The organism is Pseudonocardia sp. McavD-2-B, assembly GCF_024124365.1.
In the GTDB taxonomy this organism is placed as follows: Bacteria; Actinomycetota; Actinomycetes; order Mycobacteriales; family Pseudonocardiaceae; genus Pseudonocardia; species Pseudonocardia alni.
On the sequence record NZ_JAMXSG010000012.1, the window covers coordinates 1 to 46185 of the forward strand.

The following is a 46185-nucleotide window of genomic DNA, read 5'->3' on the forward strand; positions in this document are numbered from 1 at the left end:
CGCAGTCGCAGGCGGCCGGGTCGGTCGCGGCACCGGTCGTGGACGCGTCGTCGGGCGTCAGCGGGTCCCCGGCGTCGCGGTCGTGGCTCAGCGCGCGGGCACCCCAGTACCCGGCGGCGGCCAGGAGCACCGCGCACAGCGTCACGGTCACCGCGATCGCCCACCCGGCCGGGCCCGCCGCGCGGGCCGTCCCGGACATGTCCATGGCGGCACCGCCGCCGTGGTGGGCGTGGGCACCGCCGCCGCCCGCGGCCTCCGCCGGTGAGGCCATGATCAGCGGCATCGCGGCGAGCATCCAGACCATCGCCGCGGCCATCAGTGCGTGCGCCGCACCCGCGACCCGCCCCGAGGGTCCGCAGGGCACCCCGCGTGACGCGGTGACCAGGAAGAACACACCCAGCACGGAGAACAGGACGATCTGGGTCCACAGCCCGGCGCTGCCGTACCAGGTCCAGGTCATGACGACCATCGCCGCGCTCATCAGCAGGTGCGCGAGCTCCGCGGTGCGGTGCGCGGCGGAGCGACGCTCCGAGACCGCGGTGGCCCAGCGGGTCAGCGCGTAGAACCCGATGGCGGCGAACACCGCCGTCAGGGCCCAGGCCAGCGGCAACGACGAGATCACAGGTACTCCTCGGGGGCGGGGGAGGTGCGGGGGCGCACGCCGGAAGTGGTCGCCGGTGGGGCCTGTCCGGTTCCCGCCCGTACCGGTCCGGTGGGTGCGACGCCGGTCACTCCCGTCGTGATCGTCGGACGGCGGTGGTCGGGTGGCGCGGAGCCCGGACGCCGCGACGGTCGGGTGCCGCTGTGGTCGGGGCGGCGGCCCGGTGGGACGCGTCGGGTGCGGCGCGGTCTCAGGGGCGGGCGGCGCGCCGTACGCCGGGCGCGGCCGCCCCGGCGGTCCCGGTTCCGTCCTCGCCGAGCGCGCGCAGCAGGTCCTCGCGTGCCCGGGCGACCCGGGACCGGATGGTGCCGACCGGGCAGCCGCAGACCTGCGCGGCCTCGGCGTAGCCCAGGTCCAGGACCTGGGTCAGGACGAACGCCTCACGACGGTCGTCGGGCAGCGCGTCGACCAGCGTCCGCAGCAGGACGGCCTCCTGCGCGCCGGTGCGGGGCACCGCGCGCTCCAGCACCTCCTGGGTGTCCTCGCCCAGGTCCCGCACGCGGGGCCGGCGGACCGCGGTGCGCACCGCGTCGACGGCGACCCGGCGGGCGACCGACAGCAGCCAGGTGCGCGCGGTGGAGCGGCCCGCGAACGAGGGCAGCGACCGCAGGGCCCGCAGGAACGTCTCCTGGGTGAGGTCCTCGGCGTCGTCGCGGCCGAGGTGGACGAGGAAGCGGTGGACGTCGACCTGGGTCGCCCGCACGAACTCCGCGAGCGCGGCTGTGTCACCGGCACCCGCGGCCAACGCCCACGCCGTCACGGTGGCGTCGTCGTGGCGTTCGGGCACGCTGGTCACGGTAGCCGTCGGCCGTGCGGGGCAGAAGCCCGACCCGGTCACCGTCCGCTCGGTGGGAGCACGGTGTGTGACCGGATCGGTGCTGTCCGGACGCTACCGTCGCAGGGGGTCCGACATGTGGGTCAGCTGGTCCGGGGGCAAGGACGCGGCGACGGCGCTGGCCGCCGCGCGGCGGGCCGGAGCGCGGGTGACCGGGCTGCTCAGCACCGTCACGGCAGGGCCCGGTGGCGCGGAGATCGCGGTGCACGGCGTGGGGGCCGCGCTCGTCGCCGCCCAGGCCGACGCGCTGGGCCTGCCGCTGCACCGGGTGGAGCTGCCGCCGTCGTGCCCCGACGGCGAGTACCGGGCCCGGCTGCGGGCCGCGCTCGCGCCGGCCGCCGCGTCCGGTGTCACCGGGCTGGTGCACGGCGACCTGGCGCTGGCCGACGTCCGTGCGTTCCGCGAGGAGGTCCTCGACGGCACCGGGGTCACCGGGGTGTTCCCGCTGTGGGGCGCGGCGACCGGTGCGCTGGCCGCCGGGATGCTCGACGCCGGGTTGCGGGCGGTCGTCGTCGCCGTCGACCCGGGCCGGGTCCCCGCGCGGCTCGCCGGGGCCGTGTTCGACGCCGAGTTCCTGGCCGCGCTGCCACCGGGGGTCGACCCGTGCGGGGAGAACGGCGAGTTCCACACCTTCGTCACCGGCGGGCCGGGGTTCGCCCACGACGTGCCGGTCGCGGTCACCGGCACCGTCGCCCGCGACGGCCACGTGCAGGCCGTGCTGGCCCCGGCCGGCTGAGACCGGGCCGGGCCCGCCGGGCGGCTCAGCCCGCGGTGCGGGAGGCGAGCAGCCGGAACGCCGGCGTCGGCAGCTCGGGGGCGAGGTCGACCACGCAGGTCCGGGCCAGGATCTCCAGGGTGCGCGGGCAGGCGCCGGGGCCGTGGTCGATCTCGGTGCCGTTGGCCGCGTACGGGTCGAACCCGGGGTGCAGCGGGTTGCGGGCCCGCAGCGAGCGCCAGTTCGTGTAGACGTGCCGGCCGGTGTCGATGAGCCGGTGCACGCCGCGGCGGGCACCGAACTCCGCCGCCGCCTCGGCCGACGGGAAGGCCAGCGCCAGCCCGGCGGCGTGCGCCGGGTCGTGGTGCGGCACCGGCTCCAGGTCGCGCCCGATCCGGTCCGACAGCGCCGACAGCATGATGTCGCGGTGCCGCCCGCGCCGGGCGATCTGCGCACGCAGGCCGGCCAGCTGCGGACGCAGCACCGCCGCGGACAGCTCGGGCATCCGCAGGTTGATCCCGACGATCAGGTCCGCGTCGGCCCCGGCGAATCCGGCGCGTTCGTAGCTGCCGACGTCGTGGTACATCGACGCCCGCTCGAACAGCTTCGGGTCCCGGGTGACCAGGGCACCGCCCTCGCCGGAGCGGATGTTCTTGTGCTGATTGAAGCTGAAGGCGCCGGCGTGGCCGATCGACCCGGCCGGGCGCCCCCGGTACGTGACGCCGATGGCCTGGCAGGCGTCCTCGATCACCACGAGGTCGTGGGCGGCCGCGACGTCCATGATCGCGTCCATGTCGGCGACATGGTTGAGCATGTGCACCGGCAGCACCGCCCGGCTGCGCGGGGTGATCCGGTCCTTGAGGTCGGCCGGGTCCATCGTGAGCGAGGCGTCGACCTCGACCAGGACCGGCACGGCGCCGACGGCGAGCGCCGCGGCGGCCGTCGACACCCAGGTATAGGCGGGGAGGAGCACCTCGTCGCCGGGGCCGACCCCGGCGCCGACGAGCGCCGCGACCAGGGCGCTGGTGCCGCTGTTGACGGCCAGTGCGTGCGAGGTCCCGAGGAACCCGGCGAGCTCGGACTCGAACCGTGCGACCTCCGAGCGGTCGCCGCCGGTGAAGCGGCCCAGCTCCCCGCGCCCGAGGACCCGGACCGTCGCGGCCATCCCCCGTGCGGTCGTCGCCATGGCGGCGAGTCCCATACCGTGCTCCTCCGGATGCGAACCGTGTGAACCGGACACGACGGTACCGGGCGGGTCGGCACGCCCCCGGCGACGGGAGGCTGGGAGCAGCCACAGCGTCCTCACAGCCGAGCCGGGGCACCATCGGTGGCAGTACCGCACCACGTTCGGAAGGAACCGCCCTCCATGCTCATCGACACCCGGCGCGCGCTCCCCGGCTCCATCTTCGAGGCCGAGGTCTGCGTGATCGGCAGCGGTCCGGCCGGGGCCGCGGCCGCGACCGAGCTGGCCGACCGCGGCCTGCGCGTCGTCGTCCTGGAGGGTGGCGGCCCGGGTCTGAGCCGCACCGCCCGCGACACCTACCGGGGCATCACCGGGCGGGGCAAGCACGACCCGGTCGACGCCGTCCGGCAGAAACGCCTCGGCGGCACCTCCCTGGTGTGGGGCGGGCGCTGCGCCCCGCTCGACGACGTCGACTTCTCCGACCGCGAGTGGATGCCCGGTGCCGCGTGGCCGATCCGGCACGAGGAGCTGCGCGCCTGGTACCCGGCCGCCCAGCGGCACCTCGACGCCGGCGCCTGCGAGTACTCGGCCCCGGAGTCGGGCTTCCCGGCTGCCCCAGCCGGGATCCACAGCGACACCCTGCGCTGGGACGACCTGTGGCGCTGGAGCCCGCCGACGTCGTTCGCACCGACCGTGGAGAACATGGCGAAGGCGGGGCGGATCCGGCTGTTCCTGCACGCCACCGTCGCCCGTCTGGAGCGCGACCCGGTGTCGGGCACCGCGACCGAGGCCGTCGTCGTCCCGCGGCCGGGATGCGACATCCGGATCCGGGCGCGGCACTTCGTCGTCGCGGCGGGGGGCCTGGAGTCGGTCCGGATCCTGCTCGCCTCCGACGGCTACGGCGGCACCGGGACCGGAGCCGGGATCGGCGACGAGTACGGCCAGGTCGGGCGGCACTACATGACCCACCCGGTGGGCGAGGTCGGGCGGCTGCGGCTGACCACGGCCGGGCGCACGCTGGGCCTGGGCTACCTGCCCACCGACGACGGCGTCTACGCCCGCCGGATGCTCTCGCTGTCCCCGCAGGTCCAGGTCGACCACCGGCTGGGCAACCTGAAGGCAGCGCTGTGGTTCGCCGACCCGAAGGACGCCGAGCACGGCGACGCGCTGCTGTCGACGTTCGCGCTGACCTACTGGGGCCTGGGCAAGCTCCGCACCGGGTTCAAGGCCGCCGGGACGCACGCCCAGTACAGCCACACCACCGACATCGGCCACCACGTGCGCAACGTCGCCGCCGACCCGCTGCGGGTGGCACGCTTCGCCCGTGGGTGGGCCCGGCCGCGGATCACCGGGGAGCGGCGGGTGCCGTCGTTCATGCCGCTGGACTCCGCGCACTGCCGGCTGCGGTTCGACGCCGAGCAGACCCCCGACCCGGGGAACCGGGTCACGCTCGACCGCGAGCGCGACGCGCTGGGCCAGCACCGGCTGCGGGTCGACTACCGGGTCTCCGCCGCTGACCGGGAGGCGATCGTGACGTCGCTGTCCCTGATCGGCAAGGAGCTGGAGCGGACCGGGCTCGCCCACGTCGACCTGTCCGACGTGGAGCACGTGTACGACATGGACATGACCGACGGCACCCACCAGATGGGGCTGCTGCGCATGTCGGACTCGCCGCGCACCGGCGTCGTGGACCCGGAGTGCCGGGTGCACGGCACGCCGAACGTGCACATCGCCTCCAGCGCGGTGTTCCCGTCGGCCGGCGCGGTCGGGCCGACGCTGGCGCTGGTCGCGCTGGCCTGCCGGACCGCGGAGCTGATCGCGGCCGACGTCCGGGGCTGAGCCCGCGCGGTCAGCCGCGCAGCAGCGTGACCCCGGTCCCGGCGTCGTCGAGCGCCGCCCACATCTCCTCGAGGGGAAGTGGGCGGCGCCGGGTCCGGGTGATCACCGCGTGCGACGGCGTCGGGACGAACGGGAACACCGCCGCCAGCCCGGCGACGGTCTCGCAGAGCCGCTGGGCGGCCGCGGCCAGGGACCGGACGTCGGCGCCGGGCAGCAGGAGGAGGAATTCCTCGCGCCCGACGCGCACCGGCCGCCCGGCGGACCCGACCTGCCCGGTGAGCAGCCGGGCGATCCCGCGGAGCACCGCGGTCTCGGCACGGAACCCGTGTCGCCGGGTCATCGACCCCAGCCCGTGCACCCGCAACAGCACCAGGCCCAGGGGCAGGGTGCCCGGGGCGGACCCGTCGAGCCAGCGGTCCAGGAACGCCCGGGTCGGCAGCCCGCTGCGCGGGTCGCGCTCGGCGCCGGGTTCGAGCTCGTCGAGCCGGGTCTGCGCGGCGTCGGCGCGGCGGCGTTCCAGCGACAGCTCACGGGCGAGGGTGTCCGCGGCGGCGTCGTAACGGTGGTCGGTGGCCGTGCCGGGGATGGGGACGACCCGGGAGAGCACCTCGTCGAGGCCGCCGGTGTGCCGCGAGCCGAGCCGCGCGCCGAGCTGGTGACGCAGCCGCAGCAGCTCGGAGTGGGCGTCGGCGTGCCGGAACGACCAGCGGGCGGAGAACAGCCTGCCCCGCTCCAGCGAGCGCGCCGCCCCGTCGACGGCCTCCAGGTCGTGGGCGACGACGGTCGCCCCGGACCGCGGCGTCAGGACGGTGACGCTCCACTCGCGGGCCGCGTCCTCGCCGCCGGTGAGACGGACGTGCCCGAGGCCGTCGGGGAGCCCGTCGGGGGCGTCGCCGACGGTGGCGACGACGGCGCCGTCCCCGCACACGGCGGCGAGCCGGTCCCAGACGCCGAGTGCCGGCCGGAGGTACTCCGACCGCTGGACGAGCCCGACGACCGCCATCGGCCGGTCCCGGGACGGCGCGAGGGCGAACTCCTCGATCGCCAGGGCGAGCGCGTCGAGCAGCGGCTTCGTGACGGTCCGTGAGGGGCGGTGCGCGACGCCGGGCATGAGTGTGGAGTCCCCGGCACTGATCACTCACGCCTCACTCATTTGCAGTAACGCTTGTCACAGAGTTATACGTGTGTGAACGGTTAAGCGGTTGCCTGTGTGATGCGAGTCTCGGTCCCACCCCGTAACAGTGCGGCGGCAAGTACCGCACCGATCACGAGGAGTGATGATCCGATCCACATGGCGCTCGTGAACCCCGGCCCGAACGACGCCGGGTCTGCGGGGGCGTCCCCGCGGATCCCCGCGATCGCGGGTACGGCCGCGACCGCGAGCAGGCCCGCGGCCCGCGCGATCGCGTTGTTGACCCCCGACGCGACGCCCGCGTGCCGGTCCGCCGCCGCGTCGAGCACCGCCGTGGTCAGCGGCGCGACGGCCGCGGACAGCCCCAGCCCGACCAGCGCCGTCGCCGGGAGCACGTCGGTGAGCCAGGTCGCGCCGGGCCCGATCCGCGACGCCAGCAGCATCCCGGCCGCGGCCAGCAGCAGCCCGCCGGTGACCAGCGGTGCCGGGCCCGTGCGCGTCGCGAGCCGTCCGGCGCGGGCCGACAGCAGCAGCATGAGCACGGTGACCGGCAGGGTCGCGGTCCCCGCCAGCAACGGGGAGAACCCGGCCACGATCTGCAGCTGCACGGCGAGCAGCACGAACAGCAGCCCCAGCGCCGCATAGACGGCGACGGTCACGACGTTCGCGCCGGTGAACCGGCGCCCGTCCCCGGCGTCGCCGGTGCCGGTGAACAGCTCCGGTGGCACCAGCGGGGACCGGCTGCGCCGTTCGACCAGCGCGAACGCCACGAGTGCCGCCACTCCGGCGAGGCCCGCGCCCCACACCTGCAGTCCGGGCGATGCACCGGCGCCGGCCGCCGTCCCGGCCCAGGTCAGCAACGCCAGCCCGGCGACCGCGAGCACGCTGCCCGGGACGTCGAGCCGGTGCGCGGCGTCGGGGTCACGCGACTCGGGCACGTGCCGCACCGCCACCGCGACGACGACCGCCGCGAGCGGCAGGTTGATCAGGAACACCGCCCGCCACGACCACTCCACGAGCGTCCCGCCGACGAACGGGCCCAGCGCCCCCGCGACCCCGCCGAGCCCGGACCAGGCCCCGATGGCCGCCGCCCGGTCCGCCCCGTGGAACGACGCCGAGATCAGTGCCAGGCTGCCCGGGGTCAGCAACGCCCCGCCCACCCCCTGCAGGGCCCGGGCCGCGGCGAGCACCTCGACGCTCGGCGCCAGCCCGCACAGCAGTGAGGCCAGCGCGAACCAGACCGCCCCGGTCACGAAGATCCGCCGCCTGCCGAACCGGTCGCCCAGCGAGCCGCCGAGCAGGATCAGCCCGGCCAGGGTCAGGGTGTAGCCGTTGACCGTCCACTGGAGACCGGCGAATCCGGCGCCGAGGTCCTCGGCGATGCGGGGCAGGGCGATCGTGACGACGGTGTTGTCGAGCATCGCCATGCCCGAGCCGAGCACGCAGGCCGTGATGACCCAACGGCCGGCCGCGGTGCCGGTGCGCAGTCCGGTGTCCATGGTCGGCGAACACCGGGACGTCCTGGTCTCTTCCGTCGCCGGGCCTCGGGGTCAGCCGGTGACCACCCCCGCCCGCCGCCCGGCCTCGGTGAGCCGCTCGGCCAGCAGCGCCGCGCCCGCCTCGTCCACCCGCCCCACCGACAGCCGCAGCATCTGCCGGTCGTCGGGCAGGAACGCGGTGCCCGGGATGGTCAGGGTGTCGTGGTCGAGCAGCAGTGTCCGGACGACGTCGAGGGTCGGGCGGTCCGGGAACGGGTGGCGCACCCAGGCGAAGAACCCGCCGAGCGCGGCGATCTCGAACCCGCCCGGGCGGTCGGCGAGTGCGGCACCGACCCACTCCCGCCGCCGGGCGATCTCCGCGACCCGGTCGGCCCGCCACACCCCGGCGAGGGTGAGCCCGGCCACCGCGGCCTCCTGCCCGGTCCGCGGTGCGCAGATGGCGATGCAGTCGAGCAGCTTGAGCACCTGGCGTCGCAGCTCCGGGCCGGCGACGACCGACCCGACCCGGTACGCCGGGATCGCCAGGTCCTTGGAGTAGGAGTGCAGACCGACCACGGTCGAACGCCACGCCGGGTCGGCGAACAGCGTGTGCGACGGCTCGGTCGTGTCCGGGCGGAACGAGCGGTAGGTCTCGTCGAGGACGAGCGCGATGTCGTGGCGTCGGGCCAGCTCGGCGAACGCGGTGATCTCCTCGGGCGGGACCGTCACCCCGCTCGGGTTCCCCGGCGTGACCAGCACGATCGCCCGGGTGCGCGGGGTGAGGAGCGCCTCGGCGTCGGCGGCGCGCGGGACCAGGTCGGCGTCGGGCTCCAGGTACACCGGCGTCACGCCGCGCATCCGCAGCCACATGTCGTGGTTGAAGTAGTAGGGCAGCGGCGAGATCACCTCGTCACCCGGGCCGGCGAGCGCATCGGCGACCACGGCGAACGCCTGGTTGCAGCCCGCGGTGACCACGACGTCGTCGGGCGTGAGGTCCCCGCCGTGCTCGCGGGCCAGCTCGTCGGCGATCGCCTGCCGCAACGGCGGGATGCCCGGCACCGGCGCGTAGCCGGACAGGCCGGGGTCCCGTGCGACCTCGACGACGCGCTCGACGACCTCGGGTGCCGGCGGGTACGGCGGCGCGGCCTGCGACAGGTCCAGCAACGGGTGCGTCGCGTTCCGTGCCGGGTCCCGCTCGCCGGCCAGCGCGAGGGCCGCACCGATGGGGGAGTCGCTGCCGGCCGCCGTCGTGGGGTCGAGTCGCACCGTCGGATGCCGCCTTCCGGGTCGTCCTGCGTCGGTCCTGCGGTCCGATCGTCGCCGACGCGGCCCGGGGCGGTCCAGCGACCCTCGGGATACGGTCGCCGCAGCAGGCGTTGCGAGGTGGCACGGTGGTCGAGGTCCGGACGGCGCCCGGCGCGGGGTTCCGCCGCCGGGTCCTGCTCGTCCTGTGCCTCACCGAGATCACCAGCTGGGGCGTCCTCTACTACGCGTTCCCGGTGCTCGCCCCGTCGATCTCGGCGGACACCGGCTGGTCGGTGAGCGCGGTGACCGGCGCGTTCTCCGCGGGCCTCGGGGTGTCCGCGCCGGCCGGGATCGTCGTCGGACGGCTGTTGGACCGGTGGGGCCCGCGCTGGGTGATGACGGCCGGGTCGCTGCTGGGGGTGCCCGCCGTCGTCGGGATCGCCGTCGCACCGTCCTGGCCGTGGTTCCTCGCCGCGTGGCTGGTCGCGGGGCTCGCGCAGTCCGCGACGCTGTACCCGCCCGCGTTCGCGGCGCTGACCCGCTGGTGGGGAAGCGACCGGGTGCGCGCGCTGACCGGGCTCACCCTGGCCGGCGGCCTGGCCAGCACGGTGTTCGCGCCGCTGTCGGCGGCGCTGCTCGGCGGGTTCGGCTGGCGCGGCACCTACCTGGTGCTCGCCGCCGTCCTGCTGGTCGTGACGGTCCCTGCGCACCTGCTCGGGCTGCGCGGCCCGTGGCCGGGGGCCCCCGCCCCGCCCGAGCACGCCGACCCGGGCGCGATCGTGCGCAGCCGCCCGTTCCTGCTGACCGTGGCCGCGGTGTTCCTCGGCACGTTCTGCGGGTTCGCGGTCGCGGTGAACCAGGTGCCGCTGCTCATCGAGCGGGGACTCGACGTACAGACGGCGGCCTGGGCGCTCGGGCTCGGCGGGGTCGGGCAGGTCGCCGGGCGGGCCCTCTACACCCGCGTCGTGGGACGGCTGGCCCCACCGGCACGGGCGGTGCTCGTCCTGGCGGCGCTGGCCGCGTCGACCGCGCTGCTGGGACTGCTGCCCGGCCCGGCGTGGCTGCTGGTCGGCGCGGCGGTGCTGACCGGCGCGGCCCGCGGGATCACGACGCTGCTGCAGGCCACAGCGGTGTCGGACCGGTGGCCGTCGCGGTTCTACGGGCGGCTCGGCGGGCTGCTGGCGGCACCCGCGACGGTGGCGGTCGCGGTCTCGCCGTGGGCCGGCGCGGCGCTGGCCGGGCCGCTCGGGGGCTACCCGCAGCTGTTCGCGGTGCTCGCCGGGGCCGCGGCGGTGGGGGCGGTGCTGGCCGTCGGCACCCGGGTCCGTGATCCGCGCTGACCCGGCTGTGGGGCCGTGCCCGTCCCGGGTGTTCACGGGGACGTTCCCTCACACGTGGGCGACGGGCCCGGAACGCACGAAACCGGCCACGGAGGACCGTGACCGGTTTCGGAGGATGTGTGTCCGAGGGGGGACTTGAACCCCCACCCCCTTATACGGGGACTAGCACCTCAAGCTAGCGCGTCTGCCATTCCGCCACTCGGACGTCGCGATCTCTCGATCGCGTCGTGAGGAAGCATAGCCGAGGCCCGCGGCCGGGTCGCGGCGGGGTCGGCACGCGTCGCCGGTGGTAGAACGACGCCCATGACCGCTTCAGCGAACGACGACCCGACCAGCGCCGAGGACGAGGTCGTGCAGCTGTGTTCGGAGCTGATCCGGATCGACACGACCAACACCGCCGACCCGGAGACCCTCGTCGGTGAGGCCGAGGCGGCCGACTACGTCGCGGACAAGCTGCGCGAGGTCGGCTACGACGTCGAGCTGGTCGAGTCCGGTATGCCCGGGCGGATGAACGTGATCGCCCGGCTCGAGGGCGCCGACCGCTCCCGCGGTGCACTGCTGATGCACGGCCACCTCGACGTCGTCCCCGCGGACGCGAGCGAGTGGTCGGTGCACCCGTTCTCCGGGGCCGTGCAGGACGGCTACGTCTGGGGCCGCGGCGCCGTCGACATGAAGGACATGGACGCGATGATGCTGGCGGTCGCCCGCCGCTTCAAGCGTGAGGGCGTCGTCCCGCCGCGGGACATCGTGTGGGCCTTCGTCGCCGACGAGGAGGCCGGCGGGAAGTGGGGCGCGCAGTGGCTGGTCGAGCACCGGCCCGATCTCTTCGAGGGGTGCACCGAGGCCGTCGGAGAGGTCGGCGGGTTCTCGCTGACCCTCGGTGAGGACCAGCGGGCCTACCTGATCGAGGCCGCGGAGAAGGGCATCGCCTGGATGCGGCTGCGGGCCAGGGGCAAGCCCGGCCACGGCTCGTTCCTGCACGACGACAACGCCGTCACCATCCTGGCCGAGGCCGTCGCCCGGCTCGGGAACCACACGTTCCCGCTCACGATCACCGACACGGTGCAGGCGTTCCTGGACCGGATGACCGAGCTGACCGGCGTCGAGTACCCGGAGGACGACCTCGAGGGCGCACTGGCCAAGCTCGGCCCGATCTCGCGGATCATCGGCGCGACGGTCCGGGACACCGCGAACCCGACGATGCTCGACGCCGGGTACAAGGCCAACGTCATCCCGTCGACGGCCGAGGCGGTCGTCGACTGCCGGGTGCTGCCGGGCCGCGAGGAGGCGTTCCTGCGCGAGGTCGACGAGCTGCTCGGCCCGGACGTCGAGCGCGAGTGGGTCACCGACCTGCCCGCCGTCGAGACGCCGTTCGAGGGTGCACTGACCGACGCGATGCAGGCCGCGCTGCGCACCGAGGACCCGACCGCCGAGATCGTCCCGTACATGCTGTCCGGGGGGACCGACGCGAAGGCGTTCTCGACGCTGGGCATGAAGTGCTACGGCTTCGCGCCGCTGCGGCTCCCCCCGGAGCTGGACTTCGCGTCGCTGTTCCACGGCATCGACGAGCGGGTGCCGGTGGACGCGCTGAGGTTCGGCACCCGGGTGCTCGACCGCTTCCTGCGCACGGTGTGACGGGGACGCCGGGCCCGGCCGGGCCCGGCACCCCGCTCCGTGACGGCACCGGCCGCCGGGTGGCAGGGTGGCGGCATGGATCTCTCGGGCAAGGTCGCCCTGGTCACCGGAGGCGCGTCGGGCATCGGCGCGGCCGCGGTCGACCGGCTGGTGGCGGCAGGTGCGCAGGTCGTGGTCGTCGACCGGGACGCCGACGGCGCCGCGGCCGTCGCGGAGAGGGCCGGTGGGCTCGCCCACGCGGCCGACGTCACCGACCCCGCGGCGATGGCCGCCGCGGTGGCCGCGGCCGAGGAGCGTTTCGGGCGGCTCGACATCGTGCTGCTCAACGCCGGCATCACGGCGGGCCAGTCCGGCGTCACCGACCTCGACCTGGACGGCTACCGGCGCATCCTCGGCGTGAACCTCGACCACGTGGTGTTCGGGCTCAACGCCGCCGTCCCGGCGCTGCGCCGCGCCGGGGGCGGGCACGTGGTGGCGACCGCGTCGCTGGCCGGGCTGATCGGCCTGCCCGGCGACGCGCTCTACACCGCGACCAAGCACGCCGTCGTCGGCTACGTCCGGGCCGCGGGCCCGGCGCTGGCGGGGGAGGGCATCCGGGTCACCGCCGTGTGTCCCGGGTTCGCCGACACCCCGCTGATCGGCAACGTCCGCGCCCAGTTCGGCGACTTCCCGCTGCTGGGGGCCGACGACGTCGCCGCGGCCGTCGAGCAGATCCTGGAGCGGGGCGAGCCGGGGGAGTGCTGGTACGTGCAGCCCGGCCGCGAGCCCGCGCCCTACGGCTTCCGGGGGGTGCCCAGCCCGCGCGGGGCGGGCACGCCGCCGGACGTCGGCTGGCAGGACGCCTGAGAGGGGTCTTGACCTGAACCGCGGTGCAGGTCACATCCTGGGCGCATGGCCGAGCTGAACCACACCATCGTCCACTCCCGTGACAAGCGCGCCGGGGCGGCGTACCTCGCCGAGATCCTGGGACTGCCCGAGCCGACGTCGTTCGGGCCGTTCCGGGTCGTGCGTGTCGCCAACGGCGTCGACCTGGACTTCATGGACGCCGACCCGGCGACGATCGTCCCGCAGCACTACGCGTTCCTGGTCTCCGACGACGAGTTCGACGCCGCGTTCGCCCGGATCACCGCCCGCGGCCGGCAGTACTGGGCAGACCCCGGCGGGAGCCGTCCCGGCGAGATCAACACCCACGACGGCGGCCGGGGCGTGTACTTCGACGACCCGTCCGGGCACCGCCTGGAGCTCATCACGGTGCCCTACGGCGGCTGACGGGCGGGGACCGTCAGAAGGTGGGCTCGGGCAGCAGGCCCTGCTGGGCGCCGAGCCGTCGTCGCAGCACGATCTTGCGCACGCCGCCGGGGTAGAGGCGCAGCCGGGACAGCTCCCAGCCGGAGAACTCGGCCTGGATCGCCAGCCGCACCGACGCCGTCAGCCGGGAGACGTCCCCCTCGATGCGGACCGGGCGGTACTCGTACCGGTCGTCGGTCCAGCCGTCGCCGTCCCGAGTCCCGGCCACCCGATTCCCGGCGGCGGAGTCCTCCGACCCGTTCCCAGCGCCCTCGGTCATGCGTGCCTCCCGGTCGTGCCGTGCTCGTCGGTGCCCACCGGGTGAACGGTGGGTGTCGCGTCGGGCATTCCCACTGTAAAGGGCACCCGGGCCGGCGGGGGAGGCTCAGACGGGGTCGCTCACGTCGTCGAGCGCGGTGCGGATCTCGGCGGGCAGCACGAGGTCCTCGGCTGCGAGCGAGGCCCGCAGCTGGGCCGCGTCCCGCGCCCCGACGACGGCCGAGGCCACCCCCGGGCGGTCCCGCACCCAGGTCAGCGCCACCGACAGCGGTGAGGTGCCGAGCCCGTCGGCGGCGGTGAGGACCGACTGGACGATCCGTGCCGAGTGCTCGGTGCGGCGCGCCTCCACGTACGAGGCCAGCAGCGCGCTCGCGCCCCGCGAGTCCGCCGGGGTGCCGTCGGTGTACTTGCCCGTGAGCACCCCCCGGCCCAGCGGGGCCCAGGCCAGCAGCCCGAGGCCGTGGTACCGGGCGGCGGGCAGGAGCTCGGCCTCCGGCTCCCGGGCGAGCAGCGAGTACTCCACCTGCGCCGACACCGGACGGCAGACGGCCGGGTCGGGCCCGGCGGTGGCGCCACCCGCGACGGTCGCCAGCTGCCAGCCGGCCGGGGCGACCAGCCCGGCGTAGCGCACCCGTCCGGAGTAGACGGCGACCTGCACCGCGGACAGCGTCTCGTCCAGCGGCACCCGGGGGTCCCAGCCGGGGAACTGCCACAGGTCCAGGTGCCCGGTGCCCAGCCGGCGCAGCGTGCGGTCCAGTGAGCGCAGCAGCGCGGTCCGCGAGGCCCGTTCACCCGCGTCGGGGGCGGCCGTGCCGCGTCCGGCGAGGACGACGTCGTCGCGACGCACGGTGCCCCGCAGCAGCCCGCCGAGCACCTGCTGGGCGGCGCCGCCGCCGTAGTCCTCGGCGGTCTCGACGAGGGTCCCGCCGACGTCGACGAACGCGCGCAGCTGGTCCGCGGCATCGGCGGGGGAGGTGTCCTCGCCCCAGGTCATGGTGCCCAGGCCGACCCGCGACACCTCGAGGCCGCTGCTGCCCACCGGTCTGCGTTGCACGGTCGCCGAGCCTAGGCGCGCGGGCCCGCGGGACCGGTGAGGGCGCGCAGAGTGACCCCCGTCTCGGCGAGTACGGTGACGGCCCGTGATCATCCAGGAGCCGAGCCGCCAGGACCGGACGACGCCGGACCGGGGCGCCCCGGCCCGCGGCCGCGACGGGAGTCGGTCGTGAGCTGGCTCGAGGTCGTCGTCCTCGGGATCGTCCAGGGGCTCACCGAGTTCCTCCCGGTGTCCTCCTCGGCGCACCTGCGGATCGTCTCGGCGGTCGGTTTCGGCCGGGACCCGGGGGCGGCGTTCACCGCCGTCTCCCAGCTCGGCACCGAGGCCGCGGTGATCGTCTACTTCGCCAAGGACATCTGGCACCTGTTCCTCACCTGGGTGCGCGGGTTCCGCGACGCCGAGGTCCGCGCCACCGACGACTACCGGCTGGCCTGGCTGGTCATCATCGGGTCGGTCCCGATCGCGGTGCTCGGGGTGCTGTTCAAGGACCAGATCGAGGGCGTCGCCCGGAACCTCTGGCTGGTCGCGACCACGCTGATCGTGTTCGGTGTCCTGCTCGGCCTGGCCGAGCGCTTCGGCAAGCAGGTCAAGCCGGTCGAACGGATCACCGTCAAGGACGGCATCCTGCTCGGCTTCGCCCAGGCCATGGCGCTGATCCCGGGCGTCTCGCGGTCCGGTGGCACGATCACCGCCGGCCTGTTCCTGGGGCTGACCCGGCCCGCGATCGTGCGGTACTCGTTCCTGCTGGCGATCCCGTCGGTGTTCGGGGCCGGCCTGTTCACGCTGCCCGACGTGTTCGCCGGCGACGGCCCGTCCGGGGCGCAGATGCTCGTGGCGGTGGTGGTCGCGTTCGTCGTCGGCTACGCGGTGATCGCCTGGCTGCTCCGGTTCGTGCAGAACAACACCGTCTACGTGTTCGTCGCCTACCGGATCGCGCTCGGTGTCGCCCTGCTCGCCGCCCTGTCGCTCGGCGCGGTCAGCGCGTACTGACCGCCGTCACTCCCGTAGCCTCGGTCGGCGTGACGACCTTGATCCTGCTGCGGCACGGCCGGTCCACCGCGAACACCGCGGGCGTGCTGGCCGGGCGTACCCCGGGTGTGGAGCTCGACGACCGCGGCCGGGAGCAGGCGGCGGCCGTCGTCGACCGGCTCGCGGCCCTGCCGATCGCCTCGGTCGTGACCTCCCCGCTGGAGCGGTGCCGCCAGACCGTCGCGCCGCTCGCGGCGGCCCGCGGGCTGGAGCCGGTCGTCGAGGACGACCTGGCCGAGGTCGACTACGGCGCGTGGACCGGGCGGAAGATCACCGACCTGCTCAAGGAGGACCTGTGGAAGGTCGTCCAGGCGCACCCGTCGGCCGCGACCTTCCCGGACGGCGAGTCCCTGGCCGGGATGCAGGCCCGCTCGGTCGCGGCGGTGCGTCGCCACGTCGCCCGGGTCCGGGCCGAGCACGGCGAGGACGCGATCGTCCTGGCCTGCAGCCACGGGGACGTGATCAAGGCGATCCTCGCCGACGCGCTGGCCAGCCACCTCGACAACTTCCAGCGGATCGTCGTCGACACCTGCTCGGTGAGCGTCGTCACCTACACCGAGCTGCGGCCGTTCGTCGCGCGGATGAACGAGCAGTCCGGCGACGTCGCGAGCCTGGTCCCCAAGCCGAAGCCCGCCGAGGGCGAGGAACAGCCGGTGAACGCCTCCGACGCCGTGGTCGGGGGTTCCACGAACGCGTGAGGCGGGGTGATCCACCTCGCATCGTCCCTGGTGGACGCACCCACAGGTGACCGCGGGGATGCCCCCGCAGCCGGATACGCCTACCCTGGGAAGGGTCATGGCACGCGTCATCCACGTCTTCCGCCGACCCGACCGCTTCGTGGCCGGGACCGTCGGCGAGCCCGGCGATCGCGCCTTCTACCTGCAGGCGATCGAGAGCAGCCGCACGATCAGTGTGCTGCTGGAGAAACAGCAGGTCTCGGTGCTGGCCGAACGCATCACGGCGCTGCTGGGCGAGGTGTCGAAGCGCTTCGGCGAGGACAACCTGCTCGGCGCGACCGTGGCCACGGGGTCCTCGGACAGCGACCCGCTCGCGGTCCCGCTGGAGGAGGAGTTCCGGGTCGGGACCATGGGCCTGGGCTGGGACGCCGACTCGAGCTCGATCGTCGTCGAGCTGCTCGCGGTCACCGAGGAGGAGATCGACGAGTCGGTCGTCCTCGACGACACCGAGGAGGGCCCGGACGCGCTGCGCGTGTTCCTGTCCCCGACGGCGGCCAAGGCCTTCGCCGAGCGCGCCGAGAAGGTCGTCGACGCGGGCCGTGCCCCGTGCCCGCTCTGCGCCGAGCCGCTCGACCCCGAGGGCCACGTCTGCGTGCGCCTCAACGGCTACCACGACCGCAACCCCGTGGCCGGGACGGAGTGACGCTCGACCTGCGCGACCCCGCCGTGTTCGAGGTCCTGCGCACCGGCCGCATGGACATCACCGGCCGGATGGTCGACGCCTCCAACGCCACCCTGTTCGGCACCGTCTCCCTCGACGGCGTCGAGCTGCGCTGCGTGTACAAGCCGGTGCGCGGGGAGCGCCCGCTGTGGGACTTCCCGGACGGCACCCTCGCCGGGCGCGAGGTCGGTGCCTTCCTCGTCTCCCAGATCTCCGGGCTCGACGTCGTCCCGCCCACGGTGCTGCGCGACCAGGCCCCGTTCGGGACCGGCATGGTGCAGGCCTGGGTCTCCTCGGGGGACGAGAGCGCCCTGTCCGAGCCGCCCGCCGACGACGCGGGCGACGAGCTGGACGGCGACATCACCGAGGAGACCGTCCAGCTCGCCACCGAGTCGCTGGTCGAGCTGTGCGAGCCGCATGAGATCCCCGGCGGCTGGCTGCCGGTGCTCCGTGCCCGGGACGGCGCGGGGGACCCGGTGGTGCTGGTCCACGCCGACCACCCGCAGCTGCGCGACATGGCGCTGTTCGATGTCGTCGTCAACAACGCCGATCGCAAGGGCGGGCACGTGATCCTCGCCGGGGACGGCGACGTCTACGGCGTGGACCACGGCCTGACCCTGCACACCGAGCCGAAGCTGCGCACCGTCCTGTGGGGCTGGGTCGGGGACGAGCTCGGCGAGGAGCACACGGCCGTCCTCAAGGAGCTGCGCGCCCGGCTGGCCGGTGAGTTCGCCGACGTCCTCGGCGAACACGTCACCCGCCGCGAGGTCGCGGCACTGCGCTCCCGGATCGACCACCTCCTCGCCGAGCCGCGCTTCCCCGGCCCGGACGGCTACGGCCCGGCCATCCCCTGGCCGGCGTTCTAGCCGGTCACCTCCAGGAGCCCGAGCCGCTGCGTCGCGCGGGTCATCGCGACGTAGAGGTCCGCCGGGTCGGCCGCCCGGATCCGCTCCGGGTCGACGATCACGACGGCGTCGAACTCCAGGCCCTTCGACGACACCGGGGTGTGCACCGGCACGCCGGGGGCCCCCAGGTCGGTGCCGGGCGGGGCGATGACGGTGACCGTCCCGTCGGCGGTGCGGGCCCGCTCGTCGTCGACGGCGGCGCGGACCGCGGCGCCGAGCTCCCCGGCCGGGACCGTGCGCGTCCACGGCTGCTCACCGGTGCTGCGCACCGACTCCGGCGGGCGACGGTCCGGGGCGTAGGTCGCCAGCACCCGCGCGGCGGCGTCCATGATCTCCGACGGCGTCCGGTAGTTCACCGTCAGCGTGCGGTGCGTCCAGCGTCCGGCCAGGTGCGGGGCGAGCACGTCGGCCCAGGCCCGGGCGCCGGCCGGGGCGCTGCGCTGGGCGAGGTCGCCGACCGCGGTGATCGACCGCGCCGGGCAGCGCCGCAGCAGCACGTGCCAGTCCATCGCGGACAGCTCCTGCGCCTCGTCGACGACGAGGTGCCCGTAGCGCCAGTCCCGGTCCGACGCCGCGCGCTCGGCCACGGTCAGCGGCACCCCGGCGACGTGCCGCTGCGCGAGCATGTCCGCGGTCACGAAGTCGGTGGGCCGCAGCTCGTCCGGGTCCTCCCCGGCGAGCGACCGGTCCGCGGACTCCAGCACGGTCAGCACCTCGGCGGCGTAGGCGCTGTCCGGCTCCGGTGCCGTGGCGGGTGTCCCGTCGGGGACCGGGCCGAGTAGCTCGGCGAGCTCGTCGAGCAGGGGCGCGTCGGCCGCGGTCCACGGCGTGCCCGGTTCCCGCCGCAGCGACTCCGGAGCACCCGCGGCGGCCAGCCGGTCCGGGTCGGCGTACAGCTCGGCCAGGGCCCGCTGCGGGGTCAGCACCGGCCACAGCTGCTCGACGGCCGCGTGGAACCGGGGGTCGGTGCGCAACGCGTCGCGCAGCTCGGCCCGCATCTCGGCCGACACCTCGGCCGCCCCGGCGGGCTCGATCTCCGGGATGTCCAGCCCCGCCAGCAGCTCCGCGAGCTCCGGCGGGTCCTCCAGACCGACCTCGAGCCGCTCCAGCCCCTGGTCGACGAGCAGCCGCCCGAGGGTGTCGCGGAACGTGGCGCGGGCGATGTTGTGCGGCTGCCCGGTGGCACGGGCCCGGCGGCGCGCCTCGGCGGCCGGCGTCGTGCTGATCTCGACGGTGACGTCGTCCATCTCGATCGCGACCGGTGCCCCGGGCAGCTCCTGGCGGTCGTCGACGGCGCGGCGCAGCACGTCGACCATCGCGAGGTCGCCCTTGAGCCGGGCCGTCCCCGGCGGGTCGGTCGCCTCCGCCACGACGCCGTGCGCGAGGCGTCCGGGGGTGGTGAACACGACCGCGGACTCGCCGAGCGCGGGCAGTACCCCGCCGACGTAGTGCACGAACCCCGCACTCGGCCCGACGACGAGCACGCCGCTGCGGGCGAGCCGGTCGCGGTGGGTGTAGAGCAGGTACGCGATCCGGTGCAGCGCGACGGCGGTCTTGCCCGTCCCGGGGCCGCCCTCGATCACGACGGTGCCCGACAGCGGCAGACGGATGATCTCGTCCTGCTCGGACTGGATGGTGGTGACGATGTCGCGCATGCGGGTCCCGCGCGGCGCGGTGAGGGCGGCGAGGAGCGCGGGGTCCGACGCCGACACGGTCCCGGTGCCGGGCCCGTCGCCGTCGAGGAGGTCGTCGTGGAAGCCGGCGACCCGCTCGTGCGGCGCGGTGCCGGCGACGGTGTAGTGCCGGCGCCGGGTCACACCGAGCGGGGTGACCGGGGTGGCGCAGTAGAAGGGCTGCGCGGCCGGCGCCCGCCAGTCGACCAGCGCGCTCTCGCCGTCGGCCGGGTCGGTCAGCCCGATCCGGCCGACCCGGGTCGGGGCGGCCCCGTCGACGTGGTCGAGACGCCCGAAGCACAGTCCCGCGCGGGCCGCGGTGAGCGTGCGCACCCGCTCCGAGGCGCGGTGCACCGACACGTCGCGTTCCCAGCGGGCGCTGAGCTGCTCCCCGGCACGCTCGGCGGCGGCGTCCCGGGCCTGCGCGCCCGCGGCGGCGAGCTCGTCGTCGAGCAGGGCGTGCAGCCCGCGGAGGTGCCGGGTCTCGCGGGTCAGCTCCGCCTCGTAGGCGGAAGCGGAGGTCGCCGGGGTCTTGCCATCCGTGTTATACTTAAGGTGCTGGTCCACGTTCTCGTGTTCTGAGCGCACCCTGAAGGGTAGCGCGTTCCGGGTCGTCTGCGCACTCATTCCCGTCGTCGGCGGACCAGTCCGACGGTCTCGCGCGCCGCCATCGCGGTCGCGAACGTGCCGAACACCAGCCCCAGCACGACCGCGTCGAGCGCCAGGCCGAGGACCGCGCCCGCCACCGTGCCCGGCGCGGCGGTCACCGCCAGTACCGTGCCCCACTTCCCGGACGCGGTGCCCTGACGCAGGTGCACGACCGTCCCGACGATCGAGTTCGGGATGAACATCAGCAGCGATGTCCCGGCCGCGACATGCAGGTCCGTGCCGAACAGCAGCACCATCGCCGGCACCGCGAGCAGCCCGCCGCCGAGTCCCATCGCACCCGCCCAGGCGCCGATGACCAGGCCGACCACCGTCGCCGTCGGATACAGGAACCAGGGATCGGCGACCAGCGACGCCGGCACCACCGCCCCGCCGAGCAGCGGCACGCCCAGCGCGTCGACGAGCAGTTTCGCCGCCGTCAGCACCAGCACGGCCACCAGCAGGACCCGCAGCAGCGTCTCCGACGCGCGCGCCAGCAGCTTCGGGCCGATCCACCCGCCGACCGTGCCACCGACGATCAGCCCGGCGCCGGTCCGCAGGTCCAGCGACCCGCCGCCGAGCGCGTAGGCGGCCGCACCGGCGACGCAGACCCCGATGTTCGCGATCGTCGACGAGCCGTGGATCCGGGTCCGCGACATCGCGGTGAACCGGTCGAGCGCGGGCACGAACAGCACTCCGCTGCCGCCGCCGATCAGCCCGCCGACGACGCCGCCGACCAGGCCGATCACGCCCACCGGCACGGCCCGGCCGTCCCGGTCCGTGTCGGGGGAGAGGCGGACCATCGGGCCAGTGTCACCCCACCGGCGGTCCCGCCGTGCGCGGCGTCCCAGCGGGCGGGAACCGGGGATACGGTCGGCCCATGACGCTCCCGGCCCCGCAGCGGATCACCGTCCCCGGCACGACCCTGCCCGAGATCACCCTGTCCGTGCACGACACCGGCGGCGACGGCAGCCCCGTCCTGCTGCTGCACGGCTGGCCGGACCGGGCCGCCCTGTGGACCCACCAGGCCGCCGCGCTCGCCGGGGCCGGGTACCGGGTCGTCGTCCCGGACCTGCGCGGCTTCGGGGACTCCGACCGGCCGGCCGAGGTCGAGCACTACCGGATGCGGGCCCTGGCCGCCGACGTCCTCGGCGTCGCGGACGCGCTCGGCATCGACCGGTTCGCCCTCGCCGGGCACGACTGGGGCGCCTCCCTCGGCTGGGCCCTCACCCTCGCCTCGCCGCGGGTGACCCGCTACGCCGCGTTCTCCGTCGGGCATCCCGCCGCGTTCGCCACCGCGGGGTTCCGGCAGAAGGCGATGTCCTGGTACATGCTCTGGTTCCAGTTCCCCGGCGTCGCCGAGCAGGTGATGCCGGCCGACGACTGGCAGTTCCTGCGCGGCTGGCTGCACGCGACGCTGCCCGAGGGGCACCCGATGGCCGCCCGCCAGCTCGCCGACCTGTCCCGGCCGGGCGCCCTGACGGCGTCGCTGAACTGGTACCGCGCCAACATCGACCCGGCGACGTTCGTGCCCACCACGATCCCGCAGCCCCCGCGGATCACGGTGCCGACGATGGGGGTGTGGAGCGACGGCGACCTCGCGCTCACCGAGGGGCAGATGCGGGGCTCCTCGGCGTACGTCGACGACTTCCGCTTCGAGCGCGTCGAGGGCTGCGGGCACTGGATCCCGGAGGAGGCGCCGGAGACCGCGAGCGCCCTGCTCGCCGACTTCCTCGCGGGGTGACCGAGGGGACACGCGCTCCTCGCTGCGCCGCCGGGGGCCGCGGGCCAGGATGGGTCGGGTACAGCGGCGTCCGAACGACACGGAGGAAGCACTGATGGCGGAGAAGAGCCGGATCGGGGTCACCGGGCTGGCGGTGATGGGGGCGAACCTCGCCCGCAACATGGCCCGCCGTGGCTTCCCGGTGGCGGTGCACAACCGCACCACCTCGAAGACGACCGAGTTCATGAAGGACTACGGCGACGAGGGTGCCTTCACCGGCACCGAGTCGCTGCAGGAGTTCGTCGACGCGCTGGAGACCCCGCGCAAGATCGTCGTCATGGTGAAGGCGGGCAAGCCGGTCGACGCCGTCATCGACGAGCTGGCCCCGCTGCTCGACAGCGGCGACATCATCATCGACGCCGGCAACTCGCACTTCCCCGACACCGACCGCCGTGCCGCGTACTGCGAGGAGCGCGGGCTGCGCTTCATGGGCATCGGCGTGTCCGGCGGCGAGGAGGGCGCCCTCAACGGGCCGAGCATCATGCCCGGCGGCCCGCAGGAGGCCTACGGCGAGGTCGAGGAGATCCTCACCGCGATCGCCGCGAACGTCGACGGCACCCCGTGCTGCACCCACGTCGGCCCCGGCGGCGCCGGGCACTACGTCAAGATGGTGCACAACGGCATCGAGTACGCCGACATCCAGCTCATCGCCGAGGCCTACGACCTGCTCACACACGTCGCCGGGCTGTCCGCGCCGGAGATCGGGAAGATCTTCGAGGAGTGGAACTCGGGCGACCTCGAGTCCTTCCTCATCGAGATCACCGGCATCGTGCTGGCCAAGACCGACGAGAAGACCGGGAAGCCGCTCGTCGACGTCATCGTCGACCAGGCCGAGCAGAAGGGCACCGGCCGCTGGACGGCCATCGACGCGCTCGACCTCGGCGTCCCCCTGACCGGCATCACCGAGGCCGTGTTCGCCCGCACGCTGTCCAACCTGCGCGACGAGCGCCGGGAGGCCTCGACCACGCTGGGCGGTCCGACCCCGGGCTCGGGGAAGAACCGCGACGAGCTCGTCGAGGACATCCGCCAGGCCCTCTACGCGTCCAAGGTCGTCGCCTACGCCCAGGGCTTCGCGCAGATGCGCGCCGCCTCGCAGGCCAACGACTGGGACCTCGACCTCGGCGCGATGGCCCGGATCTGGCGCGGTGGCTGCATCATCCGCGCCCAGTTCCTCAACCGGATCACCGAGGCCTACGAGTCCCACCCGGACCTGGACAACCTGCTGATGGTCCCGTACTTCACCGAGGCCGTCGCGAACGCACAGGACGCGTGGCGCCGGGTCGTGGTGACCGCGACCGAGCAGGGCGTGGCGATCCCCGCGTTCTCCTCCAGCCTGTCCTACTACGACGGCTACCGTCGCGAGCGCGGCCCGGCCAACCTCATCCAGGGGCTGCGCGACTACTTCGGCGCGCACACCTACGCGCGCACCGACGCCGACGGCAAGTTCCACACCCGCTGGAGTCAGGACGGCAGCGAGGTCGCCGCGGACTGACCCACACGCCGTGACACCCCGGCCCCGGCACCGCCGGGCCGGGGTCGCGGTGTGCCGGGCGGGTCCTCAGCCCTGGGTGGCCGCCGGCCGCGCCGCGCCGGTCGCGTCGCCGTCGGTCGCCACGGGCCCGTCGACGTGGTGGTACTTCCCGCCGCGCAGTGCGCTCGCCACCGCGGCGACCAGGCAGGCGACGGCGGCGAACCCGAGCGCGAAGGTCAGCCCGTCGGCGAACGGGCCGGAGATCAGCTGCGGGAAGAACTCCCGCCCGGTCAGGTACGCCGACTGTGCGGGCGCCAGCGCGCCGAGGACCTGCGGGCCGAGCAACGTCGCGATCGGGTTGTAGCCCAGTAGCGCCGCGAACAGGATCCCGACGGGCGGCAGCGCCGCGACCCGGTCCGCCGCGAGCTCCGGCACGCCCTGGGCCATGAGCCCGTCGTGCAGCGACGTGGGCAGCGTCGTCGACAGGCCCGCGATGAGCAGCGAGAAGAACACCCCGATCGACAGCACCGTCGCCGCGTTCTGGAACGTCGAGGTCATGCCGGCCCCGGCGCCACGCTGATGCGCGGGCAGCGAGTTCATGATCGCCGCCCGGTTCGGGGAGCTGAACAGGCCCATCGCCAGGCCGTTGAGCGCCAGCAGCAGCGCGAACGCCCGGTAGTCGAAGTCCACCGGCAGCGCCAGCAGCGCGAGGAACGTCGCGGCCGCGCCGAGCATCCCGACCGTGGCGAAGGCGCGGGCGCCGTAGCGGTCGGACAGGATGCCCGACACCGGTCCGGCGACGAGGAACCCGATCGTCAGCGGGACCATGTAGATGCCCGCCCACAGTGGCGTCGTCTCGAACGGGAAGCCGTGCTCGGGCAGCCAGATGCCCTGCAGCCAGATGATCAGGATGAACTGCAGCCCGCCGCGGCCGAGCGCGGCCAGCAGGCTCGCGATGTTGCCCGCGGTGAACGCACGGATCGAGAACAGCGAGACGTGGAACATCGGCTCGGGCACCCGGCGCTCGATCCAGGTGAACAGCGCCAGCACCGCGATCCCGCCGAGGATCAGGCCGAGGACGAGCGGGCTGGTCCAGCCCATGACGTCGTCGCCGTAGGGCTGGATGCCGTAGGTGATGCCCATCAGGACGGCGACGAGCCCGACCGCGAACGTCAGGTTGCCCCACCAGTCGATCCGCGCCGCGCGGCGGGCGCCGGTGTCGCGGAGCCGGGCGTAGGCCCAGATCGTGCCGAACACCCCGACCGGGACCGACACCAGGAACACCAGGTGCCAGTTCACCGGGGCGAGCACCCCGCCGACGACCAGTCCGAGGAACGAGCCGGCGATCGCCGCGACGGAGTTGATCCCGAGCGCGAGCCCGCGCTGGTGGACTCCGAACGCGTCGGTGAGGATCGCGGTCGAGTTGGCGAGCAGCAGCGCCCCGCCGACACCCTGCAGCACCCGCATCGTGATCAGCCAGACCGCGCCGGCGTCGCCCTGCATCCAGGTGGCGGCCAGCAGCACCGAGAACACCGTGAAGACGGCGAAGCCCAGGTTGTACATGCGGGTACGGCCGTACATGTCGCCGAGCCGGCCGAAGCTGACCACCAGCACCGCCGTGACGACGAGGTACCCCATGATCAGCCACAGCAGGTAGTCGATGTTGTCCGGCGCCAGCGGGTCGATCCCGATGCCGCGGAAGATGTCCGGCAGCGCGATCAGCAGGATCGACATGTTGATCGTCACGATCAGCACGCCCATCGTGGTGTTCGACAGTGCGACCCACTTGTACCGGTCGGCCGGTCCCGATTTGTTGAGCATCGCTAATAACTGTAGCGCCCCGGCGCGTGTTCGCGCCACGGTCTCGCCCGGCTCGTCCGGTCCGTCCCGATCCTCCCTCGGGTCACCGAATTCGCAGGTCGGGCAGGGTCTACAGTCCGCGGCGTGAGGTCGCAAGGGTGGAGCCGTCCGCCGGGACGTCCCGGGCGCGAGGTGCTGCGCGCGGCGGCCGCCGCAGCCCTGCTCGCGGTGACGGAGGCGCTCCGGCGGATCCCCGGGAAGGCGGGTCCCGACATGGGTAACGTCTCGGCCGACGGCCGGACCCTGTGGCCGTCCGGGCGCTACGACCGGGAGGTGTACGTGCTCTCCACCGACGACGGCCATCCGATCCGGCGGATCCCGGTCGGTGACGGCCCGCGCGGGCTGTGCATGTGGCCGCAGCCCGGCCGCTACTCCCTCGGCCACACCGGGATCACCCGGTGACCGCCGGACCGCCGGCGACGACGACCTCGGCCCGCCGGACCGAGCAGCTGTTCCGCGTCGCCCTGGTCGTGAAGGGCATCGACGGGGCGGCGGAGCTGCTGGGCGCCGTCGCGCTGGTACTGGTGTCGGGGGACTGGCTGCACCGGGTCGTCGCGCAGATCCTCGCCCGCGACCTGATCGGTCCGCCGGACGGCACCCTGGCCCGGCACCTGACCGAGGGCGTCGACCGCTTCGCCGGCGGGGACCGCACCTTCGTCATCGTCTACCTCGGGCTGCACGGCGTGCTCAAGCTCGGCCTGGTCGCGGCGCTGCTGACCCGCTGGCGCCCCGCCTACCCGCCCGCGGTGGTGATCCTGGCGATGTTCGTCGTGTACGAGCTGGTCCACGCCTGGCACACGCACTCCGTCGTGCTGCCGTTCCTCGCCGCGCTCGACATCGCGATCATCGTGATGGTGATCCGGGAGTACCGGCTGCTCGGCCGGGAGGCCGCCGACTCAGGCGCCGGCCGCGACCGGTAGCCGCTCCAGGACCGCGCGCGCCGCGGCGCGACCGGCCCGGTCGGCGCCGATCGTGCTCGCCGACGGGCCGTAGCCGACCAGGTGCACCCGCGGGTCGGCGACGACGCCGGTGTCGCGCGGCCCGCCCATGACGATCCCGCCGCCCGGTCCGCGCAGCCGCAGCGGGGCGAGGTGGCCCAGCGCGGGCCGCCAGCCGGTCGCCCACAGCAGCACGTCCGCGGGCTCGCGGGTGCCCTCGGACCACTCCACCCCGTCCGGCACGACCCGGGTGAACATCGGCCTGCGCGCCAGCACGCCGCTCGCGATCCCGGCCCGCACCCCGGGCGTGAGCCCCAGCCCGGTCACGCCGACGACGCTGCGCGGCGGCAGCCCGGCCCGGACCCGTTCCTCGACCAGGGCGACGGCGGCGCGTCCCTGCTCGGGCCCGAACGGCGTGCTGTGCCACTCGGGCTCCCGGCGGGTGACCCACGTCGTCGCGGCGGCGTACGGGGCGATCTCCAGGAGCAGCTGCACCGCGGTGATCCCGCCGCCGACCACGACGACCCGCTTCCCGGCCATGGCCTGCGGGCCGGGGTAGGAGCGGGCGTGCAGGCTCGTACCGCGGAAGGTCGCGAGGCCCGGGTAGGCGGGGACGAACGGGCGGGTCCAGGTGCCGGTGGCGTTGACCAGGTGGTCGGCGACCCAGGTGCCGCGGTCGGTGTCGACGACCAACGGCCCGGCGGTGTCGACGGCCGGCGGCCCGCCGGTGTCGACGACCGGGGACCCGCCGGCGTCGGACACCCGGGTGACGTGCACCGGGCGGACGACCCGCAGGTCCAGCTCGCGTTCGATGCGGCCGAAGTAGGCGGGGACGGCGTCGCGCGCGGGGAGGTCCGGGTCGGCGCCGGGGTCGTCGAATCCGGAGCGGACCCCGGCGACGTCGTGGATGCCGTTCACCGTGCGCATCCGCAGCGTCGGCCAGCGGTGCCGCCACGCGCCGCCGGGGCCGTCCTCGCCGTCCAGCACGACGAACCCGGGGCCCGGCTCCAGCCCGCCGCGCCGCAGCCCGGCCGCCGCCGACAGGCCCGCCTGGCCCGCGCCGATCACCACGACCCCGGTCCGCTCCACACCCGGGCCAACGCCCCGGCCGCACACGGTCATCCCGCGGTGATCACCGGTTGCGGAGCATCACGCCCGCCTCGCGGACGCTGCGCTCCACGACCGGTGATCACGGCCGCGCCGCGTCGCGGACCACGTCGGCGACGTCGGCGTTGGCGCCGCAGACCACCAGGGCGAGCCGGGCGTCCGGGTGCCGCTCCACGATCCGGCGGGCGGCCGGGACCAGGCAGCCCGCGGCCGGCTCGGCCCAGATCCCGGCGTGCTCGGCGAGGGTGAGGGTGCCGCGGTGGGCCTCGGCGTCGTCGACGACGAGGACCTCGTGCACCAGCGCACGGACGTGGTCGTAGGTCAGCTGCGACGCCGACGGCGCGGACAGCGTGGTGATCGCCGACGAGATCGTGACGGGCGTCGGGCCGCCCGCGGCCAGGGCGGCGGACATCGCCTCGGCGCCGACGGTCTCCACACCCCAGACCCGGGTGCCGGGCAGCAGCGCGCGGACCGCGGTGGCGACCCCGGAGATCAGCGCCCCGCCGCCGATGGAGACCAGCACGTCGGTCGGCGGCTCGCCGAGAGCGACGGCGTCGCGGGCCAGCTCCAGCCCCACGGTGCCCTGCGCGGCGACGATCACCGGGTCGTCGAACGGGTGCACCAGCGTCCGTCCTGCCCGCTGCAGCTCCCCGGCCTGCGCGAACGCGGCCGCGATGTCGGAGGTGAGCTGTACGTCGGCACCTGCGGCGCGGGCCGCGGCGACCGACCGGGCCGGCGCGGTGCGCGGCATGACGACGACCGCGTCCACCCCCGCGGCGCCCGCGACCTCGGCGACGGCCAGCCCGTGGTTGCCACCCGACACCGCGACGACGCCCGCGGCGCGCTCGGCGTCGGTCAGCGACGCGAGCTTGGCCAGCACCCCGCGCGGCTTGAACGACCCGGCCCGCTGCAGGTGCTCCAGCTTGAGCAGCACGGGCGCGCCGAGGGCCGCGGACAGCCCGGGGGAGGGGACGGTCGGGGTACGCACCACGCCCCCGGCGATCCGCTCCGCCGCCGTCTCGATGTCTGCGATGCTCACCTGGTCCGCCACCGCCGCAACGTAACCCCGGCGCCGGGCCCGCGCGGTCCGGGGCCGCCGGAGCCACGCCGCCCCCGGAGCCTGCCTGCCGGGGCTCAGCCCATCGTGCGCGCGCCGTCGATCGCCTCGCGGATGATGTCGGCGTGCCCGGCGTGCTGGCTGGTCTCGGCGAGCATGTGGATCGCGACCCGGCGGACCGACCAGGACGTGTTCGGCTCGAACCACGGCGCGACCGGCAGGGCGTGCGAGGAGTCCAGGTCCGCGGTCCGCAGCACCTCCTCGGTGCGCGCGGCGACCTGCTCGACCCGGGCCCGCAGGTGCTCCAGGGTCTCGTGGTCGGCCAGGACGAAGCGGGTGTCCACCCACTCCTCGCCGGAGGCGGACCAGTCACCGCCGTTCGCGTCGGCCTCGGCGTCGACGGCGTCCCAGTCGACGGAGTCGTTGTAGACCTCGACGTCACCGAACGCGGCGGCGCCCTCGACGGCGAAGCGGAACCACTGCTCCTCGGTGTCCGCGACGTGCTTGAGCAGCGAGGCGATCGTCAGCGCACTCACCGTGCTGCGGGTGCGCGCCTGCTCGTCGGTCAGCCCGTCGGCGGTCTGCAGCAGGAAGCCGCGGTGCCGCTCCAGGGTGGCGATCAGCTCGGCACGCTCGCCGGTCAGGGCCTGCTTCTCGTCGGTGGCGTTCATCTCCGGGGCCGCCTCTCGGGGTCCGCGGACCGGGGCCGTCCCGGTCCGACGGGAACGACGATAGGACCGATCGCGGACGGATCCGGTCCTCGATCAGGAACTGCCGGCGGGTCGGTCGCCGAGGTCGTGCAGCGCGGTCTCCCAGCGCTCCCGGCGGGCGTCGTCGTCCAGGTCCCACCAGGGCGTGCCGCGCTCGCCGAGGCCGTGCTTGGCCGCGGACACCCGCGTCCGGGCGGCGGCGACGCGGTCGTCGTCGCCGGTCCGCCTACCGGCACCGACCTCGGCGCGGGCCTTTCCGAGGTGCTGCTGCAGCGCGGACCGCACGTCGTCCGGGATCGTCGGGTCGGTGGCGCGCCACCGGCGGCCCCGGACGACGATGTACCGCCCGTCCGGGGTCCGCTCGGGTTCGCTCACGGGGTGGCGGCGGTGCTCAGCCGCTGACCGGTACCACGTCCGGCGCGCCGAGCCGGGCGGCGTCGGCGGTGGCGTCGTCGGGCATCTTCTGGCTCTCCCGCTCGGCCTCGACCCGCTTGACGTAGTGGTCGACCTCGCGGGCGATCTGTTCGTCGTTCCAGCCCAGCATCGGGGCGACCAGCGTCGCGGTCTCCTCGGCAGCACCCACGCCCCGGTCGAAGGTCTCGATCGAGATCCGGGTGCGGCGGGCGAGGATGTCCTCCAGGTGCCGCGCGCCCTCGTGCGAGGCGCCGTAGACGACCTCGGCCCGCAGGTAGTCCTCGGCGCCGGTGAGCGGCTCGGCCAGGGTCGGGTCGGCGATGAGGAGGTCGAGGACCTCGTCGATCAGCGAGCCGTACCGGCCGAGCAGGTGCTCGATCCGCGCCGGGTGCAGCCCGCTGCGCGCGGCGAGCTGGTGGGTCGAGTTGCGCAGCGCCGTGAAGCCCTCGGCGCCGAGCAGCGGGACCTTCTCGGTGCAGGAGGCGGGCACCTTCGCGTCGAGCGAGTGCACGGCAGCGTCGACGGCGTCCTTGGCCATCACGCGGTAGGTCGTGTACTTGCCCCCGGCCACGACGACCAGACCGGGCACCGGCGTGGCGACGGCGTGCTCGCGGGACAGCTTCGAGGTCGCCTCGGACTCGCCGTGCAGCAGCGGGCGCAGACCGGCGTAGACGCCCTCGACGTCCTCGTGGGTCAGCGGCTGCTCGAGCACCTCGTTGACGTGCGCGAGCAGGTACTCGATGTCGGCCGCGCTCGCCGCCGGGTGCGCCTTGTCCAGGTCCCAGTCGGTGTCGGTGGTGCCGATGATCCAGTGCCGGCCCCACGGGATGACGAACAGCACCGACTTCTCGGTGCGCAGGATCAGCCCGGCGTCGCCGCGGATCCGGTCGCGGGGGACGACCAGGTGGATGCCCTTGGACGCGCGCACCTTGAACTGGCCGCGCTCGCCGGCGAGGCCCTGGGTGTCGTCGGTCCACACCCCGGTGGCGTTGATGACCTCCTTGGCGCGGACGTCGAACCGGTCCCCGGACTCCAGGTCCTGCACGGTCGCGCCGATCACGCGGCCGGAGTCCTTCAGCAGTCCGACGACGCGGGCGCGGGTCGCCACGTGCGCGCCGTAGGCGGCCGCGGTGCGGGCGATCTCCATGGTGTGGCGGGCGTCGTCGACCTGGGCGTCGTAGTACTCCAGGGCCCCGACCAGGGCGTCGCGACGCAGCGAGGGCACGACCTTGCGGGCGCCGCGACGGGTGAGGTGCCGGTGGTGCGGCAGGCCGCGGGCCCGGCCGGACAGCAGCCCGAGAGAGTCGTAGAGCGCGACGCCGGCACCGGCGTAGAAGCGCTCCCACACATGGTGCTTGAGCGGGTAGACGAACGGCACCGGGCGGACGAGGTGCGGCGCGAGGGTCTGGATCAGCAGCCCCCGCTCCTGCAGCGCCTCGGCCACCAGGCGGAAGTCGAGCATCTCCAGGTAGCGCAGACCGCCGTGGATGAGCTTGGAGGAACGGCTCGACGTGCCGGACGCGAAGTCGCGGGCCTCGACCAGCCCGGTCGACAGACCACGGGTGGCCGCGTCGAGGGCGGCACCGGCGCCGACGACGCCACCGCCGACGACCAGCACGTCCAGTTCGCGGTCGCCCATCGCCTGCAGCGCCGTGGTACGGGCCTCCGGAGAGAGCGCCACCGATTTCATGATCAGACCTTCCTGAGTGGTTCGTGCTCGTGCTGTCCCGCCGGGGGACTACCCGTTGAACACCCGTCCGATCGCGGGTGTGCCCGGTGTCGCCCTCACGTGTGGTGAGGGCGACACCGGGCGGGTGGCCCTACTGGACGTCGACCCAGTCCAGGGTCCGCTCGACGGCCTTCTTCCACCGGCCGTAACCCTCGTTGCGCTGCTCCTCGGACCAGGTCGGCTCCCAGCGCCGGGCCTCGTTCCAGTTCTCCCGCAGCTCGTCGGTGTTCTTCCAGAACCCGACGGCCAGCCCGGCCGCGTAGGCCGCACCGAGCGCGGTGGTCTCGGCGACGACGGGCCGCGAGACCGGCACACCCAGCACGTCGGCCTGGATCTGCATGCACAGCTCGTTCTGGGTGACGCCGCCGTCGACCTTCAGCGTCTCCAGGGTGACCCCGGAGTCCTGGGTCATGGCGTCGCTGACGTCGCGGGACTGGTAGCAGATCGCCTCCAGCGTGGCCCGCGCCAGGTGTGCGTTGGTGTTGAACCGGGACAGGCCGACGATCGCGCCGCGGGCGTCGGAACGCCAGTACGGCGCGAACAGGCCGGAGAACGCCGGGACGAAGTACACGCCGCCGTTGTCCTCGACCTGGCGGGCCAGCGACTCCGACTGCGAGGCGCCGGAGATGATGCCGAGCTGGTCGCGCAGCCACTGCACGGCCGAGCCGGTGACCGCGATGGAGCCCTCCAGCGCGTAGACCGGACGCTCGCCCTCGAACTGGTAGCACATCGTGGTGAGCAGGCCGGACTCCGAGCGGACCAGCTCGGTGCCGGTGTTGAGCAGCATGAAGTTGCCGGTGCCGTAGGTGTTCTTCGCCTCGCCGGGGGCGAAGCAGACCTGGCCGACGGTCGCGGCCTGCTGGTCGCCCAGGTCGCCGGTGATGGGGACCTCGCCGCCGAGCGGCCCGTTCGCCAGGGTCTTCCCGAACGCGGTCGCCGACGACGACGGCTTGATCTCCGGCAGCATCCGGCGCGGGATGCCGAAGAAGCCGAGCAGCTCGTCGTCCCAGTCGAGGGTCTCGAGGTCCATCAGCATGGTGCGGCTGGCGTTGGTCACGTCGGTGACGTGCAGCCCGCCGTTGGTGCCGCCGGTGAGGTTCCAGATGACCCAGGTGTCGGTGTTGCCGAAGACCGCGTCGCCGTTCTCCGCGGCCTCGCGGACGCCGTCGACGTTCTCCAGGATCCACTGGATCTTGCCGCCGGAGAAGTACGTGGCGGGCGGGAGGCCCGCCTTGCGGCGGATGACGTCGCCGCGGCCGTCGCGGTCGAGCGCGGTCGCGATCCGGTCGGTGCGGGTGTCCTGCCAGACGATCGCGTTGTAGTACGGGCGCCCGGTGCGCCGGTTCCACACGACGGTGGTCTCACGCTGGTTGGTGATGCCCAGCGCGACCAGGTCGGACGCGGACAGCCCGGTCTTGGTGAGTGCCTGCTGCAGGCAGGTGTTGGTGCGCTCGATGATCTCGATCGGGTCGTGCTCGACCCAGCCGGCCTGCGGCAGGATCTGCTCGTGCTCCAGCTGGTGGCGACCCACCTCGTTGCCGCTGTGGTCGAAGATCATGAAGCGGCTGGAGGTGGTGCCCTGGTCGACGGCGCCGACGAACTCGGCCATTGAGCTCTCCTTCTTGCGGGGATCGGGGCGGGGGGTGGGGCGGGCGGACGGGGGTCGGCCGGGTCAGACCCGCCCGACCTCCTGCGGAGCGTCCTCGGCGGGGATGTACCGGTCGATGAGGGCCTTGAACAGGCCGCCCCCGATCAGGGCGCCGATCAGCGGGGCGACGATCGGAAGCCACCAGTAGGGCGTGCCGTCGCCGGTCACCCAGGCGGTGTCGTAGCCGGTGACCCAGGAGGCCAGCCGCGGCCCGAAGTCGCGGGCGGGGTTGATGGCGTAGCCGGCGTTCGCACCCCAGGCCATGCCGATGCCGACGACCAGGATGCCGATCATGAACGGCGCCATGTTGGCCATCGGGCCCTTGTTGCGGGGGTGGACCAGCGCGAAGATCACGAACACCAGGATCGCGGTGCCGACGACCTGGTCGAAGAACGCCGTGGTGATGGTGGTCGGCGCGCCCGGCGAGGTCGAGAAGATGCCCTGGGTCTCGGTGAGGTTCGGGTCGACCGACCGGATGAAGTCGGCGTAGACGAACCGCACGATCAGCGCGGCGACGAACGCGCCGAGGGTCTGGGCCAGGACGAACGGGCCGACCTTGCGCCACGGGAAGCCCTCGTACACGGCGAAGGCCAGCGTGACCGCCGGGTTGAGGTGCGCGCCGGAGATCCGGCCGGCGACGTAGACGCCCAGCATGACGCCGAAGCCCCAGGCCCAGGCGATGGAGTCGTACTGGCCGTTGGAGCCGTCCGGCGTGGTCGTCACCTGCGCGACGACGCCGACGCCGAAGAGGATGAGGATCATCGTGCCCGCGAACTCGGCGCTCAGCTCGCCGAGCAGCGAGGGCGCCTTCTCGGTGGTGGCGGGCGCGGCCGCGGTGTTCTCGGAGCTCGTCATCGAACCCCCTTCTGGGTGAGTCCCCCTCGCGGGGCCGGGCGGCCCCGCCGTGTGCGACGGGACGCTAGAAGTGCGCCGGGCGCCGGGCAACGCGATCCGTTCGACGATGCCGAACGTTGCGGGTCGATCGGCCCATGATCGAGTACACGTGGCGTCCGTACGGCCTACGATCGCGGCGTGGCGCGGGCGATCCAGTCGGTGGAGCGGGCGGCCGCGCTGCTGCGGCTGCTCGGCGGTGCGGGGCGACCACTGGCGCTCGCCGAGCTGGCGGCGGCGCTGGACCTGCCGCGCCCCACCGCGCACGGGCTGCTCCGCACGCTGCGCGAGGAGGGCCTGGTGGCGCAGGAGCCGTCGTCCGGCCGCTACCTGCTGGGCGAGGGACTGGGGCGGCTGGGCACCCCGTGGGACCGGCACGACCTGCGCGCCCGGGCGATGAACTGGGCCGATGCTCTGGCGGCGGGCACCGGCTGCGCGGTGTACCTGGGAGTGCCGTCCGCCGACGGGGCCGGGGTCGACCTGGTGCACCACGTGTTCCGGCCGGACGACACACCGCAGCGGCTGCGGACCAACACCACGCAGCCGTTGCACGCGACGGCGTGGGGGCGGTGCCTGCTGGCCTTCGCGCCGGCGTCGGTGCGGGCGGTCGAGCCGCTGGAGACCTACACCCGCGCGACCGTGACCGACCCGGCGGTACTGGCCCGGGAGATCACGACGACGCGCCGCCGCGGCTGGGCGGACGACGCAGGCGGCTGGGAACCGGGGGTCGGGGGCCTCGCGGTACCGGTGCGCAGCGGGGGTGGGCTGACCGTCGCGGCGCTCGGGATCGGTGCGCCGGTGGAGGAGCTGTTCGCCGCCGACGGGCGGGCCCGGCCCGAGCCCGTCGTCGAGCTGGTCGCCGCGGCCGGGGAGATCGCCGACGGGCTGGAGGGACTGACGTGAGCACGGTCGCGGCGGGGGAGCGGGTGGTCGCCGCCATCGACCAGGGGACGACCTCGACGCGGTGCCTGCTGTTCACACGCTCGGGACGGATGGTCGCCGTCGCCCAGCGCGAGCACCGCCAACACTTCCCGAGCCCGGGCCGCGCCGAGCACGACGCCTCGGAGATCTGGCGTGCGGTGACCCGGGTCGTGCCCGCCGCGCTGCGCCGCGCCGGCCTGGGGCCGCAGAACGTGGTCGCGCTCGGGATCGCGAACCAGCGCGAGACGACGGTCGTCTGGAACCGCCGCACCGGGGTCCCGCTCGCGCGGGCGATCACCTGGCAGGACACCCGGACCACCGACATCGTCGCCGGGCTCGCCGCCGACGCCGACGCCGCCCGCTGGGCCCGGGTGAGCGGGCTCGGCCCGGCGACGTACTTCGCGGGCCCCCGGCTGCAGTGGCTGCTCGACCACGTGCCCGGTGCGCGCGACGGCGCCGAGCGCGGCGAGGTCCTGTTCGGGACCATGGAGTCCTGGCTGATCTGGAACCTGACCGGCGGCCCCGACGGCGGCGTGCACGTCACCGACGTCACCAATGCCAGCCGCACGATGCTGATGGACCTGCGCACGCTGGAGTGGTCCGACGCGCTGTGCTCGGCGTTGCGGGTACCGCGGGCGATGCTGCCGACGATCGTGCCGAACTCCCGGGTGTACGGCCGGTGTGCCGGTCTGCTGGACGGGGTGCCGGTGGCCGGGGCGCTCGGCGACCAGCAGGCCGCGCTGGTCGGCCAGACGTGCTTCGCGCCCGGCGAGGCGAAGTGCACCTACGGGACGGGTGCGTTCCTGCTGAAGAACACCGGCTCGCGCATCGCCGGGTCCGAGGCCGGTCTGATCCCGACCGTCGGTTACCTGCTCGGGGACCGGCCGGTCTACGCGCTCGAGGGCTCCATCGCGATGACGGGCTCGTTGGTCCAGTGGTTCCGCGACGCGCTGGGCATGATCTCCACGGCGGCCCGGATCGAGACGCTCGCACTGACCGTCCCGGACAACGGCGGCTGCTATGTCGTCCCCGCCTTCTCCGGTCTCTACGCCCCGCACTGGTACCCCGACGCCCGCGGGGTGATCGTCGGCCTGACCTCCTACATCCACCGCGGCCACCTCGCCCGCGCGGTGCTGGAGGCGACCGCGTGGCAGACCCGTGAGGTGCTCGACGCGATGAACGCCGACTCCGGCCTTCCCGTCACCCGCCTGAAGGTCGACGGCGGCATGACCGCGAACCACCTGCTCATGCAGTGCGTCGCCGACGTCCTGGACCTCACGGTGGAACGCCCCCTGGGTTCGGAGGCGGTGTCGCTCGGCGCGGCGTACGCGGCCGGCCTGGCCGTCGGCTACTGGCCCGACCCGGAGGTGCTGCGCCGCAACTGGCACCGAGCGGCCGCCTGGGAGCCGAGGATGGACCCGGGTCTGCGCCTCCGCGAGCACGACAACTGGAAGCGGGCGGTGCAGCGGAGCACGGGGTGGGCGCGCCCGGACTGAGCCTCGCGGGGACGTGCCGCGGACGCCTCAGCGTTCTGCCGCCCGCTGCCGACGCCGTCGGACCCGGTCTCGGTACTGGTGGTCCCGCATCTCCTGGAACCGGCGCACGGTGACGTCGAGGATCCGCCCGGTCACCGGCGCGAACCAGTCGATCCACTCCCCGGGGACACCGGTCACGATCCGCCGGGCGCCGGTGTCGGTCACGTCCTTCCAGAGGATCTCGTGGGCCCGGGCGGACGCCAGGACGAGCAGCCGGCGACCGTCCTCGGGATCCGGCTCGCGTTCGATCAGGTCGCGCTCCTCCAGCCGCGCGAGCAGCCGGGTGGTGCCTCCGGTCGCGAGCCCGACGGTCTCCGCGACCTCGGCGCCGGTCATGGCCCGACGGGCGAGCAGCAGCTCGGCGAGCACCGTGTACTCGTGCACCGTCAGCCCGAACCGCTCGGCGACGGACCGGATCCGGTAGAAGCCGAGCAGCTCCGCCCTGGCGAGGAGCGGTCCGAGCACCTCCGCGGTCTCGGCCCGGATCCGGCGGTCCTCCTCCGCCTCCGGCCGCCACGCGCGCGTGTCCCGTCCGACGGCCCCGATGTCCCCGGCGGCCCCGATGTCCCCGGCGGCCCCGGCGGCCCCGGTGTCTCCGGCTGCCCCGGTGACTCCGACGTCTCGGACGGCCTCCGATGATCCGAGGCCATCGGGGAGCGGGCTCCCCGGAGTGGAGTCCGGACGGATTCGCTTACCGGGTAAGCGAGTTCCGCGGACCTCCCCACCCGACGCGACGGTCGACCGGTCCCCGCCGCGAGGCCGGGCGGAGCCGGGGTCGGAGCCGGGGGCGGAGCCGGGGGCGGAGCCGGGGTCGGGGTCGGAGCCGCCGGCCGGATCCGACGACCCGTTCCCGCGAATTCGCTTACCCGGTAAGCGAATTCGCGGAACAGCGATACCCCAGGAGCCCCGGTCGGGTCCGCCGAGCATGTCGTGGGCCGTGTCGTGGGCCGTGTCGTGGGAGGTGTCGCGCCGCATGGGGAAGCGGTAGCAGACCGGGCGGTCCACCACTGCGGATTCCGCTGAGCGGTTCGCGATCGTGGCGCCCGGTCAGCGGGTGAACGCTCCGGCGTCGGTCAGGTCGGCGGTGCGGGTCTCGTGCAGGCCCCACACGCACAGGCCCGACACGGCGGCCAGTCCGGCGATCAGCAGCGACACCGGCCAGGAGGCGCCGGTCGCGGCGACCAGGCTCGTCGCGAGCAGCGGCGTGATGCCGCCGCCGACGATGCTGGAGGCGTTGTAGCCGATCGACGCGCCGGTGTAGCGGTAGCGGGTCGCGAACAGTTCCGGCAGGAACGCGCCCATCGGGGCGAACACGCCGGCGAAGGCGATCATCGCGACCGAGAAGCCGACTGCGATGAGGACCCCGTCACCGGTCCCGAGCAGCCAGAACAGCGGGAACGCCCACAGCACCGCCAGGATGCAGGCCCACAGACACACCCGGCGCCGTCCGACCCGGTCCGAGAGCACCGCGAGGACCGGTGTCGCCACGCCCATCACCGCGGCCGCGACCATGGCCGCGACCAGCAGTGTCGTACGGGACAGACCGAGCTCGGAGGTGCCGTAGGACAGGCTGAACGTGGTGACCGTGTAGAAGATCGTGTGGGTGATGATCATCCCGCCGGTCGCGAGGAGCAGGGACCGGGGCTGGCGGCGCACCACCTCGGCGACCGGCGCCTTCTCACGCTCCTGCTCGCGCATCGCCTTCTCGAACACCGGGGTCTCGGCGATCCGCAGCCGGATGTAGAGCCCGACGACCACCAGGACCGCGCTGGCCAGGAACGGCACCCGCCAGCCCCAGGCGGCGAACTGGGCGTCGGTCAGGGCTGCGGAGAGCGCGAGGAACGCCCCGCTCGCGATGATGAACCCGACCGCCGGGCCGACCTGCGGGAAGCTCGAATACAGCCCGCGACGTCCCTCGGGCGCGTGCTCGGTGGCCATCAGGACCGCACCGCCCCACTCGCCGCCGAGCCCGAAGCCCTGCAGGAACCGGCACAGCACCAGCAGGACGGGCGCGGCGATCCCGATCGTCGAGTACGTCGGCAGCAGTCCGATCGCGACGGTGCCGACCCCCATCGTCAGCAGCGAGACCACCAGGGTCGCCTTGCGGCCGACCCGGTCGCCGAAGTGCCCGAAGGCGACCGCGCCGACCGGGCGTGCGACGAACCCGACGCCGAAGGTCGCGAACGCCGCCAGCGTGCCGACCAGGGGGTCGAGGTCGGGGAAGAACAGCGTGCCGAAGACCAGGGCCGCGGCGGTGCCGTAGATGTAGAAGTCGTAGAACTCGATCGCGGTGCCGATGAAGCTGGCGACGGCGATGCGCTGCGCCGACATGGTCGGAGCGGCGGTCTCCGCGTCCGGCCCCCTCGTCGCACCCGGTCCGGTCGATGCGTCCGGTTCGGTCACTGGTCCCCCTCCTCGCGCGGCATCCGCCGCAGCAGCTCCGGTCCGAAGCGGGTCACGTGGGCCCGCGCGGCGGCCTCGGCGCGGGCCGGGTCGCCGGAGATGATGTCGTCGAGCAGCGTGCGGTGGCTGTCGGCGATGTCGCCCAGGTCGTCGTAGAGGTCGCGGGACAGCCGGAAGACGTGCTGCAGCGGCGCCGAGATCGTCTCCCAGATGTGCAGCAGTCGTCGTCGTCCGCAGAGCTCGTGGATCCGGCGGTGCAGTGCGAAGTCCAGGCTCACCGCGGCGGCGCTGTCCCGCGCGGCGCAGGCGGCGTGCAGGTCGTCGACGATCCGGCCGAGTTCCCGGGCGTGCCCCGCCGATCCGGTCGTGGCCAGGGCCCGCACGGCCAGCGGCTCGGTCGCGGCGCGCAGCGCGATGATCTCCTCGGCGTCGTCGGCGGTCAGCATCGCGACCCGGGCGCCGCGGCGGGGGAGCAGCACGACCAGCCCCTCGGCGTCGAGCCTGCGCAGCGCGTCGCGGACCGGGCCCCGGCTGATCCCCAGCCGCGTGGCGAGCTCGCGCTCGACCAGCCGGTCGCCGTCGCGCAGCTCGCCGGACAGGATCAGGCCCCGCACCCGGTCGGCCGCCGCGTCGCCGAGGCCGGGATGCGCGGCGAGGTCCCCGACCTCCGGCGTCGGGCCGGTCACCCGGCCTCCAGCTCCGCCCGCAGCCGGTGGGCGACACCGGACCCGGTCACCGGCTCGACGTCGTCGCGGGTCACCGGGGCGCCCGCGGCGACGGCGCGCCGCAGCACGACACCGTCGGCCAGCCCGATCGGCAGGAACCCGCCGGTCCGGGCCGCGGCGGCCGGGCGGACGACCCCGTGCACGGTCGAGCCGCCCTCGCCGTCGAGCCGGTCCCCGGGGACCAGGTCGCGCTTGGCGGTGGCGACGACGTCGGCCACCCAGCCCCGCGGCCGCCCGGAGTCCGCGCCGCGGGCCCCCGCGGCGCACACGCTCTGCGCCAGCTCCAGCCCGATGAGGTGGTACGGCCGGTACATCGCGGTGTAGCGGCCCGAGGGGTCGGTGCGCAGCCCGTAGTTCGCGAAGCAGGCCGCCACGTAGTCGCTCGGCGCCTCCAGCGTCACGTAGACGCCCCACCGCAGGTCCCGGTCCACCGGGCTCCCGTCGCGGTGCAGCGACGACACGACCTCCACCGTCCCGGTCCGGTCCAGCACCCCGCCCGCCTCGCGCGGGATGCACACCTGCTGCAGGTCGTCGGTGCCCGCGGGCGGGAAGGCGAGCCCGTCCTCCGGCGGGAGCAGGCCGGTCGCGTTCGCGACGGCGGCCATCTCGATCGCGGACTTCGTGCCGTCGAGGAAGGAGTTGAACATGACCGGGTTCAACCCGGACCCGGCCGCGTGCTCGGGGGTGAACCCGTAGTGCCCCCACACCGTCTCCGGGGTGGAGCGGTGGTACTCCGGCAGGTACTTGGTGCCCTTCCCGGCGGCGACGACAGCGAAGCCGTTGGTCCGCGCCCAGTCCACCAGCTCGCAGATCAGGCTGGGCTGGTCGCCCGAGGCCATCGTGTAGACCACGCCCCGCTCGGCCGCGCGGGCCGCGAGCACCGGACCGACGAGCACGTCGGCCTCGACGGTCACCATCACGACGTGCTGCCCGGCCTCGATCGCGCCCAGCGCGTGCGCGGCGCCCGCGACGGGGGAGCCGGTCGCCTCGACGACGACGTCCACGTCGTCGGCCCCGAGCACCGCGTCGACCGAGGTCGCGACCCGGGTCCCGGTGAGCCCGGCGGTGTCCAGTGCGGCGCGGCCACGCTCCTCCGAGAGGTCGACGACGGCGCTGACCTGCAGGTTCGGCACCCGGGCCGCCTGGTGCAGGAACATCGTCGCGAACGTGCCCGCACCGATCACGCCGGCCCGGACCGGTGTGGAGCGCTGCTGCATCGTCTCGAACAGACCCATCCGGTGCCCCTCCACGCCGTCGCCGTACCACCCCGCTGTGACCGACGGGGGCACCGTGCGCCGGTCCGCGGTGGGCTGTCAACGGTTGACCAGACTGTGGAACACCGCGATGTGGTCGCTTGCTCACGATGTGGGTCATCTGTCACGGTGTCGTCCGGCCCGGTCACCGCCGTCCGGGCCGGTCGACACCGAGGAGCGAGGCCGATGGGGCCCGAGATCATCGCGATCGCCGTACTGGTGGTCATGTTCGTGATCGCCACGACGATGCCGGTCAACCTCGGCGCACTGGGGTTGCTCGGCGCGGCCGCGGTCGGGATCGGCGTGCTGGGGCTGAGCCTCGACGACGTCCTCGCGGGCTTCCCCGGAGACCTGTTCCTGCTGCTCGTCGGGCTGACCTACCTGTTCGCGCTGGCGACGGCCAACGGCACCGTCGACCTGCTGGTCCACTGGGCGATGCGGGCCGTCCGCGGGCGGCTGGTGCTCGCGCCGTTCGTGTTCTTCGCGATCTCCTGCGGGCTCTCGGGGCTCGGGGCGTTGTTCGCGGTCGCGATCGTCGCACCGCTGGCGATGCCCTTCGCCCGGCGCTACGGCATCAACCTGCTGCTCATGGGCATGATGGTCGTGCACGGCGCGCTCGGCGGGGCGTTCTCGCCGATCACCGTCTACGGCGCGTTCGTGAACTCGACGATGGCGGGCGTGGGCCTGCCCAGCGACCCGATCGCGCTGTTCCTGACCCCGCTCGTGGTCAACGTCGTGATCGCCGTCGTGATCTTCGTGGTGCTCGGCGGCCGGTCGCTCGTCGGGCGCACGGTCGACCCGGTCGAGGCGCCGGACGCCGACGCCGCCCCCGCCGGGGACACCGGCACCGCGACCGGAACCGCGACCGGCACGATGACCGAGGCCCCGGTCGCCGGCCGGGTCGGGCTGGAGCAGGGCATCACGCTGGCCGGCATCGCGCTCATGGCCGTCGGCTCCGCCGCGTTCGGCTGGGACGTCGGCGTCGTCGCGCTCGCCGTCGCGATCGTGCTGCGGCTGGTCGCCCCGCGCCGCCCGGACGTCGTCGGGAGGATCTCCTGGTCCACCGTCCTGCTGATCTGCGGTGTCGTCACCTACGTAGGCGTGCTCCTGGAGGCCGGCGCGGTCGACCTGGTCTCCTCGGGGATCAGCGGGATCGGCGCACCGCTGCTCGCGGCGCTGCTGCTCTGCTACGTCGGCGGCGTGCTCTCGGCGTTCGCGTCCTCGGTGGCGATCCTCGGCGTCGCGATCCCGCTGGCCCTGCCGTTCCTGCAGCAGGGCGAGGTGTCCGCGGTCGGGATGGTGGCGGCGCTCGCGGTGGCCGCGACCGTCGTCGACGTCAGCCCGTTCTCCACGAACGGGGCGCTGGTGCTCGCCAACGCGCCCGCCGACGTCGACCGGGACCGCTTCTACCGGCAGATGCTCGCCTACGCCGGCGTGGTCGTGCTGGTCGGTCCGCTGCTGGCCTGGGCACTGCTCGTGCTGCCCGGAGTGCTCTGAACGGGTTAACGTCCGGGCATGAACGACGCCGCCGTCGCCGCCGGGCGCCTCGCCCGTGGGCTGGAACCGCTGCACTCCCAGGTCTACTTCGCCCCCGAGGGCGAACCGGCCTACACCGCCGCCGGGCTGGAGCCGGGCCGGATGAGCTACTTCGCCCCGCGGGCCGCACCGATGGGCGCGGTCGGCGCCTCGGTGGTCACCGCGACGTTCTACAACTTCTCCCCGCGCCTGGTCGCGAAGTCGGTCCCGCGGGCCTGGGAGCTGGTGTCCGCAGCGGACCTGCTCGACGTGCGGTTCGCCGTCGCCGACGCCTCGCTGCGCCGCACCCTGGGCGACGACGCCGTCGCCTCGCCCGAGATGGTCGAGGCCGCCGGGCTGGCCCGGACCGCGGCCGGGGCCGTCACCCCCGACGGGCGCCCGCTCGCCGCCGGCCACCTCGACGTGCCCTGGCCGACCGAGCCGCACCTGGTCCTCTGGCACGCACTGTCGATCCTGCGCGAGCACCGCGGCGACGGGCACATCGCGCTGCTGGTCGAGGCCGGGCTGTCCGGGCTGGAGGCGCTGGTCACCGCGACCGCGACGGGCACCGGGTTCACCGTGGCCTTCGCCCGCGGCAGCCGCGGCTGGTCGGCCGCCGAGTGGAACGCCGCCGTCGCCGGGCTCGCGGACCGCGGCCTGCTGCAGCCGGCCGACACGGCCGGGGACGACGCCGTCGAACCGGTCCTGACCGAGGAGGGCACGGCACTGCGCAAGCGGATCGAGAACGACACCCACCGCCTCGGCGCCGCCCCGTGGTCCGCGCTCGGCGCCGACGGGGCCACGCGGCTCGGGGAGCTCGGCGGGGCGTTCGTCCGGACGGCCCTGGCGAACGGGGCGTTCCCCGCCGAGGGGGTCTTCGCGGCGCGTCCGAAGGGCTGATCGCGGTCCGCGCCCGGCCTCAGGACGGGCGCGGTGTCCTGACTGCCCGATATGGTGCGCTCCGCAACCGACCATCGTGGTCGGTGTGGTGACCTGCAGGAGGACCCGGTGCTCGAGATCAGCGGCCTCGAATGGGCCGTCACGATCGGCGTGATCATCGCGCTGCTCGCGTTCGACCTCGTCCTGGGCTGGCTGCGGCCGCACCGGGTGGGATTCAAGGAGGCCACCGCCTGGTCGGTGTTCTACATCCTGGTCGCGATCGCGTTCGGGCTGGTGTTCGCGACGATCCACGGCTGGGACTTCGGCACCCAGTACTTCACGGGCTACATCGTCGAGAAGAGCCTGTCGGTCGACAACCTGTTCGTCTTCGTCGTGATCATGACGACGTTCGCGGTGCCGGAGGAGCACCAGCAGAAGGTGCTGACCTTCGGCATCGTGCTCGCCCTGATCATGCGCGCGATCTTCATCGCGGTCGGGGCGACGCTGCTGAACCTGTTCTCGTTCATGTTCCTGGTCTTCGGTCTGCTCCTGCTGTGGACCGCCGTGCAGCTCTACCGGCACAAGGACGAGGACCCCGACATCGAGGACAACCTGGTCGTGAAGGGCGCGCGCAGGCTCTTCCCGGTCACCGAGGAGTACGACGGCGGGAGGCTGTTCACCCGGGACAACGGCCGCCGGGTCGCCACCCCGATGTTCATCGTGCTGGTCTCGATCGGCGGCATCGACCTGCTGTTCGCGCTCGACTCGATCCCCGCGGTGTTCGGCGTGACCCAGGAGGCGTTCATCGTCTTCACGGCGAACGCCTTCGCCCTGCTCGGCCTGCGAGCACTGTTCTTCCTGGTCAAGGGCCTGCTGGACCGCCTGGTCTACCTCTCGACCGGCCTGGCGGTCATCCTGGGCTTCATCGGGGTGAAGCTGGTGCTGCACTGGGCCCACGTCGACATCAACCCGGCCGTCCCGGAGATCCCGACCATGGCCAGCCTGGTCGTGATCCTGGGGATCCTCGCCGTGGTCACCGTCGCGAGCCTGATCAAGACGCGCAACGACCCGTCGATGACCGCCCACGCCGGGTCGCTGCGTGCCCGCAAGGAGCGCTCCGACCGCGACTGAGCCGGCCCGGCCGGCCCGGCGCTCAGCCGGGCAGGCCGGTCAGGCCGGGCCCGCCGAGCGGGGTGACCTCGATGTAGTCCGGCGGGGCGGTGAGCAGCGCCAGCACGTCGCCCAGGCCGCTCTCGCCGATGTCGCGGCTCAGTGCCGCCTCCGACGAGGCCGCGTCGGACCACATCTCGGTGACCCAGACGACGTCGGGCTCGTCGGGGGTGGCGTTCACGACGTAGGCGAGGCAGCCGGGCTGGGCGGCCATGTCGTCGGCGACGCGGAGCAGCGCACCCGCCAGTTCGGTCCCCTGCCCCTCCAGGGCCACCATCCGCACGTACCGGCCGACCCGCTCGCTCGTGTCCACGGCGGCGACCGTAGACGGCCCCTCCCGGCGTCCCGGGGCCGGGGCGGGCTCAGCCCGCGGGCTCGTCGGCGTCGCCGCGGCCGCCCCTCCACACCGGAGGTGGTGCCGACGATCTCCTCGGATGCCGTGGTTCCGGTCTACTCCGCTCCGTCCGCCGCCATCCAGGACAGGATCGGACCGGAATCGGCGGCACACTGGTCGTCGTGATGGGGACATCGGCGCGGCTGCTGCGCCTGCTCGGACTGCTGCAGGTGCCGCGCGACTGGACGGGGCCCGCCCTGGCCGAGCGCCTCGACGTCGACGTGCGCACCGTCCGCCGCGACGTCGACAAGCTCCGCACCCTCGGCTACCCGGTCCACTCCACCCCCGGGGTGACCGGCGGCTACCGGCTCGGCGCCGGGGCAGCGCTGCCACCCCTGCTGCTCGACGACGACGAGGCCGTCGCCGTCGCGGTCGGGCTGCGGACCGCCGCGGGCGGGTCGGTCTCGGGCATCGAAGAGACCTCGGTCCGGGCCCTGGCCAAGCTGGAGCAGGTCCTGCCGAACCGGCTGCGTCGCCGCGTCGCCGCGCTGGGCACCGCGACGTCCACACTCGCCGCGCGCGGCCCGACCGTCGACGCGGACGTGCTGTCCGCGCTGGCCGCCGCCTGCCGCGACCACGAGGTCCTGCGGTTCGACTACGTCGCGGGGGACGGGACCGAGACCCGCCGGGCCGCCGAGCCCGAGGGTCTCGTGCACACCGGGCGCCGCTGGTACCTCGTCGCCTGGGACACCGGCCGCGACGACCGCCGCACCTTCCGGGTGGACCGGATGCGGCCCAAGCTGCCCGCCGGGCCGCGCTTCGTCCCGCGCCCGGAACCGGAGGGCGGGCTCGCCGCGTTCGCCCAGCGCGGTATCTCCTCGGGTGCCTACCCGCACCGGGCGCGGATCGTGTTCCACGCCCCGGCGGAGCGGATCGCCGAGCACGTCACCCCGGCGTCGGGGATCGTGACCGACCTCGGCGGGGACCGCTGCGAGCTCGCGGCCGGGGCCTGGACCCTGGACTCGCTGGCGGTGTGGCTGTGCTTCTTCGGCGTCGACTTCGAGGTGGTCGAGCCGGTCGAGCTGGTGGAGCACCTCGATGCGGTCGCCGCCCGCCTCGGGCGGGCCGCGGACCACACGCGCGCGAACGGCGGCGGCTGACCGGACCCGCTCAGAGCAGGGCGCGGACCGCGCCCACGGGCGTGCCGTGGCCGAGCACGTCGGTGCGGGTCGCGGCGGTGAGCGCGTCGGACCCGGCGCCGAGGGACTCCAGCACGGCGCGGGCGACGACCGGCAGTGGTCGCGGCGACCCGTCCAGCACGGTGACGGCGAACGCCCGCCCGTCGGGCAGCGCGGCCGCCAGCACACCCTCGGCGCCGTCCTTGGCGACCAGGCCCGGCACCGCGCCGGCCAACCGGGTCACCGGCCTGTCCGTGCCGCCGACCCACCACGGGTGCGTGCGGACCGCGGCCGCGACCCGCCCCTCGGCGGTGCCCGGTGCGGCCGTCGC

Annotated in this window: 44 protein-coding genes and 1 tRNA gene; 20 read left to right on the plus strand and 25 right to left on the minus strand. The window is 74.4% G+C overall.

What is annotated here, in order from left to right; genetic code table 11:
- Both NH602_RS03410 and NH602_RS03415 read right to left on the minus strand, forming a co-directional pair.
- On the minus strand, positions 1-622 hold a 622-nt coding region (locus NH602_RS03410; RefSeq protein WP_253067006.1), incomplete at its 3' end, for a DUF5134 domain-containing protein.
- Positions 623-851: 229 nt separating this feature from the next.
- A complete protein-coding gene (locus NH602_RS03415; RefSeq protein WP_217266888.1) occupies positions 852-1448 on the minus strand; it encodes a sigma-70 family RNA polymerase sigma factor in 597 nt (198 codons plus the stop codon).
- Positions 1449-1572: 124 nt separating this feature from the next.
- On the opposite strand from NH602_RS03415, the gene NH602_RS03420 reads away from it, so the two are divergent.
- Entirely contained in the window at positions 1573-2232 is a 660-nt protein-coding gene (locus NH602_RS03420) for an ATP-binding protein (RefSeq protein WP_179762894.1), read from the plus strand.
- Positions 2233-2257: 25 nt separating this feature from the next.
- Here the strand turns inward: NH602_RS03420 and NH602_RS03425 are convergent, their stop codons facing one another.
- Positions 2258-3412, minus strand: a complete 1155-nt coding sequence (locus NH602_RS03425; RefSeq protein ID WP_253067007.1) for a DegT/DnrJ/EryC1/StrS aminotransferase family protein — start codon at positions 3410-3412, stop codon at positions 2258-2260.
- 165 nt (positions 3413-3577) lie between these two features.
- Here NH602_RS03425 and NH602_RS03430 point away from each other — a divergent pair, with 165 nt between their 5' ends.
- Complete coding sequence (locus NH602_RS03430) at positions 3578-5233, plus strand: FAD-dependent oxidoreductase (protein WP_253067008.1); 1656 nt, start codon at positions 3578-3580, stop codon at positions 5231-5233.
- Positions 5234-5243: 10 nt separating this feature from the next.
- Here NH602_RS03430 and NH602_RS03435 read toward each other — a convergent pair whose 3' ends face one another.
- The 3 genes from NH602_RS03435 to NH602_RS03445 are packed head-to-tail and all read right to left on the minus strand — an operon-like array spanning position 5244 to position 9109.
- A complete protein-coding gene (locus NH602_RS03435) occupies positions 5244-6371 on the minus strand; it encodes a diguanylate cyclase domain-containing protein (RefSeq protein ID WP_179760848.1) in 1128 nt (375 codons plus the stop codon).
- 56 nt (positions 6372-6427) lie between these two features.
- On the minus strand, positions 6428-7864 hold the full coding sequence (locus NH602_RS03440; RefSeq protein ID WP_100879884.1) for an MFS transporter: 1437 nt from the start codon (positions 7862-7864) through the stop codon (positions 6428-6430).
- 51 nt (positions 7865-7915) lie between these two features.
- Positions 7916-9109 carry an aminotransferase gene (locus NH602_RS03445; protein ID WP_253067009.1) on the minus strand — a complete coding sequence of 398 codons (1194 nt, stop codon included), beginning with the start codon at positions 9107-9109 and terminating at the stop codon, positions 7916-7918.
- Between the two features lie 125 nt (positions 9110-9234).
- On the opposite strand from NH602_RS03445, the gene NH602_RS03450 reads away from it, so the two are divergent.
- A complete protein-coding gene (locus NH602_RS03450) occupies positions 9235-10428 on the plus strand; it encodes an MFS transporter (protein WP_253067010.1) in 1194 nt (397 codons plus the stop codon).
- A 120-nt stretch (positions 10429-10548) separates the two neighbouring features.
- Here the strand turns inward: NH602_RS03450 and NH602_RS03455 are convergent.
- A tRNA-Leu gene (locus tag NH602_RS03455) sits at positions 10549-10633 on the minus strand.
- Positions 10634-10731: 98 nt separating this feature from the next.
- On the opposite strand from NH602_RS03455, the gene NH602_RS03460 reads away from it, so the two are divergent.
- The 3 genes from NH602_RS03460 (at position 10732) to NH602_RS03470 (ending at position 13332) form a co-directional block, all read left to right on the plus strand.
- On the plus strand, positions 10732-12063 hold the full coding sequence (locus NH602_RS03460) for a M20/M25/M40 family metallo-hydrolase (RefSeq protein WP_100879886.1): 1332 nt from the start codon (positions 10732-10734) through the stop codon (positions 12061-12063).
- A gap of 75 nt (positions 12064-12138) precedes the next feature.
- On the plus strand, positions 12139-12909 hold the full coding sequence (locus tag NH602_RS03465; RefSeq protein WP_073575525.1) for an SDR family oxidoreductase: 771 nt from the start codon (positions 12139-12141) through the stop codon (positions 12907-12909).
- 45 nt (positions 12910-12954) lie between these two features.
- On the plus strand, positions 12955-13332 hold the full coding sequence (locus tag NH602_RS03470; protein ID WP_073575461.1) for a VOC family protein: 378 nt from the start codon (positions 12955-12957) through the stop codon (positions 13330-13332).
- Positions 13333-13345: 13 nt separating this feature from the next.
- Here the strand turns inward: NH602_RS03470 and NH602_RS03475 are convergent, their stop codons facing one another.
- Together NH602_RS03475 and NH602_RS03480 are read right to left on the minus strand one after the other, a co-directional pair.
- Positions 13346-13630, minus strand: coding sequence for a DUF5703 family protein (locus NH602_RS03475; RefSeq protein ID WP_062400830.1), 285 nt, complete (start codon positions 13628-13630; stop codon positions 13346-13348).
- Between the two features lie 105 nt (positions 13631-13735).
- Positions 13736-14683, minus strand: a complete 948-nt coding sequence (locus NH602_RS03480) for an aldo/keto reductase (protein ID WP_073575460.1) — start codon at positions 14681-14683, stop codon at positions 13736-13738.
- A 168-nt stretch (positions 14684-14851) separates the two neighbouring features.
- Here NH602_RS03480 and NH602_RS03485 point away from each other — a divergent pair, with 168 nt between their 5' ends.
- The 4 genes from NH602_RS03485 (at position 14852) to NH602_RS03500 (ending at position 17976) form a co-directional block, all read left to right on the plus strand.
- Positions 14852-15673 carry an undecaprenyl-diphosphate phosphatase gene (locus NH602_RS03485; protein WP_073575459.1) on the plus strand — a complete coding sequence of 274 codons (822 nt, stop codon included), beginning with the start codon at positions 14852-14854 and terminating at the stop codon, positions 15671-15673.
- A 29-nt stretch (positions 15674-15702) separates the two neighbouring features.
- Complete coding sequence (locus NH602_RS03490) at positions 15703-16410, plus strand: histidine phosphatase family protein (RefSeq protein ID WP_073575458.1); 708 nt, start codon at positions 15703-15705, stop codon at positions 16408-16410.
- A 97-nt stretch (positions 16411-16507) separates the two neighbouring features.
- A complete protein-coding gene (locus NH602_RS03495) occupies positions 16508-17092 on the plus strand; it encodes a DUF3090 domain-containing protein (protein ID WP_073575457.1) in 585 nt (194 codons plus the stop codon).
- A gap of 50 nt (positions 17093-17142) precedes the next feature.
- Complete coding sequence (locus NH602_RS03500; protein ID WP_073575524.1) at positions 17143-17976, plus strand: SCO1664 family protein; 834 nt, start codon at positions 17143-17145, stop codon at positions 17974-17976.
- Here NH602_RS03500 and NH602_RS03505 read toward each other — a convergent pair.
- Positions 17973-20276 (minus strand): UvrD-helicase domain-containing protein, encoded by a 2304-nt coding sequence (locus NH602_RS03505; RefSeq protein WP_253067011.1) that lies wholly within the window; start codon positions 20274-20276, stop codon positions 17973-17975. The genes NH602_RS03500 and NH602_RS03505 overlap by 4 nt on opposite strands.
- A gap of 35 nt (positions 20277-20311) precedes the next feature.
- Positions 20312-21136, minus strand: coding sequence for a sulfite exporter TauE/SafE family protein (locus tag NH602_RS03510; RefSeq protein WP_253067012.1), 825 nt, complete (start codon positions 21134-21136; stop codon positions 20312-20314).
- Positions 21137-21213: 77 nt separating this feature from the next.
- Between NH602_RS03510 and NH602_RS03515 the strand changes: the two genes are divergently transcribed.
- Positions 21214-22077 carry an alpha/beta fold hydrolase gene (locus NH602_RS03515; RefSeq protein WP_073575454.1) on the plus strand — a complete coding sequence of 288 codons (864 nt, stop codon included), beginning with the start codon at positions 21214-21216 and terminating at the stop codon, positions 22075-22077.
- 94 nt (positions 22078-22171) lie between these two features.
- Positions 22172-23608: an NADP-dependent phosphogluconate dehydrogenase gene (gndA, locus tag NH602_RS03520; RefSeq protein WP_083474583.1), complete on the plus strand. Its 1437-nt coding sequence runs from the start codon at positions 22172-22174 to the stop codon at positions 23606-23608.
- A 66-nt stretch (positions 23609-23674) separates the two neighbouring features.
- Here the strand turns inward: gndA and NH602_RS03525 are convergent, their stop codons facing one another.
- Positions 23675-25408: an MFS transporter gene (locus NH602_RS03525; protein WP_253067013.1), complete on the minus strand. Its 1734-nt coding sequence runs from the start codon at positions 25406-25408 to the stop codon at positions 23675-23677.
- Between the two features lie 123 nt (positions 25409-25531).
- On the opposite strand from NH602_RS03525, the gene NH602_RS03530 reads away from it, so the two are divergent.
- Positions 25532-25849 (plus strand): YncE family protein, encoded by a 318-nt coding sequence (locus tag NH602_RS03530; RefSeq protein ID WP_253067014.1) that lies wholly within the window; start codon positions 25532-25534, stop codon positions 25847-25849.
- On the plus strand, positions 25846-26367 hold the full coding sequence (locus NH602_RS03535) for a DUF2127 domain-containing protein (RefSeq protein WP_253067015.1): 522 nt from the start codon (positions 25846-25848) through the stop codon (positions 26365-26367). Before NH602_RS03530 ends, NH602_RS03535 begins: the two co-directional genes overlap by 4 nt.
- On the opposite strand, the gene NH602_RS03540 is transcribed toward NH602_RS03535, so the two are convergent.
- From NH602_RS03540 to NH602_RS03570, 7 genes are all read right to left on the minus strand, one after another.
- A complete protein-coding gene (locus NH602_RS03540; RefSeq protein ID WP_253067016.1) occupies positions 26344-27507 on the minus strand; it encodes an NAD(P)/FAD-dependent oxidoreductase in 1164 nt (387 codons plus the stop codon). The genes NH602_RS03535 and NH602_RS03540 overlap by 24 nt on opposite strands.
- Positions 27508-27574: 67 nt before the next feature.
- A complete protein-coding gene (locus NH602_RS03545) occupies positions 27575-28531 on the minus strand; it encodes a pyridoxal-phosphate dependent enzyme (RefSeq protein ID WP_073575523.1) in 957 nt (318 codons plus the stop codon).
- A 95-nt stretch (positions 28532-28626) separates the two neighbouring features.
- Positions 28627-29220: a DinB family protein gene (locus NH602_RS03550; protein WP_253067017.1), complete on the minus strand. Its 594-nt coding sequence runs from the start codon at positions 29218-29220 to the stop codon at positions 28627-28629.
- 93 nt (positions 29221-29313) lie between these two features.
- Positions 29314-29634: a hypothetical protein gene (locus NH602_RS03555; RefSeq protein ID WP_073575448.1), complete on the minus strand. Its 321-nt coding sequence runs from the start codon at positions 29632-29634 to the stop codon at positions 29314-29316.
- Between the two features lie 16 nt (positions 29635-29650).
- Positions 29651-31363 (minus strand): glycerol-3-phosphate dehydrogenase/oxidase, encoded by a 1713-nt coding sequence (locus NH602_RS03560; RefSeq protein ID WP_374210121.1) that lies wholly within the window; start codon positions 31361-31363, stop codon positions 29651-29653.
- A 130-nt stretch (positions 31364-31493) separates the two neighbouring features.
- Positions 31494-33011 carry a glycerol kinase GlpK gene (gene glpK / locus NH602_RS03565; protein ID WP_073575446.1) on the minus strand — a complete coding sequence of 506 codons (1518 nt, stop codon included), beginning with the start codon at positions 33009-33011 and terminating at the stop codon, positions 31494-31496.
- A gap of 63 nt (positions 33012-33074) precedes the next feature.
- Positions 33075-33905 carry an MIP/aquaporin family protein gene (locus NH602_RS03570; RefSeq protein WP_073575445.1) on the minus strand — a complete coding sequence of 277 codons (831 nt, stop codon included), beginning with the start codon at positions 33903-33905 and terminating at the stop codon, positions 33075-33077.
- A gap of 177 nt (positions 33906-34082) precedes the next feature.
- On the opposite strand from NH602_RS03570, the gene NH602_RS03575 reads away from it, so the two are divergent.
- The gene (locus tag NH602_RS03575; protein WP_073575444.1) at positions 34083-34844 is read left to right on the plus strand and encodes an IclR family transcriptional regulator; all 762 of its coding nucleotides are present in this window, start codon (positions 34083-34085) and stop codon (positions 34842-34844) included.
- Positions 34841-36358: a glycerol kinase GlpK gene (glpK, locus tag NH602_RS03580; RefSeq protein WP_253067018.1), complete on the plus strand. Its 1518-nt coding sequence runs from the start codon at positions 34841-34843 to the stop codon at positions 36356-36358. The genes NH602_RS03575 and glpK (NH602_RS03580) overlap by 4 nt, the downstream gene beginning before the upstream one ends.
- A 27-nt stretch (positions 36359-36385) precedes the next feature.
- Here glpK (NH602_RS03580) and NH602_RS31775 read toward each other — a convergent pair whose 3' ends face one another.
- The 4 genes from NH602_RS31775 to NH602_RS03600 form a co-directional block, all read right to left on the minus strand.
- A complete protein-coding gene (locus NH602_RS31775; RefSeq protein WP_253067019.1) occupies positions 36386-36862 on the minus strand; it encodes a MarR family winged helix-turn-helix transcriptional regulator in 477 nt (158 codons plus the stop codon).
- A gap of 582 nt (positions 36863-37444) precedes the next feature.
- Positions 37445-38728 (minus strand): MFS transporter, encoded by a 1284-nt coding sequence (locus NH602_RS03590; RefSeq protein ID WP_073575522.1) that lies wholly within the window; start codon positions 38726-38728, stop codon positions 37445-37447.
- A gap of 68 nt (positions 38729-38796) precedes the next feature.
- Entirely contained in the window at positions 38797-39486 is a 690-nt protein-coding gene (locus NH602_RS03595) for a GntR family transcriptional regulator (protein ID WP_253067020.1), read from the minus strand.
- Positions 39483-40760, minus strand: coding sequence for an NAD(P)H-dependent oxidoreductase (locus NH602_RS03600; protein ID WP_100880884.1), 1278 nt, complete (start codon positions 40758-40760; stop codon positions 39483-39485). The genes NH602_RS03595 and NH602_RS03600 overlap by 4 nt, the downstream gene beginning before the upstream one ends.
- A gap of 204 nt (positions 40761-40964) precedes the next feature.
- Between NH602_RS03600 and NH602_RS03605 the strand changes: the two genes are divergently transcribed.
- The 3 genes from NH602_RS03605 (at position 40965) to NH602_RS03615 (ending at position 44303) form a co-directional block, all read left to right on the plus strand.
- Positions 40965-42275, plus strand: a complete 1311-nt coding sequence (locus NH602_RS03605) for an SLC13 family permease (protein WP_073575439.1) — start codon at positions 40965-40967, stop codon at positions 42273-42275.
- A gap of 18 nt (positions 42276-42293) precedes the next feature.
- The gene (locus NH602_RS03610) at positions 42294-43193 is read left to right on the plus strand and encodes a hypothetical protein (protein ID WP_073575438.1); all 900 of its coding nucleotides are present in this window, start codon (positions 42294-42296) and stop codon (positions 43191-43193) included.
- A gap of 108 nt (positions 43194-43301) precedes the next feature.
- Positions 43302-44303 carry a TerC family protein gene (locus NH602_RS03615; RefSeq protein ID WP_100880885.1) on the plus strand — a complete coding sequence of 334 codons (1002 nt, stop codon included), beginning with the start codon at positions 43302-43304 and terminating at the stop codon, positions 44301-44303.
- Between the two features lie 22 nt (positions 44304-44325).
- On the opposite strand, the gene NH602_RS03620 is transcribed toward NH602_RS03615, so the two are convergent.
- Entirely contained in the window at positions 44326-44655 is a 330-nt protein-coding gene (locus tag NH602_RS03620; protein ID WP_100879901.1) for a putative quinol monooxygenase, read from the minus strand.
- 203 nt (positions 44656-44858) lie between these two features.
- Here NH602_RS03620 and NH602_RS03625 point away from each other — a divergent pair, with 203 nt between their 5' ends.
- The gene (locus NH602_RS03625) at positions 44859-45836 is read left to right on the plus strand and encodes a YafY family protein (protein WP_179760831.1); all 978 of its coding nucleotides are present in this window, start codon (positions 44859-44861) and stop codon (positions 45834-45836) included.
- Between the two features lie 10 nt (positions 45837-45846).
- On the opposite strand, the gene NH602_RS03630 is transcribed toward NH602_RS03625, so the two are convergent.
- A partial coding sequence (locus NH602_RS03630) for an asparaginase (RefSeq protein WP_253067021.1) occupies positions 45847-46185 on the minus strand: 339 nt, incomplete at its 5' end.

Excerpts from the sequence above, each read along its gene's own strand:
- NH602_RS03420 (WP_179762894.1), top strand. The coding sequence starts at position 1,573 with ATGTGGGTCAGCTGGTCCGGGGGCAAGGACGCGGCGACGGCGCTGGCC.
- NH602_RS03425 (WP_253067007.1), bottom strand. The coding sequence starts at position 3,412 with ATGGGACTCGCCGCCATGGCGACGACCGCACGGGGGATGGCCGCGACG.
- NH602_RS03430 (WP_253067008.1), top strand. The coding sequence starts at position 3,578 with ATGCTCATCGACACCCGGCGCGCGCTCCCCGGCTCCATCTTCGAGGCC.
- NH602_RS03440 (WP_100879884.1), bottom strand. The coding sequence starts at position 7,864 with ATGGACACCGGACTGCGCACCGGCACCGCGGCCGGCCGTTGGGTCATC.
- NH602_RS03460 (WP_100879886.1), top strand. The coding sequence starts at position 10,732 with ATGACCGCTTCAGCGAACGACGACCCGACCAGCGCCGAGGACGAGGTC.
- NH602_RS03465 (WP_073575525.1), top strand. The coding sequence starts at position 12,139 with ATGGATCTCTCGGGCAAGGTCGCCCTGGTCACCGGAGGCGCGTCGGGC.
- NH602_RS03470 (WP_073575461.1), top strand. The coding sequence starts at position 12,955 with ATGGCCGAGCTGAACCACACCATCGTCCACTCCCGTGACAAGCGCGCC.
- NH602_RS03475 (WP_062400830.1), bottom strand. The coding sequence starts at position 13,630 with ATGACCGAGGGCGCTGGGAACGGGTCGGAGGACTCCGCCGCCGGGAAT.
- NH602_RS03495 (WP_073575457.1), top strand. The coding sequence starts at position 16,508 with ATGGCACGCGTCATCCACGTCTTCCGCCGACCCGACCGCTTCGTGGCC.
- NH602_RS03500 (WP_073575524.1), top strand. The coding sequence starts at position 17,143 with ATGGACATCACCGGCCGGATGGTCGACGCCTCCAACGCCACCCTGTTC.
- NH602_RS03510 (WP_253067012.1), bottom strand. The coding sequence starts at position 21,136 with ATGGTCCGCCTCTCCCCCGACACGGACCGGGACGGCCGGGCCGTGCCG.
- NH602_RS03515 (WP_073575454.1), top strand. The coding sequence starts at position 21,214 with ATGACGCTCCCGGCCCCGCAGCGGATCACCGTCCCCGGCACGACCCTG.
- gndA (WP_083474583.1), top strand. The coding sequence starts at position 22,172 with ATGGCGGAGAAGAGCCGGATCGGGGTCACCGGGCTGGCGGTGATGGGG.
- NH602_RS03525 (WP_253067013.1), bottom strand. The coding sequence starts at position 25,408 with ATGCTCAACAAATCGGGACCGGCCGACCGGTACAAGTGGGTCGCACTG.
- NH602_RS03540 (WP_253067016.1), bottom strand. The coding sequence starts at position 27,507 with ATGACCGTGTGCGGCCGGGGCGTTGGCCCGGGTGTGGAGCGGACCGGG.
- NH602_RS03550 (WP_253067017.1), bottom strand. The coding sequence starts at position 29,220 with ATGAACGCCACCGACGAGAAGCAGGCCCTGACCGGCGAGCGTGCCGAG.
- NH602_RS03560 (WP_374210121.1), bottom strand. The coding sequence starts at position 31,363 with ATGAAATCGGTGGCGCTCTCTCCGGAGGCCCGTACCACGGCGCTGCAG.
- glpK (WP_073575446.1), bottom strand. The coding sequence starts at position 33,011 with ATGGCCGAGTTCGTCGGCGCCGTCGACCAGGGCACCACCTCCAGCCGC.
- NH602_RS03570 (WP_073575445.1), bottom strand. The coding sequence starts at position 33,905 with ATGACGAGCTCCGAGAACACCGCGGCCGCGCCCGCCACCACCGAGAAG.
- NH602_RS03590 (WP_073575522.1), bottom strand. The coding sequence starts at position 38,728 with ATGTCGGCGCAGCGCATCGCCGTCGCCAGCTTCATCGGCACCGCGATC.
- NH602_RS03600 (WP_100880884.1), bottom strand. The coding sequence starts at position 40,760 with ATGGGTCTGTTCGAGACGATGCAGCAGCGCTCCACACCGGTCCGGGCC.
- NH602_RS03605 (WP_073575439.1), top strand. The coding sequence starts at position 40,965 with ATGGGGCCCGAGATCATCGCGATCGCCGTACTGGTGGTCATGTTCGTG.
- NH602_RS03610 (WP_073575438.1), top strand. The coding sequence starts at position 42,294 with ATGAACGACGCCGCCGTCGCCGCCGGGCGCCTCGCCCGTGGGCTGGAA.